Raw genomic sequence first — 51,304 nt, forward strand, 5'->3', positions numbered from 1 at the left:
CGACCAGTATCGCGAGCGCCTCGCGTTGTGATGTCCACAGGTCCAACAGCGCTGCTCATTGATCAGCATCTCCCTAGCGGACATGCAACTTTTCAAAGCCTGATCGAATTAAAGGCTCCAACGCAGCCCCCGGCCTCAAACACGCCGTGGCTGGCGGGGTAGCGCTCTATCGCCGTGGAATCGATGAGTTCTATCTCTCGCAGTACTCATGGATTCACGAACAACTCGAAGGTGCGCGTTCCGGCCTGGAACGCATCGGCATGTATGAGCGATGCAAGGATGCGCTGATACAAGCAGAGGCGCTGGTCCACAAAGGTCCTGAGCACGACTAGGAGGCTGTCATGCTACTGCTGCGGGTTGGCGGTGAACTAGCACATGCCTCAGGTAGCTTCGAAAAACTCCAGCGCGCGTTCAAAGCTCAAAACGACGAAGGACCGTCAGCGTAAGGACCGCTATGGAGCCGGTCGAACTTCTGCTCAGGCACCAAAGCAGTCCCCTCAGCATCAAAAGAAGCTGACCCTCGCCAAAGTTACTGAACCGCCACAACCAGTCGTTCGACTGCCAGAGATCGAGCTCACCAGCGTGACCTCGAGACCGTCGAGCACCCAGGCCACGCCGAGCGCGATCACCACGCGCCAGTGCCCGCGCGACCAGGGCAGGCGGTCGAGGCAGGCCGGGATGTCGCTGTGAAGAAGCGTCATGCGGGCGCGAGCTTGCGATCGGCAGGCGCCGGCGGCGTCCATTCGTACAGCCAGGTTTCGCTCAAGGCCTGGCCGTCGGCGCGCAGGAAGAGCCGCAGCGTGACCGGACCGCTGCGCGGGGGCGGCACCGCGTCGAAGGTGGCGCGGACGCCGTTCACCGATGCGAGCGGGCGTGCCGACTTGAGCTCGATGCTTCCACTCGATGCAGTGATGACGGGCTCGACCGTCGTCGTCTTCGGGTCGATCCGCGCCAGCTGGCCGCCTGCGAAGTCGACCACGAAGCGCCAGGACCAGTGCCGCCGCTTGCGCCCGACCGTGCCGCCGATGCCGGTGCGCGTGGCCACGCAGGTGGCGAGCGCCGGGCGCACCGGCGCGGTGGCGCCCCAGTAGAGACGATAGCCGTACAGCAGCTCCTGCCCGCGCTGCGGCTTCTGCGCCGGGTTCCAGAAGGCCACGATGTTGTCGAAGGTCTCGTCCACCGTCGGTATCTCGACCAGCTGGACCGCGCCTTCGCCCCAGGGCGTCTTGGGCTGGACCCAGAGCGAAGGGCGCTTCTCGTAGAAGGCGCCGTCGTCCTGGTAATGGTCGAAATTGCGGTCGCGCTGCATCAGGCCGAAGCCCCCGGGGTCTTTGTCGACGAAGGAGCTGAAGCGCAGCGTGGCCGGGTTCACGAGTGGGCGCCAGATCCATTCGCCATTGCCGCGGTGCATCGCCAAGCCGTCGGAGTCGTGGATCTCGGGACGCCAGTCGCCGGCCGTGCGGCGGTCGTTCTCGCCGACCTGGAACATGCTTGTGCAGGCGGCGATGCCGAGGCGCTCGATCTGCCTGCGCGGATAGAGCGCGGCATCGACGTCCATCGTCAGCAGCTCGCCCGGCGTGATCGCGAAGCGGTAGGCACCGGTGATGCTGGGCGAGTCGAGCATCGCGTAGACCACCACGGAGTTCGCGCCCGGCGCCGGCCGTTCGAACCAGAAGTCGGTGAAGTCCGGAAACTCCTCGTCGCGGCCCAGCGCCGTGTCGACTGCGAGGCCGCGTGCCGACAGGCCGTACTGTCTCTCGGCGCCCACCGCGCGGAAGTAGCTGGCGCCGAGAAAGGCGGCGACATCCCTGTCGAAATCGGGCGCGACGTGGATGCGAAAACCGGCAAAACCAAGGTCGCGCGGCTGCCGCGCGCCGTCGAGGCCGCTTCGGCCGTAGTCGAACATCGCAGGGTCGTAGGCGAGCTCCTGCGCCTGGCCGCCGGCGAGCTCAAACATGCGCACCGGCCGCTTGAAGAACAGTCCCAAATGGAACAGGCGAATTCGGAAGCGCAGCCTGTCGTCGGCCCACAGCGCATGGTCGGGCTTGAAGCGGATCGCCTGGTACTGGTCCCAGTCGAGCGCCGCGACATCGCGCGGCAGCGCTCTGCCGTGCGGCCGATAGGGCCTTTGAGCGAGATCGCGCGCCGCGCCCTTGAGCCAGGCGTAGTCGAATCTTCCGGGGCTGCCGAGCGGCTGGAGTTCGGCGGCCCAGGCTGCGGGTGCCACAGCAAAGCTCGTGCAGCCTGTGCTTGCAACCGCGCCGACAGCGAGAAAGCTTCTTCTTCGCATGGCGCAGTCTAGGCGGCGGCGCGGCCGCGGTTCGTCGGACGAGCGCCTGTTCGGAGGGGCTTCGGGCCTGTCGCCGCCGACCGGCTCAGCCGAGCCAGCTCTTGATGTGCGAGCCCAGCGCCTCGCGGCTGATGCCGTAGCGATCGTGCAGTGTGGGCAGCGCGCCGGCATCGAGGAACGCGTCCGGCAGGCCGGCGAGCTGAAAGCCCGCGGGCTGTACCTTGTGGCGCAGCAGGGCACTCGCCACCGCTTCACCGAGGCCACCGACCACAGAATGGTTCTCGGCGACGACCACCAGCCGGTGCTTGTAGCGCACGGCCTCGACGATGGCCGCCTCGTCCAGCGGCTTGATGGTCGGGCAATGCAGCACGGCGACGCCAACCTTGTCCTTGGTCAGGTCCTGCGCGGCCTCGAGCGCCCGCATCGTCAGCAGACCGCTGGAGATCAACAGCACGTCGGCGCCTTCGCGCAACATCTTGGCCTTGCCCAGTTCGAAGCGATAGCCCTCGATTTCATCGAGGACCAGGGGTACCTGACCACGAAGCAGACGCATGTAGACCGGGCCCTTGTGCTCGGCAATCTGAGGCACCGCCTGCTCGATGTCGAGCGCGTCGCAAGGGTCGACGATGGTCAGGCCCGGGACGCCGCGCATCATTGCGATGTCTTCGATCGCGGCATGGCTGGGGCCGTACCCCGTGGTCAAGCCCGGGAGCGCGCAGCAGATCTTGACGTTGAGGTCCTCCTCGGCGATCACCTGGTGGATGAAGTCGAAGGCGCGACGCGTGCCGAACGCGGCGTAGGTCGTCGCGAACGGGACCAGGCCTTCCTTGGCCATTCCACCGGCGGCGCCCATGAGCAACTGCTCGGCCATGCCCATCTGGTAGAAGCGCTCCGGGTACGCCTGGGCGAACAGATGCAAGTCCGTGTACTTGGCCAGGTCCGCCGTCAGGCCGACGACTTCGGGACGGTTGGCGGCGTATTCGACGAGTGCCTTGCCGAACGGAGCGGCCTTGACCTTCTGCCCTTCGGAGGCGATCGAGGCGATCATCGCCGAGGTGGTCAGGCGCGGCTTCTTTTCTGCGGCGGCGGTACTCATGCCGGGGCTCCTTCGGCTTGAACATAAGGTTGGGATTGGTCGAGGACCTCGAGGGCTTTCTGCCACTCCGGCGGATCGACGCGGATGAAGTGGCTCTTCTCGCGCTGCTCGAGGAAGGGCACGCCCTTGCCCATCAGCGTGTCGAAGACGATGACGCGCGGCCTTGCTTCCTGGAGTGCACGGGCGGCGTCGAACGCCTCCACCACGGCCGCCAGGTCGTTGCCGTTCACGCGCTGGACATGCCAGCCGAAGGCGGCCCACTTGTCGGCCAGGGGCTCGAAGCCCAGCACCTTGCCCGAGGGCCCGTCGGCCTGCTGATTGTTCACGTCGACCAGGCAGATCAGGTTGTCCAGCTTGTGGTGGGCGGCGGACATCGCGGCCTCCCAGGTCGAGCCCTCGTCGAGTTCGCCGTCGGACATGGAGTTGTAGACGACGGCCGGGTTCTTCTTCTGCTTCAGCGCAAGCGCCATGCCCACGCCGATGATCAGCCCCTGGCCGAGCGATCCGCCCGACATCTCCATGCCGGGGGTGTAGGCGGCCATGCCCGACATCGGCAGGCGGCTGTCGTCGCTGCCATAGGTCTCGAGCTCGCTCTCGAGGATGATTCCGGCTTCGATGAGCGCCGCGTAGTGCGCAATCGCATAGTGGCCGTGCGAGAGGAGGAAGCGGTCGCGCCCCTCCCACTCGGGCTCCTGCGGCCGCAGGTTCAACGCATGGCAATAGGCCGTTGCAAGCACGTCGGCCCAGCCGAGCGCCTGGCCGATGTAGCCCTGGCCCTGGACCTCGCCCATGCGCAGCGCGAAGCGCCGGATGCGGTACGCGCGCTGCGCCAGCGCGGCGAGCTGGTTGTTGGTGGAAATCACGGATTGCTCCTTGGATGGTCAGACAAAGGACTCACTTGAAGATGACGGCCGGCACGTACGAGACGAGCGCGAGGATCAGGAATGCGACCACGTAGAACGGGCCCAGCTCGCGCACCGTCTGGCCGACCTTGACCTTGGCGAGCGCGCTGGTGATGAACAGCGTTGTGCCCACTGGCGGCGTGTACAGGCCGATCGCCAGGTTGACGGTCATCATGATCCCGAGCTGCGTCAGGTCCATGCCGATTGCGTTGGCGAGCGGCACGAACACCGGGGTCAGCAGCAACACTGCGGCGGGCAGGTCGATGAACATGCCGCAGACGAGCATCAGCAAGTTCATCAGCAGGATCACGCTCCAGCCGCTCGACAGGTGTGCCTGCGCCCAGGCGACGATGCCGTCGGGCATGCGGTCGTAGGTCAGCAGCCAGCCGATCGCCGCCGATGCCATGATGACGAGCAGCACGACGCCGGTGGCCAGTCCTGCGTGAACGATCGCCGAGTGCAGCCGCTTGAGACCGAGGTCGCGGTAGATCAGCGCCGAAACCAGGCCGGCGAACAGCGTCGAGAGCACGGCCACCTCGGTCGGCGTCGCGATCCCGAAGCGCAGCATTACCACGATCAGCACTGGCAGCACCAGCGCGGGCGCGGCGTACGCGAGCTGCTTGCGGAATGCGGACCAATCGAGCGGCCGCGTCTCGCGCGGGAAGTTGCGCCGTCGGCCGACCCACCAGCACACTGCCATGAAGCCGCCACACATTGCCAGTCCGGGCAGGATGCCCGCGACGAAGAGCGACGCGATCGACGTGTTGCTGACCAGCGCGAAAAGGATCATCGGGATCGACGGCGGGATCAGGATGTCGATCGTCGCGGCCGCGGCGAGCGTCGCGGCCGAGAACGCCGGCGGGTAGCCGAGCCGTTTCTGCCAGGGGATCAGCAGCGAGCCGATCGCCGATGCGTCCGCCACCGCCGAGCCCGAGACACCGCCGAAGATCGTCGAAGACAGGACGCCGACCTGGCCGGGGCCGCCGTGGAAGCGGCCGATCAAGGTCGACAGAACGCCGATCAGCGCCTCGCCGAGCTTGCCGCCCATCATCAGCGTGCCGGTCAGCATGAAGAAGGGAATCGCGATCAGCGGGAAGCTCTGGACCTGCGCGACCATCTGCTGGACGAGAAGATCGAGCGGCACCCTGTCGGAGCTGGCCGCCGCGGCCAGTGCAGCGACGAGCAGCGCGTGCGCGATCGGGATCGCGACCACAGCGGCGCCGAGGAAGACGAAGAGTATCAATGCGGTCATGTCGTTCTCCTTTGTCTCACCAGTGCGCCTGCGGCACCTCGTCGCCGACCGAGGCCGGTTGTTCGCTCGTGTTCCAGGCTCGCCAAGCCGAGAACAGCGCGAGCAGCGCGAGCATCGCCATTCCGCCCATCACGCACCCGTAGGTGACGGAGCCCGGCACCTGCAGGATCGGCGACTTCTCGTCGTGCACGATCTCGAGCATGCGGAACGTCGCGACGCTCGTCACTGCGTAGAGCGCCACGACGCCGAGCCAGGCAAGCGCCGCGAGCGGACGGCGCACTGCGAACGGCAGCTTCTCCATCAGGAAGGTCGTGGTGATGTGTGCCCCGTGCTGGGCGGCCAGCACCACGCCTGCCATCACCAGCCAGGGGAACAGCAGCTCGGGGACTTCGTTGCCCCACTGCAGACTCGCCCCGGTGGCGTAGCGCAGAACGGTGTTCGCGCACAGGATCGCGAAGATCACCGACGTGCTCACCCACAACACCGTCTGGCATATGCCGCCGACGGCGCGTTCGATCGCATTCATGATTTGTCTCCAGAGAAGGGCGCGCTGGTCGCGCCCGGGATCAGGCCCCTACTGCGCTTGCGCGGCGGTGACGACCTTCTTCACGTAGGGACCGATCGGGCCCGCCATCCACTTGTCGGTGACGGGTGCGGTGGCCTTCGCGAAGGCTGCCGTGTCCACGGTCGTCACCTGCACACCCTTGGCCTTGAGATCGGCGAGCAGCTTGTCCTCCGACTCCTGCGACAGCTTGCGCTGCAGCGCGGTGGCCTCGGCGGCGGCCTCCTGCACAGCCTTCTTGTCAGCGTCGGAGAGCTTGTCCCACGCGCGCTTGCTCATCAGGAACGGCGTCATCTGGAACTGATGGTTCGTCAGCGACAGGTTCTTCTGCACCTCGTACAGCTTGCTGGCGTGGACGTTCATCACGGGGTTCTCCTGTCCGTCGACCACGCCCTGCTGCAAGGCGACGTACAGCTCGGCGAACTTGATCTGCTGCGCCTCGGCGCCCAGCGCCTGCATGATTTCCACCAGCACCGTGTCCGGTGGCGTGCGCATCTTCAGACCCTTCAAGTCCTCGACCTTCGTGATCGGGCGCTTGCTGTTGGTCATCTGGCGGATGCCGTTGTCCCAGTAGCCGAGGGCGATCAGGCCCTTCTGGGCGGACTTGTCGGCCAGCTCCTTGCCGAGCGGGCCGTCGAGCAGCTTGAAGGCGGCTGCAGCGCTCGAAAAGAGGAACGGCATGCCGAACGCGGCGTACTCGGGCACTGCGTTGGCCACTGCACCTTGCGAGTTGGCGCTCATGTCCAGCGCGCCCGTGCGCAGCGCGGTCACCATCGCCGCGTCGTCGCCCAGCTGCGCCGACGGCGCCACCTGCACCTCGATGCGCCCGCTGGTCTTGGCCTTGAGTACCTCGGCGAACTTGACAGCCGCCTCGTGGCGCGGGTTGCCGGGGGCCGCACCGTGGCCGAGCGTCAACTTGACTGCCTGGGCCTGGGCCCCGAGAGGCAGCGTGGCTGCGGCGGCCACGGCGAGCAGGGTGCGGACAAAGGTCTTGCGTTGCATGGTTTGTCTCCTTTCGAGCATTGGATTCAATGGATCAGCATGCCGCCGTTGACGTCGAGCGTGATGCCGGTGCAGTAGGCGGAAAGATCGCTGGCCAGGAACACGCACGCCCCTGCCACGTCGGAAGCCGCGCCCAGGCGGGCAAGCGGGATCGACTCGGCGATCTCCTTCTTGCGCTCCGGGGTCAGCTTGCCCTGGGTGATGTCGGTTTCGATCAGCCCCGGGGTGATGCAGTTGACGCGGACGCCTTCGATCCCGAACTCGCGCGCCATCGCGCGCGCCAGGCCGAGCACGCCGGCCTTGGCAGCGGAGTAGTGAGGGCCGCCGAAGATGCCGCCGCCGCGTTGGGCAGAGACCGAAGAGATGCAGATGATCGAACCCGACTGCTGCTGGCGCATCGCCGGCAGCACGGCCTGCGACATGTGCAGCGTGCCGCGCAGGTTCACGTCGAGGATCCGGTCGTAGTCGGCACCGGTGATGTCCAGCGTCTTGACCGGCTGGGTGATGCCCGCGTTGTTGATCAGGATGTCGATCCGGCCGAATGCCTTCAGCGCTTCGGCGGCGGCGGCCTCGCAGGCGGCTTTGTCCGTGACGTCGGCGACCAGACCGAGGTGACCTTCCCCCAGCCGTGCTGCGGCCGCAGCTGGCTCGGCGCGAGCCAGATCAAGGATCACCACCTTGGCGCCTTGGGTCGCCATCCGGCGCGCCGTCGCATAGCCGAGTCCGTTGAGCCCGGCCCCGCCGGTGATCAGAGCAACCTTGTCCTTGAGCAGCATTTCGTGGATCTCCATAAGAAACAGGAAGGGGGAGGAAGGGCGCGTTGCAGGAGCGGCTTGGTGCCCGCCTGGCCGGCCGCTGTCTCCGTTGATGGGGGTTATGTTCGGCGCTGCCCGAGCTGACCGCAAACGATCAATCGTCAGGCTAAGATGACGATCCGTCACCATACGACCGGGAGAACCCTATGGCTTCCCTGCCACCCGTTGCCAATCTCCTCGCTTTCGAAGCGGTGGCGCGCCGGCGCAGCTTTGGACTGGCCGCCGCGGAACTCCATCTGACCGCGTCGGCCATCAGCCACCAGGTCGCACGTCTGGAGGCCGACCTGGGAGTGAGGCTCTTCGAGCGCAGCGCACATGGCGTTCGGCTCAGCAACGCCGGCGAGCAATACCTGGAGCGGGTGGCAGGCGCCCTGGCTGCGATCTCGACGGCGACGGAAGACTTGCGCAAGGGCGTCCGCAACAGCCTGTACGTGCACTCGGCGCCCAGCATCGCGAGCCTGTGGCTGATGCCGCGGCTGCGCGGCTTCGCTCAAGCCCACCCCGACATCGTCCTGAACCTGTCCGCGGCGCACACGCCCAGCGATTTCGCGCTGGGGCAGGCCGACCTGGACATCCGCTATGGCGTGCCTCAGTGGGATGACCTGGTGGTCGAGCCCTTGTTCGTCGAGCGCATCGTGCCGCTGGCCAGCCCTGCCTTCATTCGCGAACACCGGCTCAAGCGGATCGAGCAACTGTTCGACGTACCGCTCATCCAGAGCAATGTCAGCGTGGTCCAGTGGTCAGACTGGCTCAGGGAATTCTCCGACAGGCGTGCGCCGGAACAATTCGCTCTGCGGTTCGACCGCGCCCAGATGTCGCTGGACGCCGCGACGCAAGGGCTCGGCGTCGCCCTCGAGAGTGCCGTGAACGCCGGCCCGCATCTTTCGACTGGAAAGCTCAAGCCGGTTTTCGGGCTGGACAAAGCCGTTCGGGTCAAGGCGCACTTCGTGGTCTATCCGGCCAGGCACGCGAAGCGGCCACCGGTCGAGGCCTTTCTTTCCTGGGTGCACGGCGAAGCTGCGCGAACTGAAACGGTGGTGCGCTGAGCAGCCTGCCATCTACACCTGGATCAGCCCCCAGCGCAGCGCAACCCAGGTCAGCTCCGCCTGGTTGCTCGCCCCCAGCTTCTGCTTCACGCGATAGAGGTGAGAGCCGACGGTACTGACAGAGAGGTTCAGCGTGGCCGCGATCTGCGCCACCGTCATGCCGCGCGCCAGCTGGATGAAGACCGAGAACTCGCGCTCGCTGAGCAGCTCGGCCGGATTGGCGTCGCCCTCGATCTGCGCCGTGGCCAGCGCCTGGGCGGTATGGGCATCGATGTAGCGCTCGCCGCGCGCCACTGCCTTCACTGCGGCGATCAGCGCCTCGGGCGCGCTGCGCTTGGCCAGGTAGCCGAGGGCGCCGGCGCGCAGCACGCGGCGCGGATGGGCGCTGTCTTCGTGGGCCGACAGCGCGAGCACGCGCGCCTTCGGGTCGTGGGCGAGCAGGCGGCGCACGGCCTCGAGCCCGCCCATGCCGGGCATCGACAGGTCCATCACGACCACGTCAGGCCGTACCTGCGGGTACTCCTGGCAGGCTTGTTCGCCGGTGTCCGCTTCGGTCACCACCTCGATCCGGGCGTCCGCGAGCAGCATGCGAAAGCCCATGCGCACCAGCGCATGGTCGTCGACCAGCATGACTCGGATCGGTGCAGTGTCTTGGTTCTCGGGGGTCATCGCTTCTCCGCGCCTGCAGCCGGCAAGGGCAGGCGTACCGTCAGTTGGGCACCGTTCGGCGCCGCAGGTTCCAGGCGCAGCTCGCCGCCGAGGTTCTCGATGCGCTCGGCGAGCCAGCGCAACCCGTAGTGGCCCACGCCGGCTGCCTGGGCTGCTTCAGGGCCCGGCAGGCCGCGCCCGTCGTCCGTCAGCGTGAGCGTCACCGCTTCTTCGTCGCCGCGCAGCGCAAGCACGATGCGCTGTGCCTGTCCGTGCCGCAGGGCGTTGGTGATGCCCTCCTGGGCAGCGCGGTACAGCACGAGGGCGGCGTCGGTGTCCAGCGGCACGCGGTCTAGCGCCACGCCGAGCTGCCATTCGACCTGTATGCCGTGGCTGGTTCGCGTGCGCTCGACCAGGTCCTCGAGCGCGGGCACCAGGCCGAACTTGTCGAGCACCAGCGGGGTCAGGCGCGGGATCATGCCGTGCATCGCGGTGTAGAGGCGCGCCGATTCCTCGGCGATCACGCGGGCCGCCTGCTCGGCTTGCGGATCCAGCGTCTCCATGCGCCGGGCGATCGACAGGGCCATGCTGCGCATTGCGGTGACCGACTGCCCCAGCTCGTCGTGCAGCTCGCGCGCGATCAGCCGCCGTTCCTGTTCGATCTTCTGGTCGACCCAGCGGCCCAGCTCGCGGCTCTCGGACAGGCGGCTCTCTGCCCGCACGGCGCGCCGCTCGGTCTCGATGTGCTGCTGCAGCATGCCCACCATGCGGTTGAAGGCGGCGCCGATGGCGGCCGCTTCGCTGCCGGGCAGGGCGCGCAGCGCGACGTCGAAGCGCCCGTTCTCGAGCTGGTTCAGCGCGTCCACGATATCGGCGAAGGGCCGCGTGGCGCGCCCGACCAGCCAGAACACGAGCGCATTGACGACCAGCAGCAGGCCGAGGGCGCTGAGCGTCAGCAGCACGGCATCGTCCCAGGCGTCGAGCACCGCGCGCGACGCGTTGGCGCGCACGATCAGCTTGCCGCCGGGAAAGACGATCGACATCTCGTTGGGCCGGGGCGAAACGAAACCGGCAAACCAGTCCGGCGCATCGCGGCCCGCCTTGTAGACCGAGGTGGGCGAGCTGTACAGCACCTGCCCCTGTTCGTCGAACAGCGTGATGTCGTTGGAGCGCACCCGGCCGACCCCCTGCAGAAAGGCGAGCATCGCGGGCGCGCCCTGGGCCGCGTAGAGCCAGGCCGTGCGGTTCAGCAGCTGCGCGGCCACCCGGTTCGCCGCCACCACTTCCTCCTGAACCGATTCGCGCATCGCGCGCAGTTGCAGGCCAAGCATGACGGCGACGAACAGCAGGGTCAGCAGGCTCACGATCAGGTTGATCTTCAGGCGCAGCGTCATTGCGCCAGCCCATCCCCGAAATGGCCGTGCAGCGCATAGCTGTCGAGGGCGGCGACCATCGCGGATGCCATGGCCGGATGCGCCGGATCGTGGCCCGCGCCGTCGAGCCAACGAAGCTGGGCGTGCGCAAGGCGTTCGTGCACGGCCTGCGCTGCCTGCGCTCGGCAGACGCGATCGTCGCGCGAGTGCAGCAGCAGCGTGGGCACCGGCGGCAGCGCGCCGAGGCGCTCCAGCAGCGGGGGCTCGTCCAGCCAGCAGCGGTGGACCAGGTAGTGGCTTTGCACGCGGTAGCGGTCCACCAGCGCGTCCTGTGTCTCGGGACTCGGATCGGGGTCTGTGGATGGCACGGCGGAGCCGCCGGCCATCGTTCGTTCCCAGCGCCACCACGCAAGGGCGAGCCGCCGCTGCAGCTCCGCATTGGCCGGGGTGGGCGCCTGCTGCAGTGCATCAGCCAGGAAGCCCAGCATGTCCGCGCGCCGATCGGGCGGCGCCACCGCCGCGAACCGCGCCCAGGCTGCAGGCTCGCTGCCAGCCGTGTCCTGGAAGAAGGCCTCGATCTCCTCGGCCGTGGGGAGGAACACCGAGCGCAGCAGCAGGGCCGAGACCGCCGACGGCTCGAAGCCCGCATAGGCAAGCGCCAGCGTGGCGCCCCAGGAGCCGCCGGCCACGAGCCAGCGCTGCACGTCCAGCCGCTCCCGCACGATGCGCAGGTCCTCCAGCAGTTCGGCCGTGCGGTTGTGCGCGGTCGCGCCGCGCGGGCGGCTGCGGCCCGCGCCGCGCTGGTCGACGCTGATCACCCGGTAGCGCGCCGGATCGAAGAAGCGGCGCAGCAGCGGCGAGCTGCCCGACCCCGGCCCGCCGTGCAGCACGAGCGCGCAGATACCCGCCGGATCGCCGCCTTCCTCCACGTGCAGCACATGGCCGTGCGATATCGCCATGGCGTGGGTGCGCAGGGGCGGTGTTTCGGGGTACAGGCCGGAGGGGAGCACGAGGCCATGGTAAGCGCCGCCCCGTTCGTCGCCATTCATGAAAATCATGAAGTGCGATTCATGATTTCGTGGCTGGAGCGCAGCGGCCGCACGGGCCAAGATGCGACAGGGACATTCGAGTGATCCCCGCGGTCGCCGACCGGCGCCGCGCAACGTTTTGCAGGAGACACACATGAAATGGGAAACCCCGACGGCCACTGATCTTCGCTTCGGCTTCGAGATCACGATGTACGTCAGCGCCCGCTGAGTTGCGCGCCTCGTGACAACCCGCCCCGGTATCCCCGGGGCGGGTTGTTTCGACCCCTGCTTCCTTCTTTCCTTTCGCGATGCGCATCACGGTCCTGGGCTCGGCAGCCGGCGGTGGCTTTCCTCAATGGAACTGCAACTGCCGCAACTGCGCGGGCGTGCGCGCGGGCACCGTGCGCGCCAGGCCGCGCACGCAGTCCTCGATCTTCGTGCGGCCCGACGAGGGCATCGATGGCGTGCTGTTCAACGCCTCGCCCGACATCCTGGAGCAGATCCGCAGCAGCCCCGTGCTGCAGCCCGCGCGCAAGCTGCGCGACAGCGCCATCGCCGGCGTGGTGCTGATCGACGGGCAGGTCGACCATGCGACCGGCCTTTTCATGCTGCGCGAGCGCGGCGCGCCGCTGCCGCTGTGGTGCACCGACCCGGTGGCGGAAGACCTGAGCCAGGGCAATCCGGTGCTGCGCGTGCTGTCGCATTACTGCGGCGTGGCGCGGCATCCGATCGCGATCGACGGCAGCGCCTTCCAGGTGCCCTGGGTACCGGATCTGGACTTTCGCGCCCTCGCACTGACCGGCAAGGCGGCGCCTTACTCGCCGCACCGCGAGCATCCGGTTCCCGGCGACAATATCGGCATCACCATCCGCGACCGCAGGAGCGGCAGGAGCGTGTTCTACGCGCCGGGCCTCGGGGCGATCACGCCGCCGGTGTTCGATGCCATGGCGAGCGCCGACGCCGTGATGGTGGACGGCACCTTCTGGACTGACGACGAGATGGTTCGCCTGGGCGTTGGGACCAAGCGGGCGCGCGAGATCGGCCATCTGCCGCAATCGGGCGAGGGCGGCATGATCGAATGGCTCGGGCGGCTGCCTGCGAGCACGCGGCGCATGCTGATCCACATCAACAACACCAACCCCATCCTCGACGAGGACTCCGACGAGCACGCAGCGCTGCGGCGCTCGGGCATCGAGCCCTGCGAGGACGGGATGACGATCCATCTCTGAACCACGGGCCCCACGCATGCATGCCGACAGGATCCAGGACCCGGTTCGACCGGGCGCCGACAGCGGAAAGAGCCAGCCGGCATGGAGCCGCGAGGAATTCGAGCGGCAACTGCGCGAGCGTGGCCGCAGCTACCACATCCACCATCCGTTCAACGTCATGCTCAACAGCGGCCGGGCCACGCCCGAGCAGGTCCGCGGCTGGGTGGCGAACCGCTTCTACTACCAGATCGCGATCCCGATCAAGGACGCGGCGGTGCTCTCGAACTGTCCCGACCAGGACGTGCGCCGCGGCTGGGTGCAGCGCATCCTCGACCACGACGGCTTCGAGCTCGGCGGCGTGAAGGACCCGGGCGGGATCGAGGCGTGGCTGCGCCTGGCGGAGTCCGTCGGGCTGACGCGCGAGGAAGTGCGGGATCTGCGGCACGTGGTGCCGGCGGTGCGCTTTGCGGTCGACGCCTACGTGAATTTCGCCCGCCGCGCGCCGTGGCAGGAGGCGGTGTGCTCGTCGCTGACCGAACTCTTCGCGCCCGAGATCCACAAGCAGCGCCTGGCCACCTGGCCCGAGCACTACGCGTGGATCGAGCCCGCCGGCCTGGACTACTTCCGCAACCGGGTGAGCCAGGCGCGGCGCGACGTCGAGCAGGGCCTGGCGATCACGCTCGATCACTTCGACACCCGCGCGCTGCAGGAGCGCGCACTGGAGGTGCTCCAGTTCAAGCTCGACATCCTGTGGGCCATGAACGACGCAATGGCGACGCGCTACGGCGTGAACGACGCATGAGCGAGATCAGGAAAGCGCTGAGCGCCGAGAGCAAGCCCCGTATCGGCCCGGGCTTCCGCCTGCAATGGGAGCCCGTGCAGGAGCGGCACGTCCTGCTGTACCCCGAGGGCATGGTCCAGCTCAACGGCAGCGCGGGCGAGATCATGAAGCGCTGCAACGGCGAAAGCAGCATCGCCGAGATCGTGGCGGACCTGGAGCAGGCCTTCGGGACCACCGGGCTCGAAGCCGACGTGCGCGGCTTCGTCGAAGTGGCGGCGCAGCAGAACTGGCTGCGCTGGGACACGTGACGACATGACGACCGCGCCACGCCCCGGTCCTCCGCTCTGGCTGCTGGCCGAGCTGACCTACCGCTGCCCGCTGCATTGCGTGTTCTGCTTCAACCCGGTCGACTTCGCGCAGCAGGACAGCGAGCTCGGCACCGAGGACTGGCTGCGGGTGCTGCGCCAGGGCCGCGAGCTCGGCGCGGTGCAGTGCGGCCTGTCGGGCGGCGAGCCGCTCCTGCGCGACGACCTGGAGATCATCGTCGCCGAGGCCAGCCGGCTGGGCTACTACACCAACCTGCTGACCTCCGGCGTGGGCTTGAACGCGGAGCGCGCCGCCGCGCTGAAGGCGGCCGGGCTGGACCATGTGCAGCTGTCGTTCCAGGACTCCACGCGCGAGATGAACGACTTCCTCTCGCACACCAAGACCTTCGAGCTGAAGAACCGGGTGGCGAAGATCATCAAGGACCAGGGCTGGCCGATGGTCATGAACGTGGTCATCCACCGAATGAACATCGACCACATCGACCGCATCATCGAGATGGCGCACGAGATGGGCGCCGAGTACCTCGAGCTCGCGAACACGCAGTACTACTCGTGGGCCTTCGTGAACCGCGACCAGCTGCTGCCCACCCACGAGCAGCTGCGCCGCGCCGAGCAGGTGACCGACGGCTGGCGCGCCCGGCTGGGCGAGCGCATGCGCATCTTCTACGTCGCTCCCGACTACCACGAGGGCCGCGCCAAGAAGTGCGTCAACGGCTGGGGCAGCATGTTCCTCACCGTGGCGCCGGACGGCACGGCGCTGCCATGCCACACCGCGAAGATGCTGCCGGGCCTGGAGTTCCCGAACGTGAAGGCGCACGGCCTGCGCGAGATCTGGTTCGACTCCGAAGGCTTCAACCGCTACCGCGGCACCGGCTGGATGAAGGAGCCGTGCGCGAGCTGCGACATGCGCGAGCAGGACCTGGGCGGCTGCCGCTGCCAGGCCTACCTGCTGGCGAACGATGCGGCGGCCGCCGACCCGGTCTGCGCGAAGAGCCCCGATCATCAACGTGTGGTGGAGGCGGTGCAGCGCGCCGCCGAGCGCGAGCCCGGCGGCCCGGTCGAGCATCCCTTGGTGTTTCGCGATCCCGCCAACTCGCGCCGCCTGGCGGCACCCGTCATGCCGCCTGGCTGAGGCCGCGTGGCGTGCCTTCGGCCGCCTTTCTTTTTTCGCGACGCCATCCGAAGTCAGGTGCGAAGCGCCAGGCGAGCAGCAGCAAGGCGAGCAGCGCCGGGATCCAGCGCAGGTCCGTGTCCGCGGGCTGGCTTTGGGCGAAGCGGCGGTCGAGCATGGCTGTCTTCAGTGCATCGGGCGTGTTCAGGCGCAGGTAGTTCGCGCCGACGAGCTTGGCGAGCGATCGCAGATGGTCCTCGCGCAGCTCGGACAGGTGCTCGCGGGTCTGCGTGGCGCCGATGGCGGCGCCTTGCACCACGTCCTCCGGCTTCCAGTAGCCGGCGGGCTGGCCGGCGCTGTTCGTCTTGGGAATCGGCATCGGCACATCGCCGCCGACGCCGACCAGCCAGCCCTTCACCTCGCCGGGCGTGATGTCGCCCATCGGCACCGTGTCGTTGGCGCGCAGCAGCGGTGCCTCCTGCCCGTCGCTGATGAAGACGAAGCTGGTGTGTGCTCCGATGCTCCTGGCGCCGCGCACGGCCCAGGTCACGCCCTTGCCGATGTTGCTGGCGTTGGCCCAGCGCATGCGGGCATCGATGCGCTCGAGCGAGGCGAGCAGTTCCTCGTAGTGGCTGCAGACCTCGATGGGGGCGAGGATCACGAGCGATCGGTAGTCGGCGAACACGCTCCAGCCGACCTTCGATCCGCAGGGCAACGCGGCCAGCACGTCGCGCATCGCGGCGCGAGCCAGGGTCAGGCGGCTCACGGTGGACTGGTTGAGCTCGACGTCCTCGACGTGCATGCTCTGGGTGATGTCGAAGCTGACTTGCCACTCGAAGACGGGGCGTTGGAGTTGGATGCGGGGGGGCCAGGCGGCTAGGGCGAGCAGGAGGAGGGCGGCTAGCAGAAGCCAGTTTCCGCTGCGTTGGATGCGGTGCCAGGGAGCGTTCATCGGGGCTTGCTCCATGCGGGGGAGCTCCCTCTCCCTTCGGGGGAGGGTTGGGGTGGGGGCACTCTGGCTGTCGATTGGTACGGTGCGCTTGGTTGGGGCGAAATCCCGGCTCCGGGCTCAAACCAACAGCAACGTACGACATCAAGCGAACGAGTGCCCTTACCCCCACCCTCTCCAAGAGGGGGAAGGAGCAAGTCCCGGCTCACGGCAAGTCCCCCGCAACGAACCCCGGAACCCGAACCCTCCGCTGCTCCACCGACTGCTGCTGCTCCGCCGAAAAAGCCTCCTGCTCTTCCGGCGCCAACCTCAACGCCCGCTCCAGGTTGTACCGAGCATCCCAGTCCTGCGGCGCCACCCGCAGCAGATCGCGCAGCCGCTGCTTGCCCAGTTCGAACAGCGGCTCCGCTCCGCTCTTCTGCGCAAGCCCTTGCCGCAGGTACATGTTCGCCAGATTGAACAGCGCCTGCTGCGCAACAGCATCGCGTTCGCCCCCTTGAACCAGCCCCGCAAAGCCCTTGAGCGCCGCATCGTGATTGCCCGCCTTCGACAAGGCGAGCGCCTGCGCCAGCTGCAGCTCGCGCGCAGCCCGCGGAGGCAGGGCCGTGGCTTCCTTGCCCACCGGCTCGGCCGCGATGCGCGCGATCTCGGCGTTCAGGCCCGTCGTCCGGTGCAGACGCAAGCCGCGCTCCAGCACGGCGCCTGCACAGCACAGGCTCAGCACGCCGAAGACCAGGTGCACGGTGCGTCGCTTCATGCTTTTTTCCAGCTTTGCAGCTGCAGCGCGCGGCAGGCGAGCAGGCCGGCGCAGCACAGCATCGCGGCCAGGTAGAACGGGCCGCCGTAGTCCCGCCGCGGCACGCGCTCGTGGATGATCAGCGGAAAGTTCTGCTGCCGGTCGATCTCGGCCATGGCAGCCGCCATCGCGTTGGAGTCGTCGACCTGGTACAGCCGATAGGGCGTGCTCAAGCTTTTGAAGAACTGGTGCAGCGCCAGTTCCTCACCCAGGCCGTAGGCGCTTGCCGTCTCGGTGTTGAGGTTGGGCGAGTTGGGGCCGCTGCGCACGTAGATCCAGTAAAGGCCGATCTTCTCGCGCGCAAGGCCCGCGTGGATGCGCTGGCGCGTGGGCTCATCGAGCTGGGCGCCGCCGTCCGAGACGATCAGGATCACGCGGCTTCCCGAAAAGCTGCGGCCCTCGAATTCCTCGATGGCGGCCAGGAGCGCGACGCCCATGCGGGTTTCGGGCAGGCCGCGGCCGATGGCGCTGGCGGCGAGCGCGGCCTGCACGGTGTCGGTCTTCTGCGTGAAGGGCACGACAGCGATCGGCACCGTGCTGAAGGTCATGAAGGCAAAGCGGTTGTCCGGCCGCTTCGCGACGAAGTCGCTGAGCAGGTCGCGCACGACCTTGGCCTTGGGCTCCTGCGACATCCGGCCCGCCGTCTGCAGGCCGTTGGTGTGCACCGTCGCATCCATGCTGCTGCTGCGGTCCATCAGGATCAGGATCTCGGCGCCGCGCCCGGTGCGCTGCACCTGGGCGCCCGACTGGCCGGGGCCGGCGAGCCCGAGAACGGCCAGCGCCATCGCGCCGACCGCGAAGGCGCGCCAGAGAAAGCCGAGCGCACGGCCGACGCGGTCGGCCGGCAGCCAGGCGAGGTACGAGAAGGCCAGCGTGTCGCTGCGCCTGCGCAGCAGCGGCAGCAGCGCGAGGGGCAGCAGGACAAGCATCCAGGGCTGGGAGAAGTCGAAGCGCATGCTTTGCTCAGTGCCGGTGGCGCTTCTCCGCATCGCGCAGCGCCCGGCACAGCGGCTTGAGCGGGTACGAAGGATCGGCCGCGGCCGGGTCGGCGTCGGCCGCGAAGAAGCGCCGGGTGGATTCGCGATAGAAATCTTCGAGCCGCGGCTGCAGCGGACGCAGGTAGGGCGCCTCGGCCACCAGGCGCGGCACGCTGGCGCCGTGAACCACGCGCCCGGCGCTCGCGTTCAGTGCGCGATGCACGACGCGCCACGCCTGCGGGCTCGCCGGGTCGTCGATGCGCTTGAGTTCACGCCAGGCCTGCGCGAAGGGAAGGCGCCGTGCCTCGCTCGCATTGCGCCAGGCCCACCAGGCCAGCCAGGCCAGCAGCACGCCCGCCAGCGCGGCGAGCGAGAGCCGGAGTTGCCGCTCGATGGCATCGGTCGGAAGTGCGGCGACCGGGCGGTCGGGGCGCAGCGGCTGCAGATCGCCTTGGCCGAACGCCTCCGGCGGCGTCAGCGGCGCGATGCTGACCGGCCACGCGGGCAGCGCCAGCGTCGGGCCGGACACGGTGGCGAGGCTCAACGCCGGCAGCGCGATGGCGCTGAGCGCACGGGGTGCGTTGATGAGCTGGTAGTCGATCGCGAGCCAGCGTCGCCCCTGTGCATCGGTTTCGATCCGCGGCGACCTGCGCTCGAGCCACAGGTCGACCCGCGTGGCGGGCGGCAGGGCGCCTGGCTGGAGCGGGCGGCCCGCGTGCTCGAGCAGCACGCGCTGAGTCAGGACGTCGCCCAGCACATGGCCGAAGCTGCGCGGCTGTTCGGTGGTGGCGGCAACGGCGGCGGCGGCTGCGGGCGCGGCGGGTTCGGCGCTGGCTGCCGGACCGGCGATGCCGCCGAGCACCGCCGCCAGGATCGCCGCCCGGAGCGCCTTCATGCCGCCGTCTCCATGAAGTAGCGGGTGAGGGCTTCGGCGTCGAAGCGGCCGTGCAACTGAAAGGGCGGCATGCCGTGCGAGCCGAACAGTGCGTCGAGCTCGGCGCGCCGCGTCGCGACGGCATCGCGCCAGCGCGTGCGCAGCGACTCGCGCATCCACAGGCTGCGCCGCACGCCGGTTTCGGCATCGCTGAGCGCGACCAGCGCGCGCGAGGGCGGTGGCTCCGTTTCGGCGGGGTCCCAGGCCACCACCGGAACGACGCAGGCGGGCGCCAACTGGTCGAGCAGCTCGCCGAACCCTTCGAGCGGCCAGTGGAAATCGGAGGCGAGGAACACCAGGCCGCCGCGGCCGACCAGACGCTCGGTCGTGCGCCGCAGTCCTGCGAGCGCGCTGCCGTGCGGCACCGTGCCGGGCGGCGCGCCGCAGTCGCGCAAGGTGCGCGCCATGAGGCTGCCGTTGCCGCGGCTGTGGCGCGCAGGCACGAACAGGTCTTCGCGCTCGCGCTGGTCGAATGCCAGCAGGCCCACCGAGTCGCCGCTGCGGAATGCGCTGTAGCCCAGCGCCTCGGCGAGATCGGCCACCACGTCGAGCTTGCGCCGGTCGGCGCCGAAATGCATGGAGGCCGAGACATCCACCACCAGGTGCACCGGTATCGCGACGCGCAGCCGATGGATGCGCACCAGCCAGTCGCCGCGGCCGTCGCGAACGCTGGCGCGCAGGTCGATGCGCCGCGGATCGGGATGGTCGAAGAGGCGCCGGTGCGCTGCGAACTCCTGGCCGCTGCCCTGGCTCAGTCCGCGCTGCGAGCCCGGGCGCCAACCGCCGAAGCGGCGCGGCAGCTGGTAGTGGAATTCGTCGACGCGCTCCATCGCTGGTTCGGAGATTCAGGGCGCGGCGATCTTGTCCGTGATCCCGGCCACCAGCGCCTCCGACAGCTCGGCCCGGCGCAGCTCGTAGACCGGCGTGAAGAAGATGCGGTGCCCGAGCACCGAGGGCAGCACCGCAGCAAGGTCGGCCGGCTCCAGGTGCGTGCGCCCCTCGAGCCAGGCCACGGTGCGCGCGGCCCGCAGCAGCGCGCTCATGCCGCGGGGGCTGGCGCCGGCGAGGATCAGGCGGTCCATGTCCACGCCGTCGAGCCGGATGCCGAACTTCTGCGGCGTCTCGCTGGCTTCCCAGAGGTCGAGCACATAGCGCTCGATGGTCTCGCTGGCGCGCACCGTGCGCTGCACCTGCGCGCCGATGGCGTTGAGCCGGTCCCACGGCAGGATGGCGGACGCCACCTTGTCGATCAGGCCCTCGGTGTCGTGGAAGGCGGTGTCGAACACCAACGACTTGCGGATGTCGCGGTCCGAGGGCTTGGGCATGTTCAGCTCGAACATGAAACGGTCGCGCGCCGCCGAGGCCAGTTCGAAGGTCTCTTCCCGCTCGACCTTGTTGCGGTCGGCGAACACCGTCATGTGCGGAAAGCTGTACTCGCGGTCGAAGGCGGAGACCGTGCGCTCGGCCATGGCGCGCAGCAACAGCGACTGCACCTGCGGCCGGGCCCGGTTGATCTCGTTGAAGAAGAAGGTCACCAGGCGTTCGCCATGGCGCAGCAGCGGGCCCGGATCGATGCGCGGGCGGCCCTGTGCATCGACGTAGGTGTGATAGACCAGGTCGCCCGGCATCAGGTCGACCGTGCCTTCCACGCGCTCGAAGTCGCCGCCGATGGCGCGCGCAAAGGCGCGCAGCACGGTGGTCTTGCCGACGCCGACGTCGCCTTCGAGCAGCACGTGGCCGCGCGCGAACAGCGCGACGTTGATGAGCCGGATCGTCTGCGCCTGGCCGATCACCGCCTTGGCGACCTCGGATTCCACACGCAGCGCGAGCTGGCGCCAGTCTTCGAGTTGTTCCTGGGAGCCCATGGCCTTGTTTCCGCGGGCTCGCTATTTCGACTCGACCAGCTTCTTCAGGTTGCCGAGCCCGCTCTGGTAGACGCCGGTGACGGCCTTCAGCGCAGCCTCGTCGTTCTGCTCCGGCGGCGGGTTGTTGTTCGGATAGCCGCGATAGAAGGCGCCGCGCCACTCGACCACCGACTTGCCGCCGTCGGCGACCACCGAGAGGGTGGAGGTGTAGTTGGTCACCGGCAGCGCGCCGCCGTCCTTGGCGCGGTAGCTGTACTTCTTTTGCGCGTCGTCGTAGCTCTCGAGCGTCTCGACCAGCGTGCCGCCGCCCTTGAGCTTGAGGGTTCTCACCGAGCCGACGGTGTTGCCTTTGTCCGCGGGGCTTTCCGCCACGGCCGGGTGCCAGTCCTTGAGCCCGTTGAAGTTCCTGATCGCGGCCCAGACGGCATCGGGCGGCGCCTCGACGGTGATTTTTTCCGTCACCTTCTGGCGTGTCGGACCGTGGGCCAGGCTGGAGGCCGATGCGGCCAGCAGCAGGGAGGCGGCGAGGACAGGGAGGGCCCGCCGGCCGGGAGCGAATGTCGGCATGGGTGTTGTTCGATGGGTTGAGAGATGCATGGCTGCGAAGATGTTCAGGGCTCGAGCGGCGCGCCGATGAAGGCGCCGAAGCCGCGGCTGTTCTTGCCGGTGGCGATGGTCTGGCGCTTGCGTCCGCTCTCGGCGTCCAGCACCTGCACGTTGTCGTCCATCCAGTTCACGACGTAGACGCGGTCGGCGTGCGCGGCGATGCCCTCCGGATAGGCGAAGCCGGGAAGGGTGCGCAGCACCCGCAGCGAGACGGCATCGACCACGCTGACGCTGTCGTCGCGCTGGTTGGTCACGTACAGCAGCGCGCCGCCGTGCGCCAGCGCCGCCCCGTAAGGGGCCTTGCCGACCTTCACGGTCGCGACGACGGCCGGCCCGCGCGGGTCGCGCACGTCGATCACCGAGACGTCGTCGCTCTGCACGTTCAGCGCGTAGAGCCGCCGGCGGTGCGCGTCGTGGAGCAGCGCGAAGGGATGGCTGCCGACACGCACGCGCGCCAGCACCCGCCGCGCTGCCGTATCGACCACGGCCACGCTGTCGTCGTCGCGCTCGGCCACGAACACGGTGGCAGCGTCGCTGTGCGCGGCCACGCCGGCCGGCGCCCGGCCGACCGGGATCGAGGCCGGTGGCGCCGCCGCGCGGCTGCCGAGCGCGTCGAACACCAGCAGCCGGCTGCCGTACCAGTCCGCCACGTAGAGCTGCCGGCCGTCCGCCGAGATGTCGAGGCCCACCGGGCCGTCGCCCGCCGGCAGCGTGTCCACGACCTTCTGCTGGCGCATGTCGATGACCGAGATGGTCTTGCTGTCGGGATTGGACACGAAGGCGCGGCCGGCACGCCCGGACGCCACCACGCCGGCCGGAGAGCGGCCGACGGGAACCGTCGCCACCACCTGCTGCGAGGCGAGATCGATCACCGAGACGTCGTGGCTTCCCTGGTTGGTGATGTAGGCGAAGGGCGAGGCCCAGGCCGAACCGCCGAGCATCAAGGCCGCGACCCATCCATGGCGCAGGGGTGTTGCGGTGCCCGTCATGTCGCGCGCTTCCGGAGCGCCTTCAAGGCCCGTTGGCCGGGCCGATGAAGCAGCCCTTCTGCACCTTGGCCTGGAGCGCGCGGTAGCGCTTGATGTCGGCCTGCAGCTTTTCCGAGTCGCGGATGTAGCCGCCCCGTTCGCCGCCGATGGTGGTGGCCTTGCTCGCCGTGCTCAGCTGCACGTAATCCGCATACCTGATTTCCCTGGCGAGCGCGTCGAGCGCGCACGAGCACTTGCTGGTCATCTCGAAGTTGCTGGTGCCGGGATGCGCGGCGATGCATTCCTGCACGTAGAGCACGCGGTCCACGGTCGGAAAGTCGTTCACGGGCGCGCCGGCGGCGTGCACGGCCATGGGCAAGTTGAGCAGGCCGAGCAGGCACAGGATTCGGAGCGTGGTCGTCATTGGCATTCGCTGGAATTCGAGAGATGGCGCGTCAGCGCGCCGGCACCTGGGCACCGTCGATGAGAAGTTCCTCGACCACCAGGGGCTTGGCGATCAGGCCTTCGCCCGCGATCTGGGTCCGTATGCCGTAGACACCGCCCGGCACCGCGGCCGAGAGCAGGAAGCGGTAGCGCTTGTTCGCGAACTTTTCGTACTTCGGCCGGTTCGGATCGTCCAGGAAGGGGGCGAAGACGATCTCCTTGCCATTCACCATGCGCCCCCGGTAGCGCATCGTCGTGTCGCGTACTTCGGCGCCCTGGTAGATCGCCATGCGCAGGCGCTTGCGGAAATGATTCTCCGAGCCGCCCGTGAGCCGCTTCATCTGGCGCACATCGTGCTCGAGGAAGTAGAGGATGACGGGGTTGCCCTCGGCTGCCGGCACGTCGGGCACCTGCACCTTGTGCGCTCCGCTCAGGAATGCGCCCTTGGCATCGCAGCAGCCGCCTTCGGCCCTGGCGCTCAAGGCCACGGTGACGCGGTCGGTGAAGGCCTCTTCGAGGCTGCCCGTCCTGCTGAAGGTGTAGAGCAGCTGCGTGGGTGCCTGCAGCGCCTGCAGCTGCGGCGTCATGAACAGCAGCCGCTCCGCGGGCGAGAAGTCGGGCTTGTCTCCCTCGGCCTGCGAGGCAGGTGCCGAGGCGAGCAGGAGGCAGAGCGAAGCGGCGATGGCGAAGCGCATGGAACACCTGTTCAGTTGGTCGGCACCCCGAACGACGCGTCGACCAGCGGAACCCCGTATTCCTTGAGGATCGCCTGGATCTCGGGCGCCTTGGATTCGATCAGGCCCTCGACCTGCTGCTTCCATTCGCGTTCGCCGTAGCGCACGCCCATGGCCATCTGGTAGTCGAGCCGGATGCCCTTTTCGGACTTCAGCGGGATCACGACCAGCGCCGGGTTCTTGACGCGCTGCGCAAAGAATCCGGCGATCGGGCCCCACACCACGACGGCATCGAGCTTGCCGCCGGCCAGGTCCTTCTCGACGATCTCGCCGGGGTACTGGGCCGGGTCGGCGCTCATGAGCTTGTACGGAATCCCCTGTTCGAGCAGGCCGTGCCGGCTGAGCCATTGCGAGGCCGGCGAGCGGTCGTAGATGCCGATGCGCAGCGACTTCAGCTTGGCCGGGTCGAGCTTGAGGAAATCCTCCGCCGAGGCGACCTGGTCCAGTCCCTTGCCCTTCGGGAAGACCAGCGCATAGGTCGAGCGGTAGTACGGCTTGGTGACGGAGACCTCGTCGAGGCCGACGGGCACGCCCATCACGATGTCGCAGGGATAGTCCTGTCCCGGCAGCTTGAAGCGCAGCGTGTTGCGGAAGAAGGCCATCCGCTGCGGGAACGAGTAATAGGTGACGGGGAGGCCGAGCGCCTTGCCGAACAGCTCGGCGATGCGGTTCTCGATGCCCTCTCCCTTGGTGTTGGAGAAGGGCATGTTGTTCGGGTCCTGGCACACGCGAAGCGCCTTGCGCGGGGGCGTGTCCTGGGCGTGGGCAGGAAACAAGGCGAAACAGCATGCCGCGCCAAGGATGCCCGCGACGCCCGCCCGCAGCCGGGCACCGAGGTGCCGGCGGCTGCCAGCGGGCTGGGCGACGGTCATTTGTCTTCTTCCACTCTGGCGCGCGTGATCGCGCCGTCGGAGCGGCCCTTGAGATAGGCGTAGAGCTGGTTGATGTTGTCCATCACCATGGCGTTGTTGCCGAAGCTCTGCATGCCCTTGTCGAGCTTTCCGTCGCGCACGATCTTGATGAACTCTTCCTTCTTCAGCGTCTTCATGCTGGCGATCAGCGAAGGGCCGACCATGCCTTCCTGGTTGGGGCCGTGGCAGCGATCGCAGGCGGCGGAGCGCCAGGCGCGAAATCCCTTCATGGTTTCCGGGTCTACCTTGTAGCCCTCCTTCACCTTGTAGGGCGCCGGGTCGGTCGCGCCGACAGCCACGGTGCAGGTCACGCCCGCAATCAGAAGAAGGGAAGGCAGCAACGTTGACGAACGAAATTTCATGGCTCCTGGGTCTCCGATATCTTTTGGGGAAGTAGAGGGGAGAGCGCTCTCGTGAGCGCTCTCCCGGCAGGCATGGCGCGCGCTGCTGACTGCGGGTCAGTTGCCTGCCGCCTTGCCTGCCGCCGCGCCCGGCAGTGTGAACACGGTCAGAGACCCGCCGAGCTCGGTGTACTGGCTCAGTTCCTTGTAGCCGCCCACGGCGCCGAGGCCTTCGGTGCTCTTCTCCGGATCGATGCCGGCTGCCATGCCGATGCCGGCCCAGCCGCCGATGCCCGACAGGACGCCGAGGTACTGCTTGCCCTTGTGCTCATAGGTGAACACGTTGCCGATGATGCCGGACGGCGTCTTGAACTTGAAGAGCTCCTTGGTGATGTCCTTGGCATCGACGCACTTGAGGTAGCCCTCCAGCGTGCCGTAGCAGGAGATCCCGCCGGCGGTGTTCAGCGAGCCGCTCCACACCGAGAACTTCTCGGGCTTGCTCTGCACGATCTTGCCGGTGCCCGCGTCCCAGGTGATGTAGTTGCCCATGCCGCCATGGCTGCCCGGCGTCGGATACATCGAGAGGGTGGCGCCGACGTACGGCTGGCCGGCGGTGTACTCGACCTTGAACGGCTCGTAGTCCATGCAGACGTGGTTGGTCGGCACGTAGAAGAGCTTGGTGTTGGGGTCGTAGGAAGCCGGTTGCTGGTCCTTGCTGCCCAGCGCTGCCGGGCAGATGCCCTTGGTGTTGACGTCCGGGCCGTTCTTGGCCGTGGAGTACTTGGCGACCACCTGCGGCCGGCCGGTCTTCATGTCGACGTGCGTGGCCCAGTTCACCTTGGGGTCGAACTTCTCGGCCACCAGCAGCGCGCCGGTCACCCGGTCCAGCGTGTAGGCGAAGCCGTTGCGGTCGAAGTGCACCAGCGCCTTGGTCGGCTTGCCCTTGACGTTGATGTCCGCCAGGATCATCTCGTTGATGCCGTCGAAGTCCCATTCGTCGAACGGCGTCATCTGGTAGACCCAGTTGACCTTGCCGGTGTCCACGTCGCGCGAGAAGATGCTCATCGACCACTTGTTGTCGCCGGGGCGCTGCGAGGGGTTCCAGGTCGACGGATTGCCGGTGCCGTAGTACACGGAATTGGTGGCCTTGTCGTAGCTGTACCAGCCCCAGGTGGTGCCGCCGCCGATCTTCCACTGGTCGCCCTGCCAGGTCTTCAGCGACGAGTCCTTGCCGACCGGCGCGAGCTTGCCGTCGGTCCAGGTCATGGTCTTCGCCGGGTCCATCAGCATCTCTTCGTCGGGCCCGGTGCTGAAGCCCTTCCAGGCCAGCTTGCCGTCCGAGACGTTGTAGGCGGCCAGGAAGCCGCGCACGCCGAACTCGCCGCCGCTGATGCCGGTGATCACCTTGTCCTTGAAGACGTGCGGCGCATTGGTGTTGGTGGCGCCGACCTTCGGGTCGCCGTTCTTCACCGTCCACACCACCTTGCCGGTCTTGGCGTCGAGCGCGACCAGCGTGGTGTCGGCCTGCTGCAGGAAGACCTTGCCCTCGGCATAGGCGAGGCCGCGGTTCACCGTGTCGCAGCACATCACCGCGATCACCGACTGGTCCTGCTTCGGCTCGTACTTCCACAGGATCTTCTGCGTGTCGATGTCGAGTGCGTACACCTTGTTCGGGAACGGCGAGTGCAGGTACATCGTGCCGTCGACCACCAGGGGCGAGCCCTCGTGGCCGCGCAGCACGCCGGTGGAGAAGGTCCATGCGACCTGCATCTTGCCGACGTTGCTCTTGGTGATCTGGTTCAGCTTGCTGTAGCGCTGGTTGAACATGTCACCTGCCTGCATCGCCCAGTTCTTCGAGTTCGCGACGTTCTTCTCGACGTCGGCATTGGCAAACGCCAGGGCCGGAAGAGCCAGCATCGCGACGCCGACGTGCCGTACGAGACGGCCGGCGATCTGCCTGGAAAATTTCATAAATGTCTCCTCACATTTGACAGTGGGTATCGAACACGAATTGGCAGCAGCCCATCGGATCTATTCGACCGACTTGGCGAAGGCTGCGGACCGCAACATCCATGCCCACCCTTGCCGCCGTGCACTCGCCGGGCCTGCCGGTGCGGCGGGACTGCGATGGCGCGCTTGTCTCGTCGTCGGGAGGCTGTTTTGAAGACTGCAGCGAGCCCCTCGGACCTAGGGGAAATCCCGAGCATTTGCTGCTCCTGGCCGCGCCGCAGGTCACGCGCTGCAGCGGCGTTGCGCCGGGTGCGCGTCCAAATTTGGCGCAAAGTGTCTCGCGCCAAATACGGATGACGATGGGGCATGGCATGCACAGGCGCCTGCATGCGCAAACGTGTAGGACGAAATCCTGTGAAGACACCGCGACGCTTCGAGGCACAGAATTTGCGGATTGAATGTGAACGCCACATGCCCTCGACCCCTGAGACTCCGACAGCTCCACATGCACCTTCGGCCTCCATGCTGCGAACCATCGACTTAACCAAGCGCTATGGCACGCGCACGGCCCTGCGGTCCTTGTCCTTGCGCGTGCCCGCGGGCCAGTTCGTCGCACTGCTGGGGCCCAACGGCGCCGGCAAGTCGACGCTGTTCCAGGTGCTGACCGGCATGTTCGCGGCCGACGAAGGCGAGGTCGAGGTGGCCGGCCATTCGCTGCGGCATGCCGCGACCGCGGCGCTCCGGCACATCGGCGTCGTGTTCCAGCAGATGTCGCTCGACCTCGACCTCAGCATCCGGCGCAACCTGCTGTTCCAGGCCGACCTGCACGGCCTGCCTCGGCGGCTGGCGCAGGAGCGCATCGCCTTCGCCTGCGAGCGCCTGAACATCGATGCCGACCTCGACCGGAAAGTGCGCGAGCTGTCGGGTGGGAACCGGCGCAAGGTCGAGCTCGCGCGCGCGGGACTGCATCGCCCGGGCGTGCTGCTGATGGACGAAGCCACGGTCGGGCTGGACCCGAAGTCCCGCCAGGACCTGTTGGCCGCCTTGCGCGCGGACGTTCGCGAGCGCGGGGTGTGCGTGCTGTGGGCAACCCACCGGGTCGACGAGGCCGAGCAGGCGGACCGCGTGCTCGTGCTGCACAAGGGATCGCTGCTGGCGGACGGCACGCCGGCGCAGGTGAGCCGCGAACTCGGCGGCGACACGCTGGAGGAGGGCTTTATCGCACGTACCCGCTGAATCCGAGAACCGAATAACAAGAGGTAGAGACATTCATGAACATGCAAAGACATCTGCTTTCGATTCCGGCTGGGCTGCTTCGGGCCGCCGCCGTCGCTCTGGCCCTTGCGGCAGCGAGCCAGGGCGCGCTGGCGCAGGGCGTGGCCTACGTCTCCAGCGAGAAGGACAACGCGCTGACCATGATCGACCTGGGAACGCTTGCCGTCAAAGGCACGATCCCGACCTGCAAGCGCGCGCGCCATCTCCAGCTGACGCCCGAGCGCCAGGTGATGGTTGCCTGCACCGACTCGAACGAGGCCGACCTGATCGACCCTGCCAGCGGCAAGTCGGTACGGCGCATTCCCCTCGGCGACGAACCCGAGGCCTTCGACCTGTCGCCGGACGGCAAGGTCATCTATGTCTCGAACGAGGATGCCGGCGAGGCCAGCTTCATCGACGCGACCAGCGGCAAGAAGCTGCGCTCGGTCAAGGTGGGCGCGGAGCCGGAAGGCGTCAAGGTGAGCGCCGACGGCAAGACCCTGTACGTCACCTCGGAGGTGGCCAGCCTGATTCACGTGATCGACACCGCCACCGGCAAGGTCACCAAGAATATCCGGGTCGGCAAGCGCCCGCGCCGCATGGCGATCACGCCCGACGGCAAGGAGCTGTGGGTCACCAACGAGCTGGGCGCCAGCGTCAGCATCGTCTCGACCGCCACGCACGAGGTGGTCGACACCGTGAAGTTCGAGCTCAAGGGCGCGCGCGCCGAGGACATCACGCCGGTCGGCATCCAGATGACCCGGGACGGCCGGCGCGCCTTCGTCGGAATGGGGCGTGCCAACCACGTCGCCTTCATCGACGTGGCGAGCCGGAAGGTGGGCCCGCTGGTGCTGGTCGGCAAGCGTGCCTGGAACGTCACGCTGGACAAGGCGGAAGCGCGCCTGTACGTGGTGAACGGGCTGAGCGACGATGTGACGGTGGTGGACGTGGCCGGCGCCAAGGCCGTCAAGAGCATTCCGGTCGGACGCGTGCCCTATGGACTCGTGATCGTGGAATGAGGAAGCGCACACCGGTTTTCCTGCTTTCGCTTGCTGGGTTGGCGGCGGTGCTGGCCGCAGCTGCACCGGCGGACGCGGCGGTGCTCAAGGCCACCTTGATCACGCCCGCGGACGACCCGCGCATGGAGCGTTCGCGCCTCGAGCGCGCCTACCTCGGCCATCCGGGCGGCCCGGTCGCGGACGGCCTGGAGCTGGCCGTCGAAGAGGCCAGGTTCGAGCTGGAAGCCGCGGGCGCCGAGGTGGCGCTGGCCAGCGCGCCGGCCGCGTCGATCGATGCGGCCCGCGCGGCAGCGGTGGCGGCCGAGAAGAACGGCGCGGCGGTGCTCGTGACCGATCTGCCTGCCGAATGGACGCTGGCGGTCGCCGATGCGGTGAAGCTGCCGGTGCTGAACCTGGGCGACGCATCGGACCGCTTGCGCCAGCAGGACTGCCGCGCGCGCCTGTTCCATCTGATTCCGAGCGAGCGCATGCGCAGCGACGCGCTGGCCCAGACGCTGGTGTCCCGCAAATGGAGCAAGGTGCTCCTGCTGGTGGGCGCAAGCGCGCAGGATGCCTCGCGCTCGGCGACCGCGCAGGCGTCGATCAAGCGCTACGGGCTGCAGCTCGTGGGCAGCAAGCCGTTCAAGCTGTCGGCCGACCCGCGCGAGCGCGACCTGGCCAACCCGCTGCTCTTGACGGCCGGCAGCAACTACGACGCGGTGTGGGTGGTCGACAGCGACGGCGAGTTCGCCCGCACGCTGCCCTACCGCACCGTGCTGCCGCGGCCGGTCGTGGGCGACGGCGGCCTGGTGGCGCTGGCCTGGCATGCGCAGTTCGAGCGCTACGGCGCGCCGCAGGTGTCGCGGCGCTTCGCGAAGGCGGCCAAGCGGCCGATGACGGCGCACGACTGGGCGGCGTGGATGGCCGGCAAGACGCTGACGGCGGCGGCCATCGCCTCGCCCGCGGGGCCGAACGCGGCCTGGGCGCAGGCCTTGTCCAAGAGCACCATCGACGGCTCCAAGGGGACGGGCCTGAGCTTCCGCGCCTGGGATGGCCAGCTGCGCCAGCCGATGCTGCTCACCGACGGGCAGGGCGTGATCTCGCAGGCGCCGGCCGAAGGCGTGCTGCATCCGCGCAACGTGCTCGACACGCTGGGCGCGGATTCACCGGAGAAGCTATGTCCGAACGCGCGCTGAAAAGCACCCCGGAGAGCGCCACGGCTGAATCGGGCGCTCGGCATGGGCTGGGCCACGCCTTGCAGGCGATGCGCGCCATCATGCTGCGCGAGCTCTACAAGTTCTCGCAGCAGACCGGGCGCCTGGTGTCGGCCCTGGTTCGGCCGCTGCTGTGGCTGGCCGTGTTCGCCGCGGGTTTCCGCAACGTCTTCGGGGTTGCGATCGTCGAGCCCTACGACACCTATATCCCGTACGACGTCTACATCGTGCCCGGGCTGGTCGGCATGGTGCTGCTGTTCAACGGCATGCAGTCCTCGCTCGCGATGGTCTACGACCGGGAGATGGGCCTGATGCGCCTCCTGCTCACCGCCCCGCTGCCGCGGCCCTGGCTGCTGTTCTCCAAGCTGTGCGCCACGGCGCTGCTCTCGGTGCTGCAGGCGCTGGCGTTCGTGGTCGTGGCGGCGCTGATCGGCACCGAGCTGCCGCTGCTGTCGCTCGGCGGGCTGCATGCGCTGGTGGCGCTGGCGGCGGGCGCGCTCATGCTGGGGGCGCTTGGGCTGCTGCTGTCGGTACACATCAAGCAGCTGGAGAACTTCGCGGGGACGATGAACTTCGTGATCTTTCCGATGTACTTCCTGTCTACCGCGCTTTATCCGCTGTGGAAGCTGCAGGAGTCGGGGGCGGAATGGGTGTACCAGCTGGCGCGCTTCAATCCTTTTACGTATGCGGTGGAGTGGATTCGGTTTGCGGTGTACGGGAAGGATCCGGGGGTGGCGCCTTATGTGGTGCTGGGGTGCCTGGTGGTGTTCTTTGGGTTGGCTTGTTGGGGGTATGACCCGCAGCGGGGGTTTGGGGGGTTGACTAAGAGGGGAGGGGGGGCGTGAGACCTCGTTTTATTGGTTTCGTACGGTGCGCTTTTGTTGAGGCAGGAGCCGGGAATTCGCCCCGGCGGGCGAGTTACTTTCTTTGTCTCGCCAAAGAAAGTAACCAAAGAAAGGCGACCCCACTGCGCGTGACCCTCCGCTTCGCTACGGGCAACCTGCGGTGCTCGCTTCAGGCGGGGTCCGCGCAAACTCGCTTCGCTCAAACACGCGCGGCCCTTTTTCCGCCTGAAGCTGCGCTCCTCGGCACGCGCAGAGGGGATTGGGGGACGGTCGGGCCATTGCTTCGCTCGGCCGCCAGAGGCCTCGCTGCGCAAGGCCTGGAACAGGTGCATGCCTATGCGGACGAACGTGAGCATGAGCATGGCTACGAGCACGAGCACGAGCATGGCTACGAGCACGAGCACGAGCACGAGCACGAGCACGAGCACGAGCACGAGCATGTGCCTGTGCCTGTGCCTGTGCCTGTGCCTGTGCGTGTGCGCAAGAGTCAACGTGAGCGAGGACCCAGGGGCCAAACCGACCTGCACACCACACAAGGACGCGCCACGGCGCGTTGGAGTTCAGATCCCCTCTGCGCGTGCCGAGGAGCGGAGCTTTTCGCGGAAAAAGGGCCGCGCGTGTTTGAGCCGAAGGCGAGTTTGCGCGGACCCCGCGAAAAGCGAGCACCGCAGGTTGCCCGTAGCGAAGCGGAGGGACACGCGCAGTGGGGTCGCCTTTCTTTGGTTACTTTCTTTGGCGAGACAAAGAAAGTGACTCGCCCGCCGGGGCGAAATCCCGGCTCCTGCCTCAACCCAGGCGCACCGCCAAAGCAGAGCAAATGAGCCCGCACGACCGCCCTAATCGACGCCGCTTGCTGCAGCACGCAGGCGCGCTGGCGCTGAGTGCACTGCCACTGCAAGCAATGGCTTCCTCCGACACCTTCCCCTCCCGCGCCGTCACCCTCTGGGTCCCCTGGCCCGCCGGCGGCGCCACGGACATCTCGCTGCGCCTGCTTGCCGAACTGGCTTCCGTCTCCCTGGGCCAGCCCGTACTGACCGAGAACCGCGGCGGCGCAGGCGGCACGCTCGCCATGCCCGTGCTGCAGCAGGCGCGCCCCGACGGCTACACCATCGCCCAGATGCCGCAGACGGTCTTCCGCACGCCGCACACGCAGAAGGTGCTGTGGGACCCGATCCGCGACGTGACGCCGATCCTGCAGGTGTCCAGCGTCACCTTCGGCGTGCTGGTCGCGGCCGGCAGTCCGGTGCGTTCGCTCGACGACCTGTTCGCGTACGCACGCGCGCATCCCGGCGAGCTGACGATCGCCACCAACGGCGTCGGCACCACGCCGCACATGGTGCTGGAGGAGCTGTTCACCGCGCGCGGGCTGCGCTACATCCATGTGCCGTACAAGGGCACGGCCGAACAGTTGAACGCGATCGCCGGCGGGCAGGTGATGGCCGGCGTCAACTCGACCGGCTTCGGCCCGGCGGTGGATTCGGGCACGCTGCGGCTGCTGGTGACCTTCAGCGCCGAGCGCTCCAGGCGCTGGCCCGGCGTGCCGGTGCTGCGCGAGCTGGGCTTCGACATCGTCGCCACCTCGCCCTTCGGCCTGGCGGGGCCGCGCGGGCTGCGGCGCGGCGTGGTCACGGTGCTGCACGACGCCTTCAAGAAGGCCATGTTCGACCAGCGGTTCAAGGACGAGCTGGCGAAGTACGACCAGGAGGTCGACTACCTCGGGCCGGAGGCGTACGCGCAGTCGTGCCGGGAGATCTTCGCGCAGGAGCGCGCCATGGTGGAGCGGCTGGGCCTTGCACGCACCGGGAGCTGAAAGGCAATTGCTCCGATGAGCCGACCGGGACCGAAGACGCAGCGGCCACTTCGGCGGCATGCGCTGCTCGATCACACGGCGAGTTGGAAGCTGCCGCGCGCGGCATGGGTCGGCGCACGTCTGCAGCTTGGCGCCTGACGCGCTCAGGTGCGCGCCGCGCTTCGCTTGCGTACAGTTTTTCGCGCAGGCTTGCGCGCCGGCGGCAGATGGCCGAGCTGATGCTGGATCTGCGCCTGGCCGTGTGCGCGAAGGTAGTCCTCGAAGGCCAGCGCGACCTGCGGCAGCTGGCGCGACGCGAGGTGCATGACGTACCAGTCACGCACGATCGGATTGCCCGGCACCGGCAGCAGCCCGAGCAGGCCCGCGTTCATCTCGAGCACGCAGGTGTGCATCGACAGGAAGGCAATGCCGAAGCCCGCGGCGCACATCTGCTTGATGGCCTCGTTGCTCGACAGCTCGGAGCCGATGCGCAGGGGCAGCCCGTTGTCCTTGAAGAAGCGCTCGACCGTGGTGCGCGTGCCCGAGCCGCGCTCGCGCACCAGCATGCGCGTCTCCGAGAGGAGCGCGAGGCTGGGCTTGGCCGTCGACATCAGCGGATGTCCGGGCGCCGCGAGAAAGGCCATGGGGTGCTTGGCGAAGGCGCTTGAATCCGTCTTCAGCTCGGCGGGCGGGCGGCCCATGATCGCGACGTCGATCTCCTGGCCCGCGAGCATGCGCACGATCTCGTCGCGGTTGCCGACCTGCAGCTTGACCTTGACCTTCGGATGCTCCTTGGCGAAGTTCACCAGCATCGGCGGCAGCAGGTACTCGGCCGTCGTGATGGCGCCCACCCGCAGCGTTCCGGAGAAGACGCCCTGCAGCGTGGCCATTTCTTCGCCGGCCTCGCGCCACAGGTCGAGGATGCGCCCCGCGTAGGCGGCCAGCAGCTCCCCGGCCTCGGTCAGCCGGATGCCCCGGCCGGTGCGCTGCAGGAGTGGCGTGCCGGCCGATTCTTCGAGAGTGCCGATCTGGATGGATACCGCGGGCTGCGTGAGGTGCATCTCGTCGGCCGCCAGCGACACGCTGCCGAGCCGGGCCACTGCATGGAAGGTGGCGAGCTGGCGAAAGCTCGCGTGCTTGGTAAGGGGCATCGAACGATATTAGGTTTGCGACATGTCAATGTCAAAAGATTTAATTTTTACTAATCGTTCGCGCGGCCTACATTCTCCTCACCGACAGCACGAATCCATTCATCTCGAGAGGCGAACCCCATGGGCAACATGAACGAAGCGATCCAGATCACCGACGCGAAGAAGCGCTATTCGGCCGGCGTGCTGAAGTACGCGCAGATGGGCTACTGGAACGGCGACTACCAGCCCAAGGACACCGACATCCTGGCGCTGTTCCGCATCACGCCGCAGGAAGGGGTGGACGCCATCGAGGCCGCGGCGGCGGTGGCCGGCGAATCGTCCACGGCGACCTGGACGGTGGTGTGGACCGACCGGCTCACCGCCTGCGACATGTACCGCGCCAAGGCCTACAAGGTGGAACCGGTGCCGAACAACCCGGGCCAGTACTTCTGCTACGTGGCCTACGACCTGTCGCTGTTCGAGGAGGGCTCGATCACCAACGTGACGGCCTCGATCATCGGCAACGTCTTCAGCTTCAAGCCGCTGAAGGCCGCGCGGCTGGAGGACATGAAGTTTCCGGTGGCCTACGTCAAGACCTTCGCCGGGCCGCCGACCGGCATCGTGGTGGAGCGCGAGCGGCTCGACAAGTTCGGGCGGCCCCTGCTGGGCGCCACGACCAAGCCGAAGCTGGGCCTGTCAGGGCGCAACTACGGGCGGGTGGTGTACGAGGGCCTGCGCGGCGGGCTGGACTTCATGAAGGACGACGAGAACATCAACTCGCAGCCTTTCATGCACTGGCGTGACCGCTTCCTGTTCGTGATGGACGCGGTGAACAAGGCGAGCGCCGCCACCGGCGAGGTCAAGGGCAGCTACCTGAACGTCACGGCCGGCACGATGGAAGAGATGTACCGCCGGGCGCAGTTCGCCAAGGAGCTCGGCTCGGTGATCGTGATGGTGGACCTGGTGATCGGCTACACCGCCATCCAGTCGATGAGCAACTGGTGCCGCCAGAACGACATGATCCTGCACCTGCACCGTGCCGGCCACGGCACCTACACGCGGCAGAAGAACCACGGCGTGAGCTTCCGCGTGATCGCCAAGTGGATGCGCATGGCGGGCGTGGACCACATCCACGCGGGTACCGCCGTCGGCAAGCTCGAGGGCGACCCGATGACGGTGCAGGGCTACTACAACGTGTGCCGCGACACGCACACCAAGGTGGACCTGCCGCGCGGCATCTATTTCGACCAGGACTGGGGTGCGCTGCGCAAGGTGATGCCGGTGGCCTCGGGCGGCATCCACGCCGGCCAGATGCACCAGCTGCTGGACCTCTTCGGCGACGACGTGGTGCTGCAGTTCGGCGGCGGGACCATCGGGCATCCGCAAGGCATACAGGCAGGGGCCACCGCCAACCGCGTGGCGCTCGAGGCCATGGTGCTGGCGCGCAACGAGGGCCGCGACATCGCCAACGAGGGGCCGCAGATCCTGCGCGACGCGGCCAGGTGGTGCACGCCTTTGGCGGCCGCGCTCGACACCTGGGGCGAGATCACCTTCAACTACGCGTCCACCGACACGTCCGACTACGTGCCGACGCCGTCGGTGGCCTGAACCCTTCACCAGGAGAGACAGACATGCGAATCACGCAAGGCACCTTTTCGTTCCTGCCCGACCTGAGCGACGAGCAGATCAAGCGCCAGGTCGAGTATTGCCTCGACAAGGGCTGGGCGATCGGGATCGAGTACACCGACGACCCGCACCCGCGCAACACCTTCTGGGAGATGTTCGGCAATCCGATGTTCGACATCCAGGATGCGGCCGGCGTGATGCTCGAGCTGGCGGCCTGCCGCAAGACATTCGCGCAGCAGTACATCCGCGTGACCGCCTTCGACTCGACGCACGGCACCGAGTCGGTGGTGATGTCCTTCATCGTCAACCGGCCGGCCAACGAGCCGGGCTTCCGCCTGATCCGCACCGAGGAGCCGGGCCGCACCATCCGCTACAGCATCGAGAGCTACGCCGTCCAGGCGCGGCCCGAAGGCGCGCGGTACTGAGCCCAAGCCCGACGCGAGCACCCGCATGGATACCGCCCAGCCCGCCGATACCGATGCCGCCACCGCGCCGAGGCAGCTCTTCGAGTCCTCGGGCGTGAAGGCCCTGCTCGACCAGCTCGATGCCGAACTGGTCGGCCTGGCGCCGGTGAAAGGCCGCATCCGCGACATCGCCGCGCTGCTGCTGATCGACAAGCTGCGCCAGGCGCAGGGGCTGCAATCGCAGCCGCCTTCGCTGCACATGTCCTTCACCGGCAATCCGGGCACCGGCAAGACCACGGTGGCGATGCGCATGGCCGAGGTGCTCAAGCAGCTGGGCTATGTTCGCAAGGGGCACCTGGTGGCGGTGACGCGCGACGACCTGGTCGGCCAGTTCATCGGCCACACGGCGCCCAAGACGCGCGAAGTGATCAAGAAGGCGATGGGCGGCGTGCTGTTCATCGACGAGGCCTACTACCTGTACCGGCCGGAGAACGAACGCGATTACGGGCAGGAATCGATCGAGATCCTGCTGCAGGTGATGGAGAACCAGCGTGACGACCTGGTGGTGATCCTCGCGGGCTACAAGGACCGCATGGAGACCTTCTTCGGCAGCAATCCGGGGATGGCCTCGCGCATCGCGCACCACATCGATTTCCCCGACTACAGCGAGGCCGAGCTGATGCAGATCGCGCAGCTGATGCTCGCGCGGCTGAACTACAGCTTCGACGACGGCGCGGCGTCGACCTTCGCGCGCTACGTGAGCCTGCGCCGGCGGCAGCCGCACTTCGCCAACGCGCGATCGGTGCGCAATGCGCTGGACCGCATCCGGCTGCGCCACGCCACGCGGCTGTTCGGCAGCGAAGAGGCCCTGACGCGCGAACAGCTCTGCACGCTGCAGGCGCAGGACATCCTGGCGAGCCGCGTTTTCGATGCGCGGCCGGGCGCTGCAACGGCGCAGGGAGCGCACGCATGAGCATAGAAGCGCTCGTGTTCGACGTCGACGGCACCCTGGCCGATACGGAGGAGGTGCATCGCCGCGCCTTCAACCTGGCCTTCGAGGAGCTCGGGCTGGACTGGCGCTGGGAACGCGCCGAATACAGGCGCTTGCTCGCGGTCACGGGCGGCAAGGAGCGGCTGGGGGCCTACATCGACGGCCTGGCCCTGAGCGCCTCCGAGAAGAAGCGCCTGCACGAGCGGGTGCCGGCGCTCCATGCTGCGAAGACGCGCCACTACACCGCGATCGCGCTGGAGGGCGGCCTCACGCTGCGTCCCGGCGTGGCGCGCCTGCTCGACGAGGCGATCGGCGCCGGCCTGCGCCTGGCGATCGCCAGCACCACGACCGCGGTGAACATCGACGCCCTGCTGCAGGCGACGCTGGGTCCGGGCGGCCTGTCGATGTTCGACGTGATCGCCTGCGGCGACCAGGTGCGCGCGAAGAAGCCCGCGCCCGACATCTACCGGCTGGCGCTCGACACCATGGGCGTGGCGCCGGAGCGGGCGATCGCCGTCGAGGACTCGGCGAACGGACTGCGCTCGGCGCTCGCTGCCGGCCTGTGGACCCTCGTCACGCCCACCTTCTGGACCGAAGGCGGCGACTTCAGCGGCGCCGGCCTGGTCCTGCCGAGCCTGGGCGACCGCGAGCAGCCGCTCGAGGGCGAGCCGGGCGAGCGCCTGCAGGGGGCCGCCTGGCTCGGCGTCGACGAGCTCACGCGCCTCGCAACTTCGGTGCCGCCCATGAACGCCGTGCAGGCGCTTTACCGAGGGAAATGAGATGCAGGAGAAGACCATGCGGATCGCACCGAGCCTGCTCTCTGCCGACTTCGCGCGCCTGGGCGACGAGGTGAGCGCAGTCATCGAGGCCGGCGCAGACCTGATCCATTTTGATGTGATGGACAACCACTATGTACCGAATCTGACAGTCGGCCCGCTGGTCTGCCGGGCCATCAAGCCCTACGCCACGGTGCCGATCGACGTGCACCTGATGGTCAAGCCGGTCGATGCCCTGGTCCCGATGTTCGCGGAAGCCGGCGCCTCGATCATCTCGTTCCATCCCGAAGCCAGCGAACACGTGGACCGGACCATCCGGCTGATCCGCTCGAGCGGCTGCAAGGCCGGGCTGGTGCTGAACCCGGCCACGCCGCTGCAGGTGCTCGACCATGTGCTGGACCAGCTCGACCTGGTGCTGCTGATGTCGGTCAACCCCGGCTTCGGGGGGCAGAGCTTCATCGACAGCGTGCTGCCGAAGATCGAGGCGGCGCGCCGCCGCATCGACGCCAGCGGGCGCGACATCTGGCTGGAGGTCGACGGCGGCGTGAAAGCCGACAACGCCCAGCGCATCGGCGCCGCGGGCGCCGACACGCTGGTGGCGGGCTCGGCGGTGTTCGCCGGCGGCCGCTACCGCGAGGCCATCCAGGCCATCCGCACCCTGGCCCTGGCGGGGCGCGCGGCATGAAGGACCTGCGCGCCATCGAGGCCATTGCCTTCGACCTCGACGGCACGCTGGTCGACAGCGCACCCGACATCCGGTGTGCCTTGAATGCGGCGCTCGAAGAGGCGGGCCTCGCACACTTCGACCTGGACACCGTGCGCGCATGGATCGGCGACGGCCCCGACGCGCTGATTGCGCACGCCTTGTGCTGGCACGGCATCGACGCCGACGAATCAATGCAAGCGCGCCTGCGCAAGGCCTTCGACGCGTACACGCTGGCCGCGCCCCTGCAATCCGGCGGCGTCTTCCACGGCATCGCCGAACTCGTCGCCGGCCTGGCCGGGAGCCTGCCGATGGTGGTGGTCACCAACAAGCCGACGGCCCTGGCACGCGCCGTGCTGGGTGCAGCCGGACTGCTGCGTTTTCTGAGCGGGGTCCATGGCGCCGACGCCGCCGACCAGCGCAAGCCCGCGCCTTACCTGCTGCTGGCCGCGGCGCATCGGCTCGGCGTGGCGCCTGCCCGCCTGCTGATGGTCGGCGACGCGCCGCCCGACCTGTACGCGGCGCAGGCGGCCGGTTGTCCGGCCGCGCTGGTGGCATGGGGCTATGGCGGGCACGCGATCGCGAAGGCATTGCCGCCGCGGGCGTGGCGCGTCGAGACGCCGCAGCAATTGCTGCTGAGGGCACTCGAGTCGCGCGCCGTGCGCAGCGAAGAAACGAATCACTAGAACCAGGAGATCGACATGCCAATCGCAGGCAAGGCCACGCTGACCCAGTACATCATCGAGGAACGCCGCCGGCACCCGGGTGCCACGGGCGCGCTCAACGCCGTCATCACCGACGTTTCGCTCGCCTGCAAGGCGATCTCGCGCAAGGTCGCGCTGGGCGCGCTCGGGGACATGCTCGGCAGCGCCAGCAGCCGCAACGTGCAGGGCGAGGAGCAGAAGACGCTCGACATCGTGAGCAACGACATGTTCCTGCGCGCCAACGAGTGGGGCGGCCACGTGGCGGGAATGGTGTCCGAGGAGATGGAGGCGCCCTATCTGCCGCCGCAGCAGCAGCCTCGCGGCAAGTACCTGCTGCTGTTCGATCCGCTGGACGGCTCGTCCAACACCGACGTGAACGTGGCGGTCGGCAGCATCTTCTCGATCCTGCGCGCGCCCACGCCCGAGCGCGACGCCAGGCCGGAGGACTTCCTGCAGCCCGGCACCGAGCAGGTCGGCGCCGGCTACGCGATCTACGGCCCCTCGACGATGCTCGTGCTGACGCTGGGCAACGGCACGCACGCCTTCACGCTCGATCCGCAATTGGGCGAATGGGTGCTGAGCCATCCGAACCTGCGCATTCCCGCGCGGACCCGCGAGTTCGCCATCAATGCGTCGAACAGCCGCTTCTGGGAGCCGGCGGTGAAGCGCTATGTCGATGAATGCCTGGCCGGTGGCGAAGGCCCGCGGGGCATCGACTTCAACATGCGCTGGATCGCCTCGCTGGTGGCGGAGACGCACCGCATCCTGATGCGCGGGGGCGTTTTCATGTATCCGCGCGACAGCAAGGAGTCGGGCCGTGCGGGGCGCCTGCGCCTGCTTTACGAGGCCAATCCGATCTCCTTCCTGATCGAGCAGGCCGGCGGCATGGCCAGCACCGGCCGCCGGCGCCTGATGACGGTCGAGCCCGAGTCGATCCACCAGCGCATCGGCCTGGTGTTCGGCTCGTCCGAAGAGGTCGCGCGCGTGGAGGCCTACCACGCCGAGGCGCCGCAGGACACCTACCAGGCGCCGCTGTTCGGCAAGCGCGGCCTGTTCGCGACCGCGGCCTGAAAGAAGCCGCGCCGCCCGCCCGAATTCTTCATTCCCCAAGGCCACCATGTCAGCCAAACATCCCATCGTTGCCATCACCGGCTCCTCCGGCGCAGGCACCACCTCCGTCACGCGAACCTTCGAGAACATCTTCCGGCGCGAGAGCATTCAGGCCGCCATCGTCGAGGGCGACAGCTTCCACCGCTACGACCGGAACACGATGAAGGTGGCAATGGCGGAAGCAGAGGCCGCCGGCAACCGGAACTTCAGCCATTTCGGCGAGGACGCGAACCTGTTCGCCGAACTCGAAGCCCTGTTTCGCGACTACGGTGAGGCGGGCGTCGGCCGCAGCCGGAAGTACCTGCACGATGCGCGCGAAGCGGCGCCCTACGAGCAGGAGCCCGGCACCTTCACGCCGTGGGAGACGCTGCCGGCGAGCGAACTGCTGTTCTACGAAGGCCTGCACGGCGGCGTGACCACGGAGAAAGTCGACATCGCGCGCCACGTCGACCTGCTGATCGGCGTGGTGCCGGTGATCAATCTCGAATGGATCCAGAAGCTGCACCGCGACAAGAGCACGCGCGGCTACTCGACCGAGGCGGTGACCGACGTGATCCTGCGCCGCATGCATGAATACGTGCACTACATCTGCCCGCAGTTCACGCGCACCCACATGAACTTCCAGCGGGTGCCGGTGGTCGACACTTCCGATCCGTTCATCGCGCGGACCATCCCGAGCCCGGACGAGAGCCTGGTGGTGATCCGCTTCGCCAACCCGGCGGGCTTCGACTTTCCTTATCTGCTGAGCATGCTGCACGACTCCTTCATGTCGCGCGCCAACACGCTGGTGGTGCCGGGCGGAAAGATGGAGCTGGCGATGCAGCTGATCTTCACGCCGATGATCCTGCGCCTCATGGAGCGGCGGAAGAAGGCGTATGCCATCTAGCAGCCCGCACTTGCCCGCACCCATCAGGAACTTCGCCATGACAACTGAAGAGCTCGTCTCGCGCAGGCAGTGCGCCAATGCCATCCGCGCGCTGGCCATGGACGCCGTGCAGGCCGCCAACTCGGGCCATCCGGGCATGCCGATGGGCATGGCCGACATCGCCGAGGCCTTGTGGCGGCATCGCCTGCGGCATGATCCGACGCACCCGCGCTGGATCGATCGCGACCGCTTCGTCGTCTCCAACGGACACGGCTCGATGCTGCTGTATGCACTGCTGCACCTGAGCGGCTATGCGCTGCCGATGGAGGAGCTGCGACGCTTTCGGCAGCTGCATTCGCGCACGCCGGGGCATCCCGAGGTCGGCGTCACGCCCGGCGTCGAGACCACCACCGGGCCGCTGGGGCAGGGCATCGGCAATGCAGTGGGCATGGCGTTGGCGGAGAAGCTGCTGGCCGAGGAGTTCAACCGGCCCGGCCATTGCGTGATCGACCACCGCACCTATGTGTTCCTCGGCGACGGCTGCCTGATGGAAGGCATCAGCCACGAGGCCTGTTCGCTGGCAGGCACCTGGCGGCTGAACAAGCTGGTGGCCTTCTACGACGACAACGGCATCTCCATCGATGGCGAGGTCAGCGGCTGGTTCAACGACGACACGCCGGGCCGCTTCGAAGCCTACGGCTGGACCGTGCTGCGCGACGTCGACGGACATGACGCGCAGGCACTGGATGCAGCGATCGACCGGGCGGCCGCCGCCGACCGGCCGGTGCTCGTGTGCTGCAAGACGCGCATCGGCCATGGGTCGCCGAACCGCGCCGGCACCCCCAAGGCGCACGGCGAGGCGCTGGGGGAAGCCGAGATCGCGCTCACCCGGCAGGCGCTGGGCTGGAGCGCTGCGCCCTTCGAAGTGCCGGCCGAGGTCGCACGAGCCTGGTCGGGGCGCGAGTCCGGCGCAGCGCTGCACGCGCAATGGCAGGCGCGCTTGGACGCCTATTCGCAGGAGTATCCGGCGCTCGCGCGCGAGCTGCTGCGGCGCCATCGCGGCGACGCGCCGCTCACCGCGGAGGTCGAGGCGGCGCTGGCCTCGGCGGCGGCGCGGGCGGAACAGCAGCGGGCAGCGGTCGCGACGCGCAAGGCCTCGCAGCAGGTGCTCGACCAGGTTGCACCCGCCATGCCGGAGCTGATCGGCGGCTCGGCCGACCTCACCGGGTCGAATCTGACCGACTGGAAAGGACATCGCGCGCTCAAGGGCGCGGGCACGGGCAACCACGTGCACTACGGCGTGCGCGAGTTCGGCATGGCAGCCATCATGAATGGGCTGGCGCTGCACGGCGGGCTGCGCCCCTTCGGCGGCACCTTCCTGACCTTCTCCGACTATGCCCGCAACGGCGTGCGCATGTCGGCGCTGATGAAGCTGCCGGTCATCTACGTCTTCACGCACGACTCGATCGGCCTGGGCGAAGACGGGCCGACGCATCAGCCGGTGGAGCACGCCTCCAGCCTTCGGCTGATACCGCACGTGGATGTCTGGCGCCCCGCCGATGCCACCGAAACCGCGGTGGCCTGGCGGCAGGCGCTGCGCCGCGTCGACGGCCCCAGCTGCCTGCTGCTGACGCGCCAGGCCTTGCCGCATTCCGGCGGGGGCACCGAACGCATCGAGTCCGTCGCACGCGGTGCCTACGTGCTGCAGCGCCCGGAAGCCGAGCGCGTGGCCCTGCTGGCGAGCGGCTCGGAGGTCGGCGTTGCGCTGGCGGCCGCGGCCCTGCTGCAAGAGGAGGGGATCGCGGCTCGCGTGGTGTCGGTGCCGTGCATGGATGTGTTCGAGCGCCAGCACGCGGACTGGCGCCACGCGGTGATTCCCCGCCACCTGCCGCGGCTCGCCGTGGAAGCCGGCAGCACCGGCCTGTGGTGGAAGTACGTGGGCGAGCACGGCGACGTGGTGGGGCTCGAATGCTTCGGCGAGTCGGCACCGGCTGGAGAACTCTTCAAGCTGTTCGGCATCACCGCGGAGGCGGTGGCGGAGCGTGCGCGCCGGCTGCTGGCGAGCGCATCCCACGCCGGCATGAAGGAAAAGGAGCCGTCATGGCCATGATCTCGTTGCGCCAACTGCTGGACCACGCCGCCGAACAGCGCTACGGCGTGCCGGCCTTCAACGTCAACAACATGGAGCAGATCCAGGCCATCATGCAGGCGGCCGTGAAAACCGACAGCCCGGTCATCCTGCAAGCCTCGGCTGGCGCGCGCAAGTACGCTGGCGAGCCATTCCTGCGCAAGATGGTCGAGGCCGCCGTGGAGATGTACCCGGCGATCCCGATCGTGATGCACCAGGACCACGGCGCCAGTCCGTCGATGTGCATGCAGGCCATCCGCTCCGGCTTCACCAGCGTCATGATGGACGGCTCGCTGATGGAAGATGCCAGGACGCCGGCCAGCTACGACTACAACGTCGCCGTGACCTGCCGGGTGGTGGAGATGGCGCATGCGGTCGGTGTTTCGGTCGAAGGCGAGCTGGGTTGCCTCGGATCGCTGGAATCCGGCATGGCCGGCGAGGAAGACGGCAGCGGCGCCGACGGCGTGCTCTCGCATGACCAGCTGCTGACCGATCCGCAGCAGGCGGCGGACTTCGTGGCAAGGACGGGCGTCGATGCGCTCGCGATCGCCATCGGCACTTCGCACGGCGCCTACAAGTTCAGCCGCAAGCCGAGCGGGGACATCCTTGCGATCGACCGCATCAAGGACATCCATTCGCGCATCCCGCAGACGCACCTGGTGATGCACGGCTCTTCGTCGGTGCCGCAGGAATGGCTGGCGGTGATCCGCGAGTTCGGCGGCGAGATCAAGGAGACCTACGGCGTACCTGTCGAGGAGATCCAGGAGGGCATCCGCCACGGCGTGCGCAAGGTCAACATCGACACCGACATCCGGCTGGCCATGTCGGGCGCCATGCGCCGCGCCATGGCTTGCGACCGCAGCGAGTTCGATCCGCGCAGGTTCCTGAAGGAGGCCACTGCTGCCGCGCGCGATGTCTGCGTGGAGCGCTTCGAGGCCTTCGGCAGCGCCGGGATGGCGGGCAAGATCAAGCCGGCGGCACTGATGGGAAGCTCCTTTCCTCGACCTCCCGACCCCGAGCGTCTATAGTGGTCGCCGAGCCTCCGAAGCACGAGCTGCTGGCGTCCCAGTCGCTTTTTGCCCTGATCAAGGAGGTCTCCATGCACCGTTTTCTTTTCAACAACCGCGACGACCTGATTGCGGAGGTGCAAGGCGAAGGTCGCACAACGCCCCTTGCGAGCTGCAACCGACAAGCAACTGGCCCATGGCGTTCCCATGTTCCTGGACCAACTCACGAGAACGCTCGCTGCAGAAGAGGACGACGAGATGGATGTGAGCATCGCCATCTCGGGGCCTTCCGGGGGCGACACGCTCGCCCTGACGGAAATTGGCGTGAGCGCCACCGCCCACGGCAAGGAACTGCTCCATCTGGGCTATACCGTGGATCAGGTCGTCCATGACTATGGCGATCTCTGCCAGGCCATCACGGATCTCGCGTTCGAGCGGGATGAACCGTTTGCCGTGGGCGAGTTCCGTACCCTGAACCGTTGTCTGGACAACGCCATTGCGGACGCCGTCACCGAGTTCAGCTTTCAACGCGATGCGCAGATATCGATGCAGCAGGTCGCGGGCGAAAAGCAGCGGCTGGGATTCCTGGTCCACGAACTGCGCAACTCGCTCGGAACCGCCACCCTCGCCGTAAGGGCGCTCGAACTGGGCAACATGGCGATCAGCGGCGCAACGGGCGCGGTCCTGAAGCGAAGCCTTTCGACACTGGGACTGCTGATCAGCAGGGCCACGGCCGAAGTGAGGGGAGAAGGGGCGGACCAACGCCAGACTTTCTCGGTGGCGTCCTTCATTGCGGATGTCGACCTCGTAGGGCGGCTCGATGTGGCGCGCAAAGGCACGGTCTTCGAGGTGCAGACGGTGGACCCTTCTCTGGCGATCATGGCCAACCGGGATCTGCTTCATGCGGCGCTGGCCAACCTGCTGCAGAACGCGTTCAAGTACACCAAGGAGAACTCCATGGTGAGCCTGAGCGCCTACGCATCGGGCGACCAGGTTCTCATCGATGTCGAGGATCATTGCGGAGGATTGCCGGCAGGTGGCGCCGCAAAGATGTTTATCCCTTTCAGTCCCAACAACGACCGCAGGGCCGGTCTGGGACTCGGGCTCTCCATCGCTCGGCAAACCATCGAGGCGGACTATGGAACGTTGACGGTCAGAGACGTACCGGGCTCGGGTTGCGTATTCACCATCAGCCTTCCACTTCACTCTCTCGAGTAGGGCGCCTGTGCGCGTCCTTCTCCGAAGGGCGCTGAACTTCCGCCTTACCGGCGCTCAGGCGCGGGCGCCTTCGACGTGTTGCGGAACTCGATGGCCTCCTTCATCAACCACTCCGCCAGTGCACGCGCGGCCTGGTTTCGCGCAGCTCGCTTGGACACGATCAGGTGATAGCCGGCGGCCAGCGGCGCACGCCGCGGCCAGGCTTCCAGCAGGCGGCCCTCCCGCACATCGTTGTCGACCAGCACGACGTGGCCGATGGCGATGCCAAGCCCCGCAACGGCTGCAGTAAGCGTCGCCTCGGTGTCCTGCAACTTCATGTTCCGGGCACTCGTCAAGCCTCCCGCGTCGCAGGCTGCGAGCCATTGCGGCCACTTGCTGCTTCGAAGGGAGTCATGCAGCCAAGGGAACCGGTCCATGTCGCCGATGCGCGCGAGGCCCTGGCCCTTCAGCAGTCGTGACGACGCCACGGGAACCAGGCTGTCCTGCATCAGGAGCTGTGCACCGGGCCAGGAACCGTCGCCGTAGTGGATCGCGAGGTCGAAGCGTTCCTTGCGGAAGTCGGCATCCCAGATCGACGTGGCCAGCTCGATGTCGACGTCGATGCGTGCGAGTTGCAGCCGCGCCAGCCGTGGGATGAGCCAGCGCGAAGCGAACGACGGCATGGCCAGCACCTTGACTGTCGGTCGGTCGCCGCCATTCGCGATTCGCATCGCGCCGTGATCCAGTTCGTCGAGCGCGCGATTGACCGTCTCGAGATACAGCTCGCCAGCGGCGGTGAGCTGCACGCTGCGATGGCCGCGCAACACCAGCGTCTGCTGCAAGCCTTCTTCCAGGGTGGCCATGTACCGGCTGACCGCCGATTGGGCGCAGCCGAGATCGCGAGCCGCGCCCGTGAAGCTGCCGCAGCGCGCCACGGCGCGGAACACGCGCAATGCCGTGATCGATATCTCACTCATGTGTCATGCGAAAGTTGGATGGCATGAGATGACCAAAGCGCATCATCGCAGGTGCCTTTCCCATGCCTAATGCTCGTTCTCCGATTAGGCCTCAGGAACTCCCATGTTGAAACGGCATATGAACTTCGAACTCAACGGCCGCCGGACCGAACTCGACCTGCCCGGCGACATGCCGCTCCTTTGGGCGCTGCGCGACGTGGTCGGCCTGACCGGGACCAAGTTCGGCTGTGGCATGGCGCTGTGCGGCGCATGCACGGTGCATCTGGACGGCGTGGCCGTCCGATCCTGCCAGACGCCGCTGTCGGCGGTCAGCGGCAAGCGCGTCACCACCATCGAGGCGATCGGGCAGACGGCGCTGGGACGCAGGGTTCAGGAGGCCTGGCTCGAGGAGGAGGTGGTGCAGTGCGGATACTGCCAGTCGGGTCAGATCATGTCGGCCTGTGCGCTGCTCGGGCAAACGCCCAGGCCCAGCGATGCCGAGATCGACGCGGCGATGTCCGGCAACATCTGCCGCTGCGGCACCTACTCGCGCATCCGCGTCGCCATCCACCGCGCAGCCGAGGCCGGAGGCAAGGCATGAGCGCTTCCTCGCGCGCTTTTTCGCGACGTGTCTTCCTGGTCGCCGGCGGATCGCTCGCGCTCGGCGTCGCGTTCGACACTGCGGGCGCAACGGGCGCAGCGGGCGCACGGGCCGCCGGCGAGAAGCCCTCTCCCTTCGAACCGAATGCGTACATCCGGATCGATCCCGACAACACCATCACGCTGACCATGCCGCGCGTGGAGATGGGCCAGGGAACCTACACGGCCCTGTCGATGTTGATCGCCGAAGAGCTCGAGATCTCGCTCGCCCGCATCAAGCTTGCCCATGCGCCGCCTGATGCTTCCCGCTATGGGAACCCGCGCGCCGGCGGTGCACAGATCACCGGGGGCTCCAACTCCGTTCAGGGTGCCTGGGAACCGCTCCGGACGGCAGGCGCAATGGCGCGTGCCATGCTCGTCGAGGCGGCGGCACAGGAATGGCGCGTCGCGGCGGCCGAGTGCAGCGTGCAGGACGGCGTCGTGATTCACGCATCCAGCGGTCGGCAGCTCAGCTACGGGCAACTCACGCAGCGGGCGGCAGACTTGCCGTTGCCGCAGCAAGTCAGCCTCAAGGCACCCGACGCCTTCAAGCTCATAGGGCGTCCGCTCAAGCGCCTCGATGCTGCGGAAAAGGTCGATGGTCGTGCGCGCTACGGCATCGATGCGAGGCTGCCGAAGATGCGCTATGCGGCCGTTGCGGCAAGCCCTGCCTTGGGCGGCAAGCTGGTGAGCGTGGACGACAGGGCGGCATTGGCCTTGCCGGGCGTGCGCCAGGTGGTGCGCATCGACAACGCCGTGGCGGTCATCGCAGACCACTCCTGGGCTGCAAAGCAGGGGCTCGCAGCGTTGAAGGTCATCTGGGACGACGGGCCGGCGGCGAGCATGTCGACGGCCACTATTCGCGAGAGACTGGAGGGCGGGCTTGCGCGGCAAGATGCCGCAGTGGCGCGTGCGCAGGGAGACGCCGATGCGGCGCTGCGCGGTGCGGCCAGGCGACTCACGGCCACCTACCATTCACCGTTTCTCGCCCATGCGGCGATGGAACCGATCAACTGCACCGTGGACCTCCGCGCGGATGGCTGCGACGTCTGGGTGGGCACGCAGGCTCCGACGCGCGCCCGCGACATCGCGGCGCGCGCATCGGGCCTGGCAGCCGACAAGGTCCGCATCCACAACCACCTGATCGGGGGCGGCTTCGGGCGCAGGCTCGAAGCCGACTATGTCGAGCAATCGGTGGCCCTGTCGCGGAACGTGCAAGGGCCCGTCCAATTCATCTGGTCGCGGGAGGAGGACATTCAGCACGACATCCTCCGGCCGGCCTACGTCGATCAGTTCAGTGCGGCGATCGATTCGCAAGGCCGTCCGATGGCCATTGCGCACCGGGTGGTCGGCTCATCGATCATGGCTCGCGTCGCGCCGGGCCTGTTTCGCAATGGTCTGGATCACGATGCCGTCGAGGCCGGGTTGGGCCCCTACGAATGGCCGGCGTCCAGGCTCGACTATGTGCGCGAGGAGCCTGGAGCCGGCGTGGTCACAGGCTGGTGGCGCGGTGTGGGGCCGACGCACAACTGCTTCGTGGTGGAGAGCTTCGTGGACGAGCTGGCTACGCTGGCCAACAAGGATCCCGTGGCCTACCGGCTGGCGTTGCTGCCCGAGCGTTCGCGCGCGCGCTCGGTGCTGGAATTGGCGGTGCAGAAGGCGGGCTGGGACGCGCCTCTGCCTGCGGCGGCCGGAGGTTCCAGGCGAGGCCGCGGGGTCGCGGTGCTGGCCGCGTTCGGCAGCTATCTGGCCCAGGTGGCCGAGGTGACCGTCGATGCATCTGGCGACATCGCCGTCGACCGCGTCGTGTGTGCGGTGGACTGCGGCATGGTCATCAATCCCGACACGGTGGAGGCCCAGGTGGAAGGTGGCATCCATTTCGGCGTCAGCGCGGCTTTGTGGGGCGAGATCACCATCAAGGGTGGTCGCGTCGAGCAAAGCAACTTCCATGACTATCGGATGTTGCGGCTGCCGGAGGCCCCGAGGGTCGAGGTTCACATCGTGCCGAGCCGGGAAGCACCGGGCGGCATCGGCGAACCGGGTACGTCGGTTGTGCTGGCCGCCCTCGCGAATGCCGTGTCGGCTGCCACCGGCCAACGGCTGCGCAGCCTACCTTTGCGTCCCGGCTCCGCTTGACGAACCAGGGCAGCGCAGGCGTTCGAGCGACAAGGCGGGGAGGGCATGGTCGAGCAATACCCGGGCGCCGCGTGTCACAAGGCGATGTGCCCGGTCGTCTAAGAGGTGTTCCCTCAACCCTCAAGCCACAAGGAGCTCACGATGTCCCCAGCCCGACTCGACTACCACGCCCTCGCACCCGCTGCAGCACGCGCCGGCGCCCAGTTTTCCCACGCCGCCGGCAAGACGCTGGACAAGCGCCTGCGTGAATTGGTGAACCTGCGCATCAGCCAGATCAACGGCTGCGCCTTCTGCATCGACATGCACTGGGCCGACCTGCTCAAGCAGGGCATGGACCCCCGCCATGTGAACGCCGTGGCCGGCTGGCGCGAGGCGGAGCGCTTCTTCAGCGAAGCCGATCGCGCCGCGCTCAACTGGGCGGAGGCCGTCAACGCGGTGCCCCAGCGCACGCCCAGCGATGCGGACTTCGACGCCGTGAAGCGGCACTTCAGCGATGCGCAGATCGCGGACCTCTCGTTCGCGATCTGCGCGATCCGCTCCTGGAACATGCTCAATGCCAGCTTCCACACACAGGTGCCCGAAACGCCGTACACCGGCGGCTGAATCGGCCCGATTGGCCGCCGAGATGAGTCCTGCAGCTGTGTAGGAACGCTGCGAACATTTCAGTACCGCTCCTGGGTGCCTCAAGAACCAAGGGGCACACTTTTCACTGATTTCCAAAGGCCAACATTTTCAGTTTCCTACCAGGGAGGTGTGTGGGCGTCGACCGCGTACTATCGGCCAACTCCGGACATTGGATGCCGAGGCAGAATTCGCCTAGGAGCAGGCATTCAAACGGCGGACTGAATGCACGAAGAAAAGCCGGGCCCAGCCCGGTTTTTCTGGAACGCAGCGCTTCAGATGGCGAGGCGATCACCGCGCGCGGCTGCGCGGGCCTGGATGCGCACGCTGGCGCGGTCGACAGGCGATTCGACGCGCGTCACGCCTTGGCCGTAGCCTTCCGCGTACGGGTTCGCGCTGCGAGCGGCAGCGAATCCTTGCGAGCGAACCGAAGCGCGATCGACAGAGCTGGCGATGCTGGTGACGCCTTGCCCGGCCACATCGCTGAACTGGTCGCCGCTGCGCGCGGCCATGACGCCTTCGGCGTGGACTGCGGCACGGGTCTGGGTCGATGTGACCTTGGCGACGCCGTGATAGGTTTCTGCTTGGACGCCGGCGGCAGCGAGGATCGCGAGCGCGAAACCGGAGAGGAGCTTGGAAGCGGTGTTCATGGTCGGATTCCTTCAAGTGGTTGGACGGGTTGGTGTGGGATGAAGTTTGCGGCCGCAAAGGGCCTCGCGGATGTGCGTTTTCGCACCTCGGCGTTCATGCCGCGGAAATAGTCCGGCCCTTCAAACGCTTGTCGCACCCGGATCTCGCGCGGTCGCACTCCGGTTTTTCGCCGGGAGCCGCGGTTCCTGCATCTCCGCTGCTGCGTTGAGGAGCCTCTTCGATGTCACCGGGACCACGCTGCGCCGCGCGCTGCCCGACCTCAACGCGCGTATCGCCGCCAGGCACCTGGCCCCGGTGTTCGACTGGCTGCGCACGAACGTTTGGAGCCAGCTCAGGCCTCGCGGTGGGACACCGACGAACTGGCGCGCCGGGCCCGCGGCGAGACGCTCGACCCGGCGCCGCGCACCTCGAATCGCGCTACCTCGCCGACGCCTCGCGCTGACCGCGATTGTGCGTGCCGTCGCCGGCCCCGGGGGCCGGCCGCGCAGGCATCGATCACGCCGCGGCTCGCGCGACGAAGCGCTGAGCGAGCGGGCTCGCCGGTCGCATCGCGGCCCGCTCTGCGGCTAGCGCTGCCGCGAGTGGCCGATCGCCGCTGCGCAGCGCGGCCTCGATCAGCGTCAGGTCGAGCAGGTCGCGCTGGGC

The 51,304-nt window shown here is 67.9% G+C and carries 52 protein-coding genes; 25 read left to right on the plus strand and 27 right to left on the minus strand.

Features of this window, described 5'->3' with window-relative positions; translation table 11 throughout:
- Positions 1 to 503: 503 nt before the first annotated feature.
- From ACMGEZ_RS28270 to ACMGEZ_RS28305, 8 genes are all read right to left on the minus strand, one after another.
- Complete coding sequence (locus ACMGEZ_RS28270; protein ID WP_436825645.1) at positions 504 to 701, minus strand: hypothetical protein; 198 nt, start codon at positions 699 to 701, stop codon at positions 504 to 506.
- Positions 698 to 2,290 carry an OpgD/OpgG family glucan biosynthesis protein gene (locus tag ACMGEZ_RS28275; protein WP_436825595.1) on the minus strand — a complete coding sequence of 531 codons (1,593 nt, stop codon included), beginning with the start codon at positions 2,288 to 2,290 and terminating at the stop codon, positions 698 to 700. Before ACMGEZ_RS28275 ends, ACMGEZ_RS28270 begins: the two co-directional genes overlap by 4 nt.
- 85 nt (positions 2,291 to 2,375) lie before the next feature.
- On the minus strand, positions 2,376 to 3,386 hold the full coding sequence (locus ACMGEZ_RS28280; RefSeq protein ID WP_436825596.1) for a transketolase family protein: 1,011 nt from the start codon (positions 3,384 to 3,386) through the stop codon (positions 2,376 to 2,378).
- Positions 3,383 to 4,249 (minus strand): transketolase, encoded by an 867-nt coding sequence (locus tag ACMGEZ_RS28285; RefSeq protein ID WP_436825597.1) that lies wholly within the window; start codon positions 4,247 to 4,249, stop codon positions 3,383 to 3,385. The genes ACMGEZ_RS28280 and ACMGEZ_RS28285 overlap by 4 nt, the downstream gene beginning before the upstream one ends.
- 31 nt (positions 4,250 to 4,280) lie before the next feature.
- Positions 4,281 to 5,540, minus strand: coding sequence for a TRAP transporter large permease (locus ACMGEZ_RS28290; protein WP_436825598.1), 1,260 nt, complete (start codon positions 5,538 to 5,540; stop codon positions 4,281 to 4,283).
- 16 nt (positions 5,541 to 5,556) lie between these two features.
- The gene (locus tag ACMGEZ_RS28295; protein ID WP_436825599.1) at positions 5,557 to 6,066 is read right to left on the minus strand and encodes a TRAP transporter small permease; all 510 of its coding nucleotides are present in this window, start codon (positions 6,064 to 6,066) and stop codon (positions 5,557 to 5,559) included.
- 48 nt (positions 6,067 to 6,114) lie between these two features.
- Positions 6,115 to 7,104 (minus strand): TRAP transporter substrate-binding protein, encoded by a 990-nt coding sequence (locus ACMGEZ_RS28300; protein WP_436825600.1) that lies wholly within the window; start codon positions 7,102 to 7,104, stop codon positions 6,115 to 6,117.
- Between the two features lie 26 nt (positions 7,105 to 7,130).
- Positions 7,131 to 7,880 carry an SDR family NAD(P)-dependent oxidoreductase gene (locus ACMGEZ_RS28305; RefSeq protein ID WP_436825601.1) on the minus strand — a complete coding sequence of 250 codons (750 nt, stop codon included), beginning with the start codon at positions 7,878 to 7,880 and terminating at the stop codon, positions 7,131 to 7,133.
- A 185-nt stretch (positions 7,881 to 8,065) separates the two neighbouring features.
- Here ACMGEZ_RS28305 and ACMGEZ_RS28310 point away from each other — a divergent pair, with 185 nt between their 5' ends.
- Positions 8,066 to 8,965 carry a LysR substrate-binding domain-containing protein gene (locus tag ACMGEZ_RS28310; protein ID WP_436825602.1) on the plus strand — a complete coding sequence of 300 codons (900 nt, stop codon included), beginning with the start codon at positions 8,066 to 8,068 and terminating at the stop codon, positions 8,963 to 8,965.
- Positions 8,966 to 8,977: 12 nt separating this feature from the next.
- Here ACMGEZ_RS28310 and ACMGEZ_RS28315 read toward each other — a convergent pair whose 3' ends face one another.
- From ACMGEZ_RS28315 to ACMGEZ_RS28325, 3 genes are read right to left on the minus strand one after another with little or no spacing between them, the layout of a single operon-like run.
- Positions 8,978 to 9,634 (minus strand): response regulator, encoded by a 657-nt coding sequence (locus ACMGEZ_RS28315; protein WP_436825603.1) that lies wholly within the window; start codon positions 9,632 to 9,634, stop codon positions 8,978 to 8,980.
- Positions 9,631 to 11,007 (minus strand): histidine kinase, encoded by a 1,377-nt coding sequence (locus tag ACMGEZ_RS28320; protein WP_436825604.1) that lies wholly within the window; start codon positions 11,005 to 11,007, stop codon positions 9,631 to 9,633. Before ACMGEZ_RS28320 ends, ACMGEZ_RS28315 begins: the two co-directional genes overlap by 4 nt.
- On the minus strand, positions 11,004 to 12,044 hold the full coding sequence (locus ACMGEZ_RS28325) for an alpha/beta fold hydrolase (protein WP_436825605.1): 1,041 nt from the start codon (positions 12,042 to 12,044) through the stop codon (positions 11,004 to 11,006). The genes ACMGEZ_RS28320 and ACMGEZ_RS28325 overlap by 4 nt, the downstream gene beginning before the upstream one ends.
- Positions 12,045 to 12,168: 124 nt before the next feature.
- On the opposite strand from ACMGEZ_RS28325, the gene pqqA reads away from it, so the two are divergent.
- The 5 genes from pqqA to pqqE all read left to right on the plus strand — a co-directional run bounded on the left by pqqA (position 12,169) and on the right by pqqE (position 15,461).
- A complete protein-coding gene (gene pqqA, locus ACMGEZ_RS28330; RefSeq protein ID WP_010100094.1) occupies positions 12,169 to 12,243 on the plus strand; it encodes a pyrroloquinoline quinone precursor peptide PqqA in 75 nt (24 codons plus the stop codon).
- 79 nt (positions 12,244 to 12,322) lie between these two features.
- Complete coding sequence (gene pqqB / locus ACMGEZ_RS28335; RefSeq protein ID WP_436825606.1) at positions 12,323 to 13,243, plus strand: pyrroloquinoline quinone biosynthesis protein PqqB; 921 nt, start codon at positions 12,323 to 12,325, stop codon at positions 13,241 to 13,243.
- 16 nt (positions 13,244 to 13,259) lie between these two features.
- Entirely contained in the window at positions 13,260 to 14,024 is a 765-nt protein-coding gene (gene pqqC / locus ACMGEZ_RS28340) for a pyrroloquinoline-quinone synthase PqqC (protein ID WP_436825607.1), read from the plus strand.
- Positions 14,021 to 14,311: a pyrroloquinoline quinone biosynthesis peptide chaperone PqqD gene (gene pqqD / locus ACMGEZ_RS28345; protein ID WP_436825608.1), complete on the plus strand. Its 291-nt coding sequence runs from the start codon at positions 14,021 to 14,023 to the stop codon at positions 14,309 to 14,311. The genes pqqC and pqqD overlap by 4 nt, the downstream gene beginning before the upstream one ends.
- Before the next feature lie 4 nt (positions 14,312 to 14,315).
- Positions 14,316 to 15,461, plus strand: coding sequence for a pyrroloquinoline quinone biosynthesis protein PqqE (gene pqqE, locus ACMGEZ_RS28350; RefSeq protein ID WP_436825609.1), 1,146 nt, complete (start codon positions 14,316 to 14,318; stop codon positions 15,459 to 15,461).
- Here pqqE and ACMGEZ_RS28355 read toward each other — a convergent pair.
- The 13 genes from ACMGEZ_RS28355 to ACMGEZ_RS28415 all read right to left on the minus strand — a co-directional run bounded on the left by ACMGEZ_RS28355 (position 15,445) and on the right by ACMGEZ_RS28415 (position 26,936).
- The gene (locus ACMGEZ_RS28355; RefSeq protein WP_436825610.1) at positions 15,445 to 16,392 is read right to left on the minus strand and encodes a vWA domain-containing protein; all 948 of its coding nucleotides are present in this window, start codon (positions 16,390 to 16,392) and stop codon (positions 15,445 to 15,447) included. The genes pqqE and ACMGEZ_RS28355 overlap by 17 nt on opposite strands.
- 202 nt (positions 16,393 to 16,594) lie before the next feature.
- Entirely contained in the window at positions 16,595 to 17,146 is a 552-nt protein-coding gene (locus ACMGEZ_RS28360) for an MxaK protein (protein WP_436825611.1), read from the minus strand.
- On the minus strand, positions 17,143 to 18,141 hold the full coding sequence (locus ACMGEZ_RS28365; RefSeq protein ID WP_436825612.1) for a vWA domain-containing protein: 999 nt from the start codon (positions 18,139 to 18,141) through the stop codon (positions 17,143 to 17,145). Before ACMGEZ_RS28365 ends, ACMGEZ_RS28360 begins: the two co-directional genes overlap by 4 nt.
- 7 nt (positions 18,142 to 18,148) lie before the next feature.
- Complete coding sequence (locus tag ACMGEZ_RS28370) at positions 18,149 to 19,057, minus strand: calcium incorporation protein MxaA (protein ID WP_436825613.1); 909 nt, start codon at positions 19,055 to 19,057, stop codon at positions 18,149 to 18,151.
- Positions 19,054 to 19,926 carry a DUF58 domain-containing protein gene (locus tag ACMGEZ_RS28375; protein WP_436825614.1) on the minus strand — a complete coding sequence of 291 codons (873 nt, stop codon included), beginning with the start codon at positions 19,924 to 19,926 and terminating at the stop codon, positions 19,054 to 19,056. The genes ACMGEZ_RS28370 and ACMGEZ_RS28375 overlap by 4 nt, the downstream gene beginning before the upstream one ends.
- Positions 19,927 to 19,941: 15 nt before the next feature.
- Entirely contained in the window at positions 19,942 to 20,961 is a 1,020-nt protein-coding gene (locus tag ACMGEZ_RS28380; protein ID WP_436825615.1) for an AAA family ATPase, read from the minus strand.
- Between the two features lie 21 nt (positions 20,962 to 20,982).
- The gene (locus tag ACMGEZ_RS28385) at positions 20,983 to 21,528 is read right to left on the minus strand and encodes an SRPBCC family protein (RefSeq protein ID WP_436825616.1); all 546 of its coding nucleotides are present in this window, start codon (positions 21,526 to 21,528) and stop codon (positions 20,983 to 20,985) included.
- Positions 21,529 to 21,572: 44 nt separating this feature from the next.
- Positions 21,573 to 22,556: a YVTN family beta-propeller repeat protein gene (locus ACMGEZ_RS28390; protein ID WP_436825617.1), complete on the minus strand. Its 984-nt coding sequence runs from the start codon at positions 22,554 to 22,556 to the stop codon at positions 21,573 to 21,575.
- Positions 22,557 to 22,578: 22 nt separating this feature from the next.
- On the minus strand, positions 22,579 to 22,959 hold the full coding sequence (locus ACMGEZ_RS28395; RefSeq protein ID WP_436825618.1) for a hypothetical protein: 381 nt from the start codon (positions 22,957 to 22,959) through the stop codon (positions 22,579 to 22,581).
- Between the two features lie 31 nt (positions 22,960 to 22,990).
- On the minus strand, positions 22,991 to 23,674 hold the full coding sequence (locus ACMGEZ_RS28400; protein WP_436825619.1) for a hypothetical protein: 684 nt from the start codon (positions 23,672 to 23,674) through the stop codon (positions 22,991 to 22,993).
- An 11-nt stretch (positions 23,675 to 23,685) separates the two neighbouring features.
- Positions 23,686 to 24,585, minus strand: coding sequence for a substrate-binding domain-containing protein (locus ACMGEZ_RS28405; RefSeq protein WP_436825620.1), 900 nt, complete (start codon positions 24,583 to 24,585; stop codon positions 23,686 to 23,688).
- Entirely contained in the window at positions 24,582 to 24,986 is a 405-nt protein-coding gene (locus ACMGEZ_RS28410; RefSeq protein WP_436825621.1) for a c-type cytochrome, read from the minus strand. The genes ACMGEZ_RS28405 and ACMGEZ_RS28410 overlap by 4 nt, the downstream gene beginning before the upstream one ends.
- 96 nt (positions 24,987 to 25,082) lie before the next feature.
- Entirely contained in the window at positions 25,083 to 26,936 is a 1,854-nt protein-coding gene (locus ACMGEZ_RS28415) for a methanol/ethanol family PQQ-dependent dehydrogenase (RefSeq protein WP_436825622.1), read from the minus strand.
- Between the two features lie 501 nt (positions 26,937 to 27,437).
- Between ACMGEZ_RS28415 and ACMGEZ_RS28420 the strand changes: the two genes are divergently transcribed.
- From ACMGEZ_RS28420 to ACMGEZ_RS28440, 5 genes are all read left to right on the plus strand, one after another.
- The gene (locus ACMGEZ_RS28420; protein WP_436825623.1) at positions 27,438 to 28,151 is read left to right on the plus strand and encodes an ABC transporter ATP-binding protein; all 714 of its coding nucleotides are present in this window, start codon (positions 27,438 to 27,440) and stop codon (positions 28,149 to 28,151) included.
- Between the two features lie 41 nt (positions 28,152 to 28,192).
- Positions 28,193 to 29,188, plus strand: a complete 996-nt coding sequence (locus ACMGEZ_RS28425) for a PQQ-dependent catabolism-associated beta-propeller protein (RefSeq protein WP_436825644.1) — start codon at positions 28,193 to 28,195, stop codon at positions 29,186 to 29,188.
- Positions 29,185 to 30,363: a type 1 periplasmic-binding domain-containing protein gene (locus tag ACMGEZ_RS28430; protein ID WP_436825624.1), complete on the plus strand. Its 1,179-nt coding sequence runs from the start codon at positions 29,185 to 29,187 to the stop codon at positions 30,361 to 30,363. The genes ACMGEZ_RS28425 and ACMGEZ_RS28430 overlap by 4 nt, the downstream gene beginning before the upstream one ends.
- A complete protein-coding gene (locus ACMGEZ_RS28435) occupies positions 30,345 to 31,226 on the plus strand; it encodes an ABC transporter permease (protein ID WP_436825625.1) in 882 nt (293 codons plus the stop codon). Before ACMGEZ_RS28430 ends, ACMGEZ_RS28435 begins: the two co-directional genes overlap by 19 nt.
- Before the next feature lie 817 nt (positions 31,227 to 32,043).
- Entirely contained in the window at positions 32,044 to 33,036 is a 993-nt protein-coding gene (locus ACMGEZ_RS28440) for a Bug family tripartite tricarboxylate transporter substrate binding protein (RefSeq protein WP_436825626.1), read from the plus strand.
- Between the two features lie 143 nt (positions 33,037 to 33,179).
- On the opposite strand, the gene ACMGEZ_RS28445 is transcribed toward ACMGEZ_RS28440, so the two are convergent.
- Positions 33,180 to 34,166 carry a LysR family transcriptional regulator gene (locus tag ACMGEZ_RS28445; protein ID WP_436825627.1) on the minus strand — a complete coding sequence of 329 codons (987 nt, stop codon included), beginning with the start codon at positions 34,164 to 34,166 and terminating at the stop codon, positions 33,180 to 33,182.
- Between the two features lie 120 nt (positions 34,167 to 34,286).
- Between ACMGEZ_RS28445 and ACMGEZ_RS28450 the strand changes: the two genes are divergently transcribed.
- The 11 genes from ACMGEZ_RS28450 (at position 34,287) to ACMGEZ_RS28500 (ending at position 45,677) form a co-directional block, all read left to right on the plus strand.
- Positions 34,287 to 35,753, plus strand: coding sequence for a form I ribulose bisphosphate carboxylase large subunit (locus ACMGEZ_RS28450; protein ID WP_436825628.1), 1,467 nt, complete (start codon positions 34,287 to 34,289; stop codon positions 35,751 to 35,753).
- Between the two features lie 23 nt (positions 35,754 to 35,776).
- Positions 35,777 to 36,196 carry a ribulose bisphosphate carboxylase small subunit gene (locus ACMGEZ_RS28455; protein ID WP_436825629.1) on the plus strand — a complete coding sequence of 140 codons (420 nt, stop codon included), beginning with the start codon at positions 35,777 to 35,779 and terminating at the stop codon, positions 36,194 to 36,196.
- A 25-nt stretch (positions 36,197 to 36,221) separates the two neighbouring features.
- Positions 36,222 to 37,148 (plus strand): CbbX protein, encoded by a 927-nt coding sequence (gene cbbX, locus ACMGEZ_RS28460; protein WP_436825630.1) that lies wholly within the window; start codon positions 36,222 to 36,224, stop codon positions 37,146 to 37,148.
- Positions 37,145 to 37,945: an HAD-IA family hydrolase gene (locus ACMGEZ_RS28465; protein WP_436825631.1), complete on the plus strand. Its 801-nt coding sequence runs from the start codon at positions 37,145 to 37,147 to the stop codon at positions 37,943 to 37,945. The genes cbbX and ACMGEZ_RS28465 overlap by 4 nt, the downstream gene beginning before the upstream one ends.
- A gap of 16 nt (positions 37,946 to 37,961) precedes the next feature.
- Positions 37,962 to 38,627, plus strand: a complete 666-nt coding sequence (rpe, locus tag ACMGEZ_RS28470) for a ribulose-phosphate 3-epimerase (RefSeq protein ID WP_436825632.1) — start codon at positions 37,962 to 37,964, stop codon at positions 38,625 to 38,627.
- Entirely contained in the window at positions 38,624 to 39,331 is a 708-nt protein-coding gene (locus tag ACMGEZ_RS28475) for an HAD family hydrolase (protein ID WP_436825633.1), read from the plus strand. The genes rpe and ACMGEZ_RS28475 overlap by 4 nt, the downstream gene beginning before the upstream one ends.
- Before the next feature lie 15 nt (positions 39,332 to 39,346).
- Positions 39,347 to 40,420: a class 1 fructose-bisphosphatase gene (locus ACMGEZ_RS28480; RefSeq protein ID WP_436825634.1), complete on the plus strand. Its 1,074-nt coding sequence runs from the start codon at positions 39,347 to 39,349 to the stop codon at positions 40,418 to 40,420.
- 46 nt (positions 40,421 to 40,466) lie between these two features.
- The gene (locus ACMGEZ_RS28485) at positions 40,467 to 41,345 is read left to right on the plus strand and encodes a phosphoribulokinase (RefSeq protein WP_436825635.1); all 879 of its coding nucleotides are present in this window, start codon (positions 40,467 to 40,469) and stop codon (positions 41,343 to 41,345) included.
- A gap of 37 nt (positions 41,346 to 41,382) precedes the next feature.
- Complete coding sequence (gene tkt / locus ACMGEZ_RS28490) at positions 41,383 to 43,434, plus strand: transketolase (protein ID WP_436825636.1); 2,052 nt, start codon at positions 41,383 to 41,385, stop codon at positions 43,432 to 43,434.
- A complete protein-coding gene (gene fba / locus ACMGEZ_RS28495) occupies positions 43,425 to 44,480 on the plus strand; it encodes a class II fructose-bisphosphate aldolase (RefSeq protein WP_436825637.1) in 1,056 nt (351 codons plus the stop codon). Before tkt ends, fba begins: the two co-directional genes overlap by 10 nt.
- 186 nt (positions 44,481 to 44,666) lie before the next feature.
- A complete protein-coding gene (locus ACMGEZ_RS28500; RefSeq protein WP_436825638.1) occupies positions 44,667 to 45,677 on the plus strand; it encodes a sensor histidine kinase in 1,011 nt (336 codons plus the stop codon).
- A gap of 44 nt (positions 45,678 to 45,721) precedes the next feature.
- Here ACMGEZ_RS28500 and ACMGEZ_RS28505 read toward each other — a convergent pair whose 3' ends face one another.
- The gene (locus ACMGEZ_RS28505) at positions 45,722 to 46,603 is read right to left on the minus strand and encodes a LysR substrate-binding domain-containing protein (RefSeq protein ID WP_436825639.1); all 882 of its coding nucleotides are present in this window, start codon (positions 46,601 to 46,603) and stop codon (positions 45,722 to 45,724) included.
- 133 nt (positions 46,604 to 46,736) lie between these two features.
- Here ACMGEZ_RS28505 and ACMGEZ_RS28510 point away from each other — a divergent pair, with 133 nt between their 5' ends.
- The 3 genes from ACMGEZ_RS28510 (at position 46,737) to ACMGEZ_RS28520 (ending at position 49,990) form a co-directional block, all read left to right on the plus strand.
- Positions 46,737 to 47,213, plus strand: coding sequence for a (2Fe-2S)-binding protein (locus ACMGEZ_RS28510; protein WP_436825640.1), 477 nt, complete (start codon positions 46,737 to 46,739; stop codon positions 47,211 to 47,213).
- Positions 47,210 to 49,387, plus strand: coding sequence for a xanthine dehydrogenase family protein molybdopterin-binding subunit (locus tag ACMGEZ_RS28515; RefSeq protein ID WP_436825641.1), 2,178 nt, complete (start codon positions 47,210 to 47,212; stop codon positions 49,385 to 49,387). The genes ACMGEZ_RS28510 and ACMGEZ_RS28515 overlap by 4 nt, the downstream gene beginning before the upstream one ends.
- A 141-nt stretch (positions 49,388 to 49,528) precedes the next feature.
- Positions 49,529 to 49,990 (plus strand): carboxymuconolactone decarboxylase family protein, encoded by a 462-nt coding sequence (locus ACMGEZ_RS28520; RefSeq protein ID WP_436825642.1) that lies wholly within the window; start codon positions 49,529 to 49,531, stop codon positions 49,988 to 49,990.
- 293 nt (positions 49,991 to 50,283) lie between these two features.
- On the opposite strand, the gene ACMGEZ_RS28525 is transcribed toward ACMGEZ_RS28520, so the two are convergent.
- Complete coding sequence (locus tag ACMGEZ_RS28525) at positions 50,284 to 50,658, minus strand: helicase SNF2 (RefSeq protein ID WP_436825643.1); 375 nt, start codon at positions 50,656 to 50,658, stop codon at positions 50,284 to 50,286.
- Positions 50,659 to 51,304: the final 646 nt, after the last annotated feature.

This window comes from Variovorax stachyos (assembly GCF_051400855.1).
In the GTDB taxonomy this organism is placed as follows: domain Bacteria; phylum Pseudomonadota; class Gammaproteobacteria; order Burkholderiales; family Burkholderiaceae_C; genus Variovorax.

Coding starts and splice junctions, on each gene's coding strand:
- ACMGEZ_RS28270 (WP_436825645.1), bottom strand. CDS start 701: ATGACGCTTCTTCACAGCGACATCCCGGCCTGCCTCGACCGCCTGCCC.
- ACMGEZ_RS28275 (WP_436825595.1), bottom strand. CDS start 2,290: ATGCGAAGAAGAAGCTTTCTCGCTGTCGGCGCGGTTGCAAGCACAGGC.
- ACMGEZ_RS28280 (WP_436825596.1), bottom strand. CDS start 3,386: ATGAGTACCGCCGCCGCAGAAAAGAAGCCGCGCCTGACCACCTCGGCG.
- ACMGEZ_RS28290 (WP_436825598.1), bottom strand. CDS start 5,540: ATGACCGCATTGATACTCTTCGTCTTCCTCGGCGCCGCTGTGGTCGCG.
- ACMGEZ_RS28295 (WP_436825599.1), bottom strand. CDS start 6,066: ATGAATGCGATCGAACGCGCCGTCGGCGGCATATGCCAGACGGTGTTG.
- ACMGEZ_RS28300 (WP_436825600.1), bottom strand. CDS start 7,104: ATGCAACGCAAGACCTTTGTCCGCACCCTGCTCGCCGTGGCCGCCGCA.
- ACMGEZ_RS28305 (WP_436825601.1), bottom strand. CDS start 7,880: ATGCTGCTCAAGGACAAGGTTGCTCTGATCACCGGCGGGGCCGGGCTC.
- ACMGEZ_RS28310 (WP_436825602.1), top strand. CDS start 8,066: ATGGCTTCCCTGCCACCCGTTGCCAATCTCCTCGCTTTCGAAGCGGTG.
- ACMGEZ_RS28315 (WP_436825603.1), bottom strand. CDS start 9,634: ATGACCCCCGAGAACCAAGACACTGCACCGATCCGAGTCATGCTGGTC.
- ACMGEZ_RS28320 (WP_436825604.1), bottom strand. CDS start 11,007: ATGACGCTGCGCCTGAAGATCAACCTGATCGTGAGCCTGCTGACCCTG.
- ACMGEZ_RS28325 (WP_436825605.1), bottom strand. CDS start 12,044: ATGATTTTCATGAATGGCGACGAACGGGGCGGCGCTTACCATGGCCTC.
- pqqB (WP_436825606.1), top strand. CDS start 12,323: ATGCGCATCACGGTCCTGGGCTCGGCAGCCGGCGGTGGCTTTCCTCAA.
- pqqC (WP_436825607.1), top strand. CDS start 13,260: ATGCATGCCGACAGGATCCAGGACCCGGTTCGACCGGGCGCCGACAGC.
- pqqD (WP_436825608.1), top strand. CDS start 14,021: ATGAGCGAGATCAGGAAAGCGCTGAGCGCCGAGAGCAAGCCCCGTATC.
- pqqE (WP_436825609.1), top strand. CDS start 14,316: ATGACGACCGCGCCACGCCCCGGTCCTCCGCTCTGGCTGCTGGCCGAG.
- ACMGEZ_RS28355 (WP_436825610.1), bottom strand. CDS start 16,392: ATGAACGCTCCCTGGCACCGCATCCAACGCAGCGGAAACTGGCTTCTG.
- ACMGEZ_RS28360 (WP_436825611.1), bottom strand. CDS start 17,146: ATGAAGCGACGCACCGTGCACCTGGTCTTCGGCGTGCTGAGCCTGTGC.
- ACMGEZ_RS28365 (WP_436825612.1), bottom strand. CDS start 18,141: ATGCGCTTCGACTTCTCCCAGCCCTGGATGCTTGTCCTGCTGCCCCTC.
- ACMGEZ_RS28370 (WP_436825613.1), bottom strand. CDS start 19,057: ATGAAGGCGCTCCGGGCGGCGATCCTGGCGGCGGTGCTCGGCGGCATC.
- ACMGEZ_RS28375 (WP_436825614.1), bottom strand. CDS start 19,926: ATGGAGCGCGTCGACGAATTCCACTACCAGCTGCCGCGCCGCTTCGGC.
- ACMGEZ_RS28380 (WP_436825615.1), bottom strand. CDS start 20,961: ATGGGCTCCCAGGAACAACTCGAAGACTGGCGCCAGCTCGCGCTGCGT.
- ACMGEZ_RS28385 (WP_436825616.1), bottom strand. CDS start 21,528: ATGCCGACATTCGCTCCCGGCCGGCGGGCCCTCCCTGTCCTCGCCGCC.
- ACMGEZ_RS28390 (WP_436825617.1), bottom strand. CDS start 22,556: ATGACGGGCACCGCAACACCCCTGCGCCATGGATGGGTCGCGGCCTTG.
- ACMGEZ_RS28395 (WP_436825618.1), bottom strand. CDS start 22,959: ATGACGACCACGCTCCGAATCCTGTGCCTGCTCGGCCTGCTCAACTTG.
- ACMGEZ_RS28400 (WP_436825619.1), bottom strand. CDS start 23,674: ATGCGCTTCGCCATCGCCGCTTCGCTCTGCCTCCTGCTCGCCTCGGCA.
- ACMGEZ_RS28405 (WP_436825620.1), bottom strand. CDS start 24,585: ATGACCGTCGCCCAGCCCGCTGGCAGCCGCCGGCACCTCGGTGCCCGG.
- ACMGEZ_RS28410 (WP_436825621.1), bottom strand. CDS start 24,986: ATGAAATTTCGTTCGTCAACGTTGCTGCCTTCCCTTCTTCTGATTGCG.
- ACMGEZ_RS28415 (WP_436825622.1), bottom strand. CDS start 26,936: ATGAAATTTTCCAGGCAGATCGCCGGCCGTCTCGTACGGCACGTCGGC.
- ACMGEZ_RS28420 (WP_436825623.1), top strand. CDS start 27,438: ATGCTGCGAACCATCGACTTAACCAAGCGCTATGGCACGCGCACGGCC.
- ACMGEZ_RS28425 (WP_436825644.1), top strand. CDS start 28,193: ATGCAAAGACATCTGCTTTCGATTCCGGCTGGGCTGCTTCGGGCCGCC.
- ACMGEZ_RS28430 (WP_436825624.1), top strand. CDS start 29,185: ATGAGGAAGCGCACACCGGTTTTCCTGCTTTCGCTTGCTGGGTTGGCG.
- ACMGEZ_RS28435 (WP_436825625.1), top strand. CDS start 30,345: ATGTCCGAACGCGCGCTGAAAAGCACCCCGGAGAGCGCCACGGCTGAA.
- ACMGEZ_RS28440 (WP_436825626.1), top strand. CDS start 32,044: ATGAGCCCGCACGACCGCCCTAATCGACGCCGCTTGCTGCAGCACGCA.
- ACMGEZ_RS28445 (WP_436825627.1), bottom strand. CDS start 34,166: ATGCCCCTTACCAAGCACGCGAGCTTTCGCCAGCTCGCCACCTTCCAT.
- ACMGEZ_RS28450 (WP_436825628.1), top strand. CDS start 34,287: ATGGGCAACATGAACGAAGCGATCCAGATCACCGACGCGAAGAAGCGC.
- ACMGEZ_RS28455 (WP_436825629.1), top strand. CDS start 35,777: ATGCGAATCACGCAAGGCACCTTTTCGTTCCTGCCCGACCTGAGCGAC.
- cbbX (WP_436825630.1), top strand. CDS start 36,222: ATGGATACCGCCCAGCCCGCCGATACCGATGCCGCCACCGCGCCGAGG.
- ACMGEZ_RS28465 (WP_436825631.1), top strand. CDS start 37,145: ATGAGCATAGAAGCGCTCGTGTTCGACGTCGACGGCACCCTGGCCGAT.
- rpe (WP_436825632.1), top strand. CDS start 37,962: ATGCGGATCGCACCGAGCCTGCTCTCTGCCGACTTCGCGCGCCTGGGC.
- ACMGEZ_RS28475 (WP_436825633.1), top strand. CDS start 38,624: ATGAAGGACCTGCGCGCCATCGAGGCCATTGCCTTCGACCTCGACGGC.
- ACMGEZ_RS28480 (WP_436825634.1), top strand. CDS start 39,347: ATGCCAATCGCAGGCAAGGCCACGCTGACCCAGTACATCATCGAGGAA.
- ACMGEZ_RS28485 (WP_436825635.1), top strand. CDS start 40,467: ATGTCAGCCAAACATCCCATCGTTGCCATCACCGGCTCCTCCGGCGCA.
- tkt (WP_436825636.1), top strand. CDS start 41,383: ATGACAACTGAAGAGCTCGTCTCGCGCAGGCAGTGCGCCAATGCCATC.
- fba (WP_436825637.1), top strand. CDS start 43,425: ATGGCCATGATCTCGTTGCGCCAACTGCTGGACCACGCCGCCGAACAG.
- ACMGEZ_RS28500 (WP_436825638.1), top strand. CDS start 44,667: ATGTTCCTGGACCAACTCACGAGAACGCTCGCTGCAGAAGAGGACGAC.
- ACMGEZ_RS28510 (WP_436825640.1), top strand. CDS start 46,737: ATGTTGAAACGGCATATGAACTTCGAACTCAACGGCCGCCGGACCGAA.
- ACMGEZ_RS28515 (WP_436825641.1), top strand. CDS start 47,210: ATGAGCGCTTCCTCGCGCGCTTTTTCGCGACGTGTCTTCCTGGTCGCC.
- ACMGEZ_RS28520 (WP_436825642.1), top strand. CDS start 49,529: ATGTCCCCAGCCCGACTCGACTACCACGCCCTCGCACCCGCTGCAGCA.
- ACMGEZ_RS28525 (WP_436825643.1), bottom strand. CDS start 50,658: ATGAACACCGCTTCCAAGCTCCTCTCCGGTTTCGCGCTCGCGATCCTC.